The 57,671-nt window shown below is 72.0% G+C and carries 35 protein-coding genes and 4 pseudogenes (1 of these 39 cut by a window edge); 18 read left to right on the top strand and 21 right to left on the bottom strand.

The window, feature by feature from the left end:
• Positions 1-191: 191 nt before the first annotated feature.
• Positions 192-1,391: a LacI family DNA-binding transcriptional regulator gene (locus tag KGS77_RS32340; protein WP_242586810.1), complete on the bottom strand. Its 1,200-nt coding sequence runs from the start codon at positions 1,389-1,391 to the stop codon at positions 192-194.
• Positions 1,392-1,565: 174 nt separating this feature from the next.
• Between KGS77_RS32340 and KGS77_RS32345 the strand changes: the two genes are divergently transcribed.
• The 5 genes from KGS77_RS32345 to KGS77_RS32365 all read left to right on the top strand — a co-directional run bounded on the left by KGS77_RS32345 (position 1,566) and on the right by KGS77_RS32365 (position 6,805).
• Complete coding sequence (locus KGS77_RS32345) at positions 1,566-2,594, top strand: SIS domain-containing protein (RefSeq protein ID WP_242586811.1); 1,029 nt, start codon at positions 1,566-1,568, stop codon at positions 2,592-2,594.
• Positions 2,595-2,688: 94 nt separating this feature from the next.
• Positions 2,689-3,504, top strand: coding sequence for a PfkB family carbohydrate kinase (locus tag KGS77_RS32350; RefSeq protein ID WP_242586813.1), 816 nt, complete (start codon positions 2,689-2,691; stop codon positions 3,502-3,504).
• Positions 3,505-3,588: 84 nt separating this feature from the next.
• Positions 3,589-4,929: an ABC transporter substrate-binding protein gene (locus KGS77_RS32355; protein ID WP_242586815.1), complete on the top strand. Its 1,341-nt coding sequence runs from the start codon at positions 3,589-3,591 to the stop codon at positions 4,927-4,929.
• A gap of 92 nt (positions 4,930-5,021) precedes the next feature.
• Entirely contained in the window at positions 5,022-5,906 is an 885-nt protein-coding gene (locus KGS77_RS32360; protein WP_242586817.1) for a sugar ABC transporter permease, read from the top strand.
• Positions 5,903-6,805 carry a carbohydrate ABC transporter permease gene (locus KGS77_RS32365; RefSeq protein WP_242586818.1) on the top strand — a complete coding sequence of 301 codons (903 nt, stop codon included), beginning with the start codon at positions 5,903-5,905 and terminating at the stop codon, positions 6,803-6,805. Before KGS77_RS32360 ends, KGS77_RS32365 begins: the two co-directional genes overlap by 4 nt.
• 90 nt (positions 6,806-6,895) lie before the next feature.
• Here KGS77_RS32365 and KGS77_RS35125 read toward each other — a convergent pair whose 3' ends face one another.
• Positions 6,896-7,492 (bottom strand): ABC transporter ATP-binding protein, encoded by a 597-nt coding sequence (locus KGS77_RS35125; protein WP_347404554.1) that lies wholly within the window; start codon positions 7,490-7,492, stop codon positions 6,896-6,898.
• 8 nt (positions 7,493-7,500) lie between these two features.
• Positions 7,501-8,883 carry an ABC transporter ATP-binding protein gene (locus KGS77_RS35130; protein WP_347404555.1) on the bottom strand — a complete coding sequence of 461 codons (1,383 nt, stop codon included), beginning with the start codon at positions 8,881-8,883 and terminating at the stop codon, positions 7,501-7,503.
• A gap of 288 nt (positions 8,884-9,171) precedes the next feature.
• Between KGS77_RS35130 and KGS77_RS32375 the strand changes: the two genes are divergently transcribed.
• The 3 genes from KGS77_RS32375 (at position 9,172) to KGS77_RS32385 (ending at position 11,876) form a co-directional block, all read left to right on the top strand.
• Positions 9,172-9,594 (top strand): YjbQ family protein, encoded by a 423-nt coding sequence (locus KGS77_RS32375; RefSeq protein ID WP_242586820.1) that lies wholly within the window; start codon positions 9,172-9,174, stop codon positions 9,592-9,594.
• A gap of 239 nt (positions 9,595-9,833) precedes the next feature.
• On the top strand, positions 9,834-10,313 hold the full coding sequence (locus KGS77_RS32380; RefSeq protein WP_277994294.1) for a nuclease-related domain-containing protein: 480 nt from the start codon (positions 9,834-9,836) through the stop codon (positions 10,311-10,313).
• A gap of 18 nt (positions 10,314-10,331) precedes the next feature.
• A complete protein-coding gene (locus KGS77_RS32385) occupies positions 10,332-11,876 on the top strand; it encodes a UvrD-helicase domain-containing protein (protein WP_242586825.1) in 1,545 nt (514 codons plus the stop codon).
• A gap of 159 nt (positions 11,877-12,035) precedes the next feature.
• Here KGS77_RS32385 and KGS77_RS32390 read toward each other — a convergent pair.
• Together KGS77_RS32390 and KGS77_RS32395 are read right to left on the bottom strand one after the other, a co-directional pair.
• A pseudogene (locus KGS77_RS32390) lies at positions 12,036-12,842 on the bottom strand (PAS domain-containing protein); the annotation flags it as partial.
• Positions 12,835-13,029: a hypothetical protein gene (locus KGS77_RS32395; RefSeq protein ID WP_242586827.1), complete on the bottom strand. Its 195-nt coding sequence runs from the start codon at positions 13,027-13,029 to the stop codon at positions 12,835-12,837. The pseudogene KGS77_RS32390 and the gene KGS77_RS32395, both read right to left, overlap by 8 nt.
• A gap of 383 nt (positions 13,030-13,412) precedes the next feature.
• Here KGS77_RS32395 and KGS77_RS32400 point away from each other — a divergent pair, with 383 nt between their 5' ends.
• The 4 genes from KGS77_RS32400 (at position 13,413) to KGS77_RS32415 (ending at position 19,382) form a co-directional block, all read left to right on the top strand.
• Positions 13,413-14,786, top strand: a complete 1,374-nt coding sequence (locus KGS77_RS32400) for an ATP-grasp domain-containing protein (protein ID WP_242586828.1) — start codon at positions 13,413-13,415, stop codon at positions 14,784-14,786.
• 103 nt (positions 14,787-14,889) lie between these two features.
• Positions 14,890-16,938 (top strand): PEP/pyruvate-binding domain-containing protein, encoded by a 2,049-nt coding sequence (locus tag KGS77_RS32405; RefSeq protein ID WP_242586830.1) that lies wholly within the window; start codon positions 14,890-14,892, stop codon positions 16,936-16,938.
• Entirely contained in the window at positions 16,878-18,497 is a 1,620-nt protein-coding gene (locus KGS77_RS32410; protein ID WP_242586833.1) for an MFS transporter, read from the top strand. The genes KGS77_RS32405 and KGS77_RS32410 overlap by 61 nt, the downstream gene beginning before the upstream one ends.
• 69 nt (positions 18,498-18,566) lie before the next feature.
• A complete protein-coding gene (locus KGS77_RS32415) occupies positions 18,567-19,382 on the top strand; it encodes a SpcZ (RefSeq protein WP_242586835.1) in 816 nt (271 codons plus the stop codon).
• Between the two features lie 105 nt (positions 19,383-19,487).
• Here KGS77_RS32415 and KGS77_RS32420 read toward each other — a convergent pair whose 3' ends face one another.
• The 5 genes and pseudogenes from KGS77_RS32420 to KGS77_RS32440 all read right to left on the bottom strand — a co-directional run bounded on the left by KGS77_RS32420 (position 19,488) and on the right by KGS77_RS32440 (position 36,475).
• Positions 19,488-20,360, bottom strand: coding sequence for a TauD/TfdA family dioxygenase (locus tag KGS77_RS32420; RefSeq protein ID WP_242586837.1), 873 nt, complete (start codon positions 20,358-20,360; stop codon positions 19,488-19,490).
• Positions 20,361-20,442: 82 nt separating this feature from the next.
• Positions 20,443-21,198 (bottom strand): hypothetical protein, encoded by a 756-nt coding sequence (locus tag KGS77_RS32425; RefSeq protein WP_242586839.1) that lies wholly within the window; start codon positions 21,196-21,198, stop codon positions 20,443-20,445.
• Entirely contained in the window at positions 21,161-22,201 is a 1,041-nt protein-coding gene (locus KGS77_RS32430; RefSeq protein ID WP_242587817.1) for a GSCFA domain-containing protein, read from the bottom strand. The genes KGS77_RS32425 and KGS77_RS32430 overlap by 38 nt, the downstream gene beginning before the upstream one ends.
• Before the next feature lie 254 nt (positions 22,202-22,455).
• A pseudogene (locus tag KGS77_RS32435) lies at positions 22,456-32,345 on the bottom strand (amino acid adenylation domain-containing protein).
• The gene (locus tag KGS77_RS32440) at positions 32,345-36,475 is read right to left on the bottom strand and encodes an amino acid adenylation domain-containing protein (protein ID WP_277994295.1); all 4,131 of its coding nucleotides are present in this window, start codon (positions 36,473-36,475) and stop codon (positions 32,345-32,347) included. The pseudogene KGS77_RS32435 and the gene KGS77_RS32440 overlap by 1 nt, the downstream one beginning before the upstream one ends.
• A 753-nt stretch (positions 36,476-37,228) precedes the next feature.
• Here KGS77_RS32440 and KGS77_RS32445 point away from each other — a divergent pair.
• Entirely contained in the window at positions 37,229-40,498 is a 3,270-nt protein-coding gene (locus tag KGS77_RS32445; RefSeq protein ID WP_242586841.1) for an amino acid adenylation domain-containing protein, read from the top strand.
• 131 nt (positions 40,499-40,629) lie between these two features.
• Here the strand turns inward: KGS77_RS32445 and KGS77_RS32450 are convergent, their stop codons facing one another.
• Positions 40,630-41,655 (bottom strand): chitinase, encoded by a 1,026-nt coding sequence (locus KGS77_RS32450; RefSeq protein ID WP_242587819.1) that lies wholly within the window; start codon positions 41,653-41,655, stop codon positions 40,630-40,632.
• A gap of 310 nt (positions 41,656-41,965) precedes the next feature.
• Complete coding sequence (locus tag KGS77_RS32455; protein WP_242586842.1) at positions 41,966-43,027, bottom strand: ATP-dependent DNA ligase; 1,062 nt, start codon at positions 43,025-43,027, stop codon at positions 41,966-41,968.
• Positions 43,028-43,103: 76 nt separating this feature from the next.
• Between KGS77_RS32455 and ligD the strand changes: the two genes are divergently transcribed.
• A complete protein-coding gene (gene ligD / locus KGS77_RS32460; protein ID WP_242586843.1) occupies positions 43,104-44,108 on the top strand; it encodes a non-homologous end-joining DNA ligase in 1,005 nt (334 codons plus the stop codon).
• Positions 44,109-44,317: 209 nt separating this feature from the next.
• Here ligD and KGS77_RS32465 read toward each other — a convergent pair.
• Positions 44,318-44,578: pseudogene (locus KGS77_RS32465) on the bottom strand (HAD family phosphatase); the annotation flags it as partial.
• 118 nt (positions 44,579-44,696) lie between these two features.
• On the opposite strand from KGS77_RS32465, the gene KGS77_RS32470 reads away from it, so the two are divergent.
• Positions 44,697-45,365, top strand: a complete 669-nt coding sequence (locus tag KGS77_RS32470; protein ID WP_242586844.1) for a GNAT family N-acetyltransferase — start codon at positions 44,697-44,699, stop codon at positions 45,363-45,365.
• Positions 45,366-45,386: 21 nt separating this feature from the next.
• Here KGS77_RS32470 and KGS77_RS32475 read toward each other — a convergent pair whose 3' ends face one another.
• The 5 genes from KGS77_RS32475 to KGS77_RS32495 all read right to left on the bottom strand — a co-directional run bounded on the left by KGS77_RS32475 (position 45,387) and on the right by KGS77_RS32495 (position 51,545).
• Positions 45,387-45,866, bottom strand: coding sequence for an Lrp/AsnC family transcriptional regulator (locus KGS77_RS32475; RefSeq protein WP_242586845.1), 480 nt, complete (start codon positions 45,864-45,866; stop codon positions 45,387-45,389).
• A 171-nt stretch (positions 45,867-46,037) separates the two neighbouring features.
• Complete coding sequence (locus KGS77_RS32480; RefSeq protein WP_242586846.1) at positions 46,038-46,823, bottom strand: ABC transporter permease; 786 nt, start codon at positions 46,821-46,823, stop codon at positions 46,038-46,040.
• Between the two features lie 83 nt (positions 46,824-46,906).
• Positions 46,907-47,881, bottom strand: coding sequence for an ABC transporter ATP-binding protein (locus tag KGS77_RS32485; protein ID WP_242586847.1), 975 nt, complete (start codon positions 47,879-47,881; stop codon positions 46,907-46,909).
• Between the two features lie 407 nt (positions 47,882-48,288).
• The gene (locus KGS77_RS32490; protein WP_242586849.1) at positions 48,289-50,802 is read right to left on the bottom strand and encodes an ABC transporter permease; all 2,514 of its coding nucleotides are present in this window, start codon (positions 50,800-50,802) and stop codon (positions 48,289-48,291) included.
• A complete protein-coding gene (locus KGS77_RS32495) occupies positions 50,802-51,545 on the bottom strand; it encodes an ABC transporter ATP-binding protein (protein WP_242586851.1) in 744 nt (247 codons plus the stop codon). The genes KGS77_RS32490 and KGS77_RS32495 overlap by 1 nt, the downstream gene beginning before the upstream one ends.
• 153 nt (positions 51,546-51,698) lie before the next feature.
• Here KGS77_RS32495 and KGS77_RS32500 point away from each other — a divergent pair, with 153 nt between their 5' ends.
• Positions 51,699-52,922 carry a histidine kinase gene (locus tag KGS77_RS32500; RefSeq protein ID WP_242586853.1) on the top strand — a complete coding sequence of 408 codons (1,224 nt, stop codon included), beginning with the start codon at positions 51,699-51,701 and terminating at the stop codon, positions 52,920-52,922.
• On the top strand, positions 52,919-53,569 hold the full coding sequence (locus tag KGS77_RS32505) for a response regulator transcription factor (RefSeq protein WP_242586855.1): 651 nt from the start codon (positions 52,919-52,921) through the stop codon (positions 53,567-53,569). Before KGS77_RS32500 ends, KGS77_RS32505 begins: the two co-directional genes overlap by 4 nt.
• Positions 53,570-53,580: 11 nt before the next feature.
• Here KGS77_RS32505 and KGS77_RS32510 read toward each other — a convergent pair whose 3' ends face one another.
• Together KGS77_RS32510 and KGS77_RS32515 are read right to left on the bottom strand one after the other, a co-directional pair.
• Positions 53,581-54,012: a hypothetical protein gene (locus KGS77_RS32510; protein ID WP_242586857.1), complete on the bottom strand. Its 432-nt coding sequence runs from the start codon at positions 54,010-54,012 to the stop codon at positions 53,581-53,583.
• Between the two features lie 280 nt (positions 54,013-54,292).
• Complete coding sequence (locus tag KGS77_RS32515) at positions 54,293-55,795, bottom strand: FUSC family protein (RefSeq protein ID WP_242586859.1); 1,503 nt, start codon at positions 55,793-55,795, stop codon at positions 54,293-54,295.
• A 288-nt stretch (positions 55,796-56,083) separates the two neighbouring features.
• On the opposite strand from KGS77_RS32515, the pseudogene KGS77_RS32520 reads away from it, so the two are divergent.
• Positions 56,084-57,144 (top strand): annotated as a pseudogene (locus KGS77_RS32520) (lactonase family protein).
• Between the two features lie 232 nt (positions 57,145-57,376).
• On the opposite strand, the gene KGS77_RS32525 reads toward KGS77_RS32520, so the two are convergent.
• Positions 57,377-57,671, bottom strand: the 3' portion of a protein-coding gene (locus KGS77_RS32525; protein WP_242587820.1) for a hypothetical protein. The gene runs 578 nt beyond the window's last position; only the last 295 of its 873 coding nucleotides appear in the window; its start codon lies off the right edge, out of view — the gene reads right to left on this strand; the stop codon is at positions 57,377-57,379.

Genomic DNA, 57,671 nt, shown 5'->3' on the forward strand with positions numbered 1-57,671 from the left:
GCGCAGCCCCTGCTCCCCGTGGTAACGCAGCGCCCGCGGACCGGCACCGGCCCGCCGCGAAAGCCCCCCGATGGGCAGTCAACCGTTCGACTGCTTCAACGGAAGGACGGGAGGCTGGAGTTCCGGAGGTACCGCGGGGCGGCAGCGGTCCGGGCTGCCGCCCGTCCGTGGCGCCGCCGGCCGTCCCGCGACTACGCCGGTGGCGGTGGGGCGATGGACTCGCGGTCGATGAACTCGGTGGGCAGGGTGGTGTGTTCCGGTTCGTGGGTGCTGCCCTCGATGCGGGAGATCAGGGCCCGTACGGCTGTGGCGCCGAGTTCCTGGACGGGCTGGGCGACGACGCTGAGCCGTGGGCGCAGGGCTCGCGCCCAGTCGGTGTCGTCGAAGGTGACGACCGACAGGTCCTCGGGGACCCGCAGACCGCGGTCGCGGGCCGCGGAGAGCACGCCCAGTGCGATCAGGCTGTCGGTGGCCAGGACCGCCGTGGGCGGTTCGGGCAGGGCGAGGAGGCCGGCGGTCAGGTCGGCCGGATCCTGGCGGTGGAAGGCGCCTTTGCGCAGGTAGGTGCCGGTGTCCTCGATGCCTGCCGCGCGCAGCGCCAGGCGGTAGCCCTCGATGCGCTCCAGACCCGTGGAGCCGCGGTCGATGGGGGCTGTGGGGGCAGTGGTGGCCGTGGGGGCGCCGTCCGCCGTCGCGCCGTGCGCGTCGCCGGTGCTGTCGGTGTCATCGCCGCCGGAGCCGCTGTTGCCGTTGCCGCCGAGGCCGTCGCCGGGTGCGTCGAGGTCGCTGTCCTCGTCGCCGACCAGGCCGACCAGGGCGATCCGCCGGTGTCCCGCGGCGAGCAGCCGGCGGACGGCGTCCCGGGCCGCGCCGCGGTTGTCGATGGTGACGGAGTCCGTACGCAGACCGGGCGCGTCCCGGTCCAGGAGGACGACGGGGCAGCCGGCGGCGTGGACGGCAGCGAGGTGGCCGGTGTCGGTGGTGGAGGCGGGGGCGACGATCAGGCCGTCGACGTGTTTGTCGCGGAGCATCTTGACGGCGGCGCGCTCGGCGGCGGGGTCCTCGTCGGTGTTGGCCAGCAGGACCTGGTAGCCGGCCGCGCGGGCGGCGTCGGTGATACCGCGGGTGACACCCGCGAAGAACGGGTTCTGGATGTCCGCGATCACCGCGCCCAGGGTGTGGGTACGCCCGGTGATCATGGACCGGGCCAGTTGGTTGGCGCGGTAACCCAGCTTCTCGGCGGCGGCGCGGACGCGTTCGCGGGCCGCCGGACTGACGGAGCCGTAGTCGGCCAGGGCCCGGGAGGCGGTCGAGCGCGAAACGCCCGCCTCGCGGGCGACGTCGGGGATGGTGGCGGGCCGGCTCGGGCGGCTGCGTCGGTTCGTCGTCATGGCCCGGCCAGGCTATCGGCTGCGTCCCGGCCCGGAACATCGGCTCCCGCCGAGGTATTGACGCCCCGACAACGGTGATGGGAAGGTTCCCAGCACCGCCGGTGAGAACGTTCCCAACCGCCGCGTCGGCGCACGTTGGGAACGTTCCCCACGATCGTCTCGGAGAGGACCCGCGTGACCACCGCAACCCTGCCCCTCAAGCCCATCACCGAGGACTTCAAGGAGGCCGTGGCCTTCGCCCTCAGTCAGAACGACGTCACCCGCGCTTTCGTCAAGGAGGTCGTCGACGCCGGGCTGCGCAATGTCTTCCTGATCGGCTGCGGCGGCTCGCTCACCGCCTCCTACCCCGTGCACTTCCTCTTGGAGACCCGCGCCGCCTTCCCCGTCTTCCAGATGAACAGCGACGAGTTCAACCTGCGCCGGCCCGCCCTGCTCGGCGAGGGCTCCCTGGTCGTGGTCTCCTCGCACACCGGCACCACCAAGGAGACCGTGGCCGCGGCCCGCTACGCACGCTCCGCGGGCGCCAAGGTCGCCGCCATCAGCCGCGACGCCGACAGCCCGCTCGCCCAGGCTGCCGACCTCGCCCTCACCTACCGCAGCGAGGACACCGTCGTGGCGCCCAAGGGCGTCCTGTTCGGCCAGCTCGGCCACGCGCTGCTGGAGTTCACCGGCGCGCAGGGCGACTACGCGGCCCTGCGCACCGCGTTCGAGGCGCTGCCCGACGCGCTGTACACCATGCAGGAGGAGGGCGAGGAACTGGCCCACTCCATCGCCACCGCACTCGCCGACGAGGACATGACGTACGTGCTCTCCGCCGGCCCCAACTACGGGGCGGGCTACGGCTTCACGATGTGCTACCTGATGGAGATGCAGTGGAAGCACGGCGGCAGCTTCCACGCCGGCGAGTTCTTCCACGGCGCCTTCGAGATGGTCACCGAGGACCAGCCGGTCATCCTCTTCCTCGGCGAGGACGCCACCCGCCCGATGGCCGAGCGCGCCAAGACGTTCCTGGACACGTACACGCGCAAGGCCCACTACGTGGACTCCCGGATCTTCAGCCTGCCCGGCGTGCCCGAGGCCGTACGCGGCGACATCACCCCCATCGCCCTGGACGTCTTCGTCACCCGGCTGGCCCGCCACTACGAGTCGGTGCGCGGCCACGACCTGGACCAGCGCCGCTACATGTTCCGCGTCGAGTACTGAACCCCGACCCCGCCCACGCGGCAGAAGACCGGCCCGGTGCGCGGCGCCGCACCGGGCCGCCCCGTACCCGCAGCGAACTGGAGGAGACAGCGGAATGCGGATCTGCGGACTCGGCGACAACGTCGTCGATCGCTACCCCCAGCGCGGCCTGATGTACCCGGGCGGCAACGCCCTGAACGTCGCCGTGCACGCGGCACGCCGCGGGGCCCGGGCCGCCTACCTCGGCGTCACCGGCAGCGACGAGGCCGGCCGGCACATACGGGCCGTGCTGGCCACCGAGGGCGTCGGCACCGAGCGCGCCCGCATCGCCGAGGGCCCCAACGCCTACGCCACCGTCCACCTGGACCAGGAGGGGAACCGCGTCTTCGGCGACTACGACCCGAGCGTCTCCTTCTTCACCCCGAACGAGGCCGACCTGCGGTGGCTGCGCGGCTTCGACCTGGTGCACACCGGCGACTGCAGCGCCATGGAGGGGCAGTTGCCGCGGCTGGCCGCCGTCTGCCCGGTCAGCTTCGACTTCTCCGACCGCCCCTGGACGTACGCCGAACCCCTGCTGCCCTGCGTGCACAGTGCCGTCTTCTCCCGGCCCGAGGCGGACGACGCCGAGGCCGCGGACCTCCTGGCGCGGGTGCGCGAGCTGGGGCCGGAACTGGCCGTGGTCACCCGCGGCGCCCGCGGCGCGCTGCTGTCGTACGGGGACACCACCCACCACCAGCCCGTCGCGCCCGTCCGGGCCACCGACACCCTGGGCGCCGGCGACTCCTTCACCGCCGCGCTGCTGGTCGCCCTGCACCACGGCAGCACCCTGGCGGACGCCGCGGCCCGCGCCGCCGCGTACGCCGCCGAGGTCTGCACCCGGCCGGGAGCCTTCGGGCACCCCCTGGCGCCGGCGTCCTCCGCACCCCTGTGACGGTCCCGCACCCCGCTTCCCGAGCGATCACCGTGCCGCCCTGCCCTTCCCTTTCCCGATCCCCTCCCCGCCAGGAGAGAGCCGATGCGCCGCACCCCGGCCGCCGTCGCCGGCGCGCTGCTCGCCGCCCTGCTGACCCTCCTCGTCAGCGGCTGCGGGCAGGCCCCCGTACGCGTCACCCCGGACGACTTCACGCTCCACGGACGCCCCAAGGGACACCTCACCATCCTGGAGAAATGGGCCGACCCCGAGTACGCGCCCTACTTCAAGGACGTGGTGCGCGCCTACGAGCAGCGCAATCCGGGGGTCACCATCGACCTCCAGGCCGTCGGTGACCAGCCCTACAAGGACCGCATCGCGGTGCTGGCCGCCTCCCGCGACCTGCCCGACATCTACTTCGCCTGGCCCGGCCGCTACGCCCGCAAGTTCGCCGACGGCCGGCTCGCCGCGGACCTCTCCGGGCCGATGCGGGAAGGCGGTTGGGGCAGCCGCTTGGATGCCCAGGCGCTGGACGCCTTCACCTTCGGCGGGCGGCGGTACGGGGTGCCGCTGAACCGGGACGCCAAGGTCTTCGCGTACCACACCGGAATCTTCGCCGAGGCGGGGATCACGGCACCCCCGCGGACCTTCCCCGAGCTGCTGGACGCCTGCGACCGCATCAAGAAGGCCGGGCACACCCCGCTCGCCTTCGGCAACCAGTACGGCTGGCCCGCCGGGCACCTGCTCACCCAGTTCAACGCGATGGAGGTGCCCGCCTCCGTACTGGCCCGGGACTACGACGGCGAGGGCGGCGACGCGGCCTTCACCCATCCGGGTTACGAACGGGCGCTGAAGGACCTGCGGCAGCTCAAGGAACGCTGTATGGCCCCCGGAGGAACCAGCACCAGCCATGAGTCCGCACAGGCCCGCATGCTCTTCGGCAAGGCCGCGATGCAGTACCTGGAGACCCTGGAATTCTCCTATCTGAGTGAACGCGGCGGCGCACCGGCACAGTTCGCCGCGCACTGGGACTTCTTCCCCATGCCGGGGATTCCCTCGGGGGCCGGCTCGCCGGGCGCCGTGGCGGGCGGCACCGACGGCCTCATGGTCTCCAACTCCTCCCCGAACAAGGCCCTGGCCGTCGACTTCCTGAAGTTCCTCACCAGCCGCGAACAGGCCCGCAAGGTGGTCCGCGACCTCGGCTGGCTCAGCGCGGTCAAGGGCACCGCGGACGCCGCCCGCCTCAAGGGCCTGGCCAAGGCGGACCGCACGCTGGCCGGCCGGGACCTGGCCCTGTGGCTGGACACCCGTGCCGACGACAAGATCGTCAACCCCTATCTCGCAGCGGCCGAAGCCGTCCTGGGCGGCGACGCCACGCCCGGACAGGCCATGGACCAGGTACGCCAAGGGGCCCACAACGCCCGCCGATTCGCCGTACGCCGATAACCCCGCCGAACTCGGTCCGCACCCGCGAAACAGCCCCCGAAGCACGCCCCCGAAGGAACCCCGAAGCAAGCCCCCGAAGGAGGTGCCACACCGTGAAAAGGCGACGCCGCTTCGGCCACGCCCTGTACGCCGCCCCCGCTCTCGCCCTGATCGCGCTGTTCGTCTACTACCCGATCGTGGAGAACATCCGCCTGAGCCTGTTCAAGTTCAGCGTCTTCCAGCCCGGGACGCGCTACGTCGGCCTGGAGAACTACCGGCAAGCCCTCCAGGACCCGGTCTTCTGGAAGGCCCTGTCCAACAACGTCTGCTACGCCGCGGCCTCGGTGGTCTTCCAGGTCGGCGCGGCACTCGTCCTGGCCGCGGTCCTGGAGGCGGTCATCGGGCGCCGGCTGCGCGGCGTGCTGCGCACCGTCTACTTCATCCCGGCCGCCGTCTCCATGACCGTCGCCGGCCTGCTCTTCCGGTTCCTGTACCAGCCCGACGCCGGACTGGTCAACGACGCGCTGCGGGCCGTCGGCCTGGACGGCGCGGCACGCGACTGGCTGGGGGAGACCGCCACGTCGATCTGGGGCGTCATCAGCATGAGCCAGTGGCAGTCCTTCGGCTACACCACGATGCTGCTGACGGTCGCCATCCAGCGGATCCCGCGCGAGCTGTACGAGGCGGCCACCGTGGACGGCGCCGGCCGGGTGCGGACCTTCTTCACCGTCACCGTACCGATGGTCCGCGAGATGACGACCCTGCTGGTCATCCTCACCGTCTCCCAGGCGTTCCTGGTCTTCAACGAGGTGATGGTCATGACCGGCGGCGGCCCCTCCAACTCCAGTCAGGTCCTGGGCACCTGGCTGTACGCCAGCGCCTTCACCGGCGACGACATGGGTTACGCCGCGGCCATCGGCACGGTGATGTTCCTCCTCACCTTCGCCGCCGGCATCCTCCAGCTCATCCACTCGCGCCGGAAGGCGGTCGCGGTATGACCCTCACCCTGCGCAAGCCCGCGCCCACGCCCCCGGCTCCCGCGTCGGCCGGTGCCCCCGCGCGGCGCGCCCCGGCCCGCCCCGGCACGGTCCTCCTGCGCGTCCTGACGTACTGCGCGCTGGCGGCGCTGGCCGTCGCCGTGATCTATCCGCTGTGCTGGATGGCGCTGTCCGGCCTGAAGGCGAACGCGGAGATCTTCTCCAGTCCCTGGGACCTGCCCGCGCACCCCCGCTGGGGGACGTACGCCGACGCCTGGAACCAGGGCGTCCTGGGCTATCTGCTCAACAGCGTGCTGGTCACCGCCGCCAGCGTGGTGGCCGTCGTCCTGATCAGTGCCTGGGCCGCCTACGGGCTGACGCGGCTGGACATCCCCTGCTCACAGCCGGCCCTGCTGCTCGTCCTGGGCGCGATGATGCTCTCGCCGACCGTGGCACTGGTCCCGCTGTCCCAACTGCTCCAGGCCCTGCACATCTTCAACACCTACTGGGCGCTGATCGTCCTCTACACCGCCTTCAAGGTGCCCTTCACCACCTTCCTCATCCGCGCCTACCTGCTGGGCCAGCCGGTCGAGGTGGAGGAGGCGGCCCGTATCGACGGCGCGAGCCGCCGGCAGGTCTTCTGGCGGATCGTCGTCCCGATGGCCCGTCCGATCCTGGCGTCCGCCGCCGTCCTCCAGGCGCTGTTCGCGTGGAACGAGTACGCCTTCGCGCTCGTCTTCATCACCGACGACCGCCTCAAGACCCTGCCCGTGGGGCTCGCCGACCTGGCCGGCCGCCTCAACTCCGACTGGCCGATGCTCTTCGCGGGGCTGACGATCGCGGCGCTGCCGATGATCGTCGTCTTCCTGGTCGCCCAGCGGCACTTCGTCCGCGGGCTGTCCGAAGGCATCGGCAAATGACCGGCGGGAGCGGCGGACAACCGGCGGGACAGGAAGGACCGGCGGACAACCGGCAGGACCGGCGGACGACCGCGCGCCGGTGGCCGCCCCTCACCCCTCCTTCGCCACCGGCGCACCCTCGGCGAACTGCCGCGCCTGGAGCTCGTACATCCGGCGGAAGCGGCCGTCGGGGGCCGTCGCCGGGTCCATCAGCTCGGCGAAGGTACCCTCCTCCGCCACCCGGCCGCCCTCCATGAGACAGATGTGATCGGCCTGCCGGACCGAGTGCAGCCGGTGGGTGATCAGTACGACGGTCTGCCCGTCCGCGGCCAGCTCCCGGATCTGGGCGAACGTCTCCTGCTCGGCCTCGGCGTCCAGGGCGGCCGTCGGCTCGTCGACCACGAGGATCTCGCCGCGCCGGTAGTAGGCGCGGGCGATGCCGAGCTTCTGCCACTGGCCGCCGGAGAGGCTGTGGCCGTCCTGGTAGCCGCGGGCCAGCAGCGTGTCCCAGCCGCGCGGCAGCTCCTCGATCAGGTCGCGGGCGTTGGCGTACCGTACGGCCTCGTGCAGCCACCGGTCGGTGATGGGCTCGGTGGACCGCCCGATGGCGATGTTGACGCGCGCGGTGAAGGGCCAGCGGTGGAAGTCCTGGGCGACACCGGCGATCCGGCTGAACAACTGGTGCCGGTCGGCCTCGGCGGTGGGCACGCCCCCGATCAGGATCCGGCCTTCGGTGGGGTGTAGAGGCCGGCCAGCAGCTTGGCGACGGTGGTCTTGCCCGAGCCGTTGCGGCCCACCAGCGCCACGGTCGTACCGGCCGGAATCCGCAGCGACACCCCGCGCAGCGCGTACTTGCCCTCCACCCCCGGATAGTTGAACGTCACGTTCTCGAAGCGGATCTCATCGATCCGGTCGGGCAGCGCCCGCCCGGTCAGAGGAATGGCGCGGGCCCGGGACTCGGTCTGCACGTGCTCCAGGTCGCCGACGAACAGCGCCTCCTCGTTGAGGTAGTTGATCTGGCGTACGAGGGTGGCCAGCGACCCCGTACCCGTACGGATGGCGATGACGGCCGTGCCTCCCACCGACAGCGCCATCGCGCCGCTCCACAGCAGCAGCCCCAGCACGCCGAAGGTCATCAGGTACGCCACACCGGTGAAGGCGGAGGCCAGCAGCCCGGTACGGGCGGCCAGCCGCGCCAGCCGGGCCTGCTCGCGCTCGGCCTCCTCGGACATGTCACGGAAGTGGTGCAACAGGAAGCCGGCGATGCCGTGCAGCCGGATCTCGGCGGCGGCGTGGGTGGAGGTCAGCAGCTCGCTGATGAGCCGGCCGGTGCGGGCGTGCTGGGACCAGGCACGGGTGCTCATGTACCGGCGGCGTGCGGTGGTCAGCGTGGACCAGGCGCTGGGCAGCGTCATGGCCACGATCAGCGGCAGCAGTACGGGATGCAGCACCGTCAGCACGCCCGCCGAAGCAATCAGCGAAAGCAGGGCGTTGATCACCGATGAGCTGTACTGGATCATGCGCCGGGCCGATGACGCCCCGAACCGCGCCGACTCCTGACGCCGGTGGAACTCGGGATCCTCCATCGCGGACAGCTCCACCTTGGCGGCGGCCTCCAGATAGATCTCGGTGGCGACCCGTTCCACGGCGGGCTCCAGCCGCCCGGTGCCCTGGACGGACACCGCCCGCAGCACCGCGCCGACCACCCCCGCCACCCCCACGACGGCCAGCGCGGGCACGGCGTCCCGCAGCCGCTGTGTCGTGCTCCCCACCGACAGCAGCGCCGCCAGCACACCGTTGACCGCCACCATCCCCACAGCCTGGGCCAGGCCCCGCCCCACCTCGGCGCACACCACCATGCGCAGCGCCCGGGCATCGGCCTTGCGGGCCAGCCGCGCGGTCAGCGCGAGCAGATGCGGCAGCCGCGCCACCATGGCTTTCAGCCCGAGGTCGAGAAAGGCGTTCTCATGCCGCACCCACGCCAGATCCAGCCGCAGCCGCCCCCCGAAAAGCAGCCGCTCCGACGCACCGACGTACTCCTCCTCCCCACCGTCCAGCCCGCTTCCGTCCCCCTCCTTCTTCCCCTTCTTCCCTTTCATCCCTGCCCCCGTACGCCGTCCGGTCGACCACCGCGGTCGTCGTTGACCGTGCCCAACCGCACGTCGGCATATGCCCGACGCCGCCAACCGGTACGGGGCCGTTCCCCCCACCACCAGGCAGAACAGCCCCACGCCTGACTCTGCCACCACCCGCACCATCGACATGAGAACCGGCGGCCGGGAACCGGCCCCTGCTCTGACGCCGGCGTGGGCGCTCCCCCCTTGTCCGAACGACCGGCAGCGACGCGCATATGAGGTTTTTCCGGTCCTGTCTGGGAAGATCGATGCATGGCTGAGAGCTTCACGACACGGGAAATCGACGTCCGGACCGGTTCGCAGGAGACGGTCCACGACCTGACCCGGGACTGCGTGGCCTTCCTGCGGGACGTCGCCCGGGGCCGGGACGGGTTGCTGAACGTCTTCACGCCACACGCCACCATGGGAGTGGCGCTCCTGGAGACCGGCGCGGGCAGCGACGAAGACCTGTTGTCGGCCCTGCACGATCTCCTTCCGGCGGACGACCGCTGGCGCCACAAGCACGGCAGCCCCGGCCACGGCCGTGACCACGTGCTCCCGGCGCTGGTGCCTCCCCACGCCACATTGCCCGTGGTCGGGGGAGAACTGGCCCTTGGCACATGGCAGTCCGTATGCCTGGTGGACACCAACAAGGACAACCCGAACCGCAAGGTCCGGCTGAGCTTCCTGGGCTGACCCGGGGCGCCCTATGATCGTCTCACTCCACGTGCGAGGGGGCGGCAGGCATGGTGGCGGGTGGTTCGGCGGCGCTGCGGGCGCGGGAGGCGCGGCGGCAGGAGCGGCTGTTACGGGAGCAGTGGCGGGCGGCCGGCAGGTGGGAGGCGGCTAGGGCGCTTCTGATGGATCTCCGCGGCCTCGCGACGCCCGGCACGCACCCTCGCCGCACGGCGCAAAGGGACAGGTGGCTCCGCCACATGACCCTTCACACCGCACGCCGAGCGCACGCACCGCACACCGCTCCGTCTTCCACGGAGATCCATCAGAAACGCCCTAGCGCGGGGGAGCGGAGCGTGGCCGCCCATCTGCTGATGCTCACCGAGCGGGGATGGCGGCTGCTCGTCGACCGGCGGTGGCCGGACACCCGTGCCGCGAACGTGGACATGCTGCTGGTCGGACCGGGCGGTGTCTTCGTCATCGACGTCAAGAACTGGCGGGCCGCCCCGGAGGTGTCCGGTGGTGTGCTGCGGGCCGGCGGCGAGTCACGGGAGGACCGCGCGCGCAAGCTGACGGCGGTGACGAAGACGGCCGAGAGCGCGGTGGCGTCCCTGGGGCTGTCCCCGGTGGCCGTCCAGCCGCTCATGGTCTTCGCCGGCCGGCGGGTCGACGCCGAGCTGGGCCGCATCAGACTGCTGGGTGAGGGGCAGGTCGGACCGGTCCTGCTGCGGGAACCGTGACGGCTCCGTCCAGAAGGGGTGCGTGCCCTCGCCGATCATCTCGGGCGGGTCTTTCCCGAATACGAGGGTTCGGATGTCACGGAGACGGCACGCGAGCGCGCGCAGGCCCGGGAACCGGAACCCGAGGGGCTCTTCGATCTCGACGGGCTGCGCGAAGCGGCCGTCGAGGAGGCGATGCGGGCTCCGATCGAGCAGTGGATGACCTTCCTCGATCCGGATCAGGTGGCGCTCGTACGGCGCAACTGGGCGGGCCCCGCCCGGATCAGCGGCCCGGCCGGTACCGGCAAGACGGTCGTCGGTCTGCACCGCGCCGCCCACCTCGCCAGGCGCAACAGCGGCCGGGTCCTGTACGTCACTTACGCCAACAACCTGCCCCGCGTGCAGCACACTTTCTTGAAGACCATGTCTCCCGCCGTGGCCGACCGGGTCGACTTCCGCAGCCTGCATTCCTGGGCCCAGGAGTTCCTCCATGAACGCGGCGTGCCGGTCAGGCTGCACGGCGACAAGGCGGAGACGGCCTTCAGCCTGGCCTGGACGCGCGTGGGCCGCGGGAGCTGCCTGACCGAGATCGACCCCGTGCCGCGTTACTGGCACGAGGAGATCGACCATGTCATCAAGGGCCGCGGCATCACCTCCTTCGAGGAGTACGCCGCCGTGCGCCGGCGCCGCCGCCGGGCGAATCTGCGGCGCCCTCACCGGCAGGCGGTCTGGGCCCTGTACGAGGCGTACGAGTCCCTCCGCGACGAGCGCGGGGTGCACGACTTCAACGACGTCCTCTCACTGGCGCTGACCGCGGCTCGCCAGGACACCGGCCTGGCACCGTACAGCGCCGTGATCGTGGACGAGGTCCAGGATCTGACGCTGGTCGGAGTACGCCTGCTCCACGCCCTGGTGGGCGACGCCCCCAACGGGCTGCTGCTGATCGGGGACTGCCAGCAGGCGGTCTACCCGGGGGGCTTCCGCCTCTCCGACGCCGGTATCGACATCCGTGGTGGCCGTGGTCAGGTGCTGCGCGTCAACTACCGCAACAGGAAGGAGATCCTGGAGGCGGCTCTCGCGGTCGTCGCCGAGGACGCCTTCGAGGACATCGACGGGCGCTACACCTCCGGGCGCCGGGACGTCGACCTGACACACCGCGACGGCCGGGTGCACCGCGTCGTACGGCCGAGCGTGGCCGAACACGACCGGGCCTTGCTGGACGCCCTGGGAGAGCTGTCGGCGCCGGAGCGGGGTGATACCGCTGTGCTGTGTCCTTCGATGCGGGCCATCGAGCGGTATCAGCGCCTCCTCTTGGGGGCCGGTGTACCCGTGTGTCTGCTGGAGCACTATGACGGCCGTACGGTTGCGGCCGTGAAGCTCGGCAGTTACCGGCGCGCCAAGGGGCTTGAGTTCAAGCGGGTGTTCCTGCCGTGCCACGACACGGCCGGCCCGCAGTCCTCCCAAGGAGCTGACGCGCCCGAGACCGTACGGGAGCGCGAGGAACTCGCCCGCAGTCAGCTCTTTGTCGCCATGACCCGCGCCCGTGACGTCCTGTGGCTGGGCAGTGTCCGAGGGGAACGGTAGCCGCCGCACACCCCCGGTGGCGGGGGCGTGCGGACGCGGTGACCGTTCAGGAGGGGCGTGGGGGCCAGGTTCCGGGGAAAGGATGTTCAGGGCGTAGGCGCGGGCTACCAGGGACGGGCGGGTAGGAGCGTTCAGGAGGGTGCGCAGACGGCTGAGGTGGTAGTCGACGGTCTGCCGGGACAGTCGCAGGGAGGTGGCGATCTCCGCGTTGGTCCGCCCGGCGGCCAGTAAGGACAGGATGCGGATCTGGCAGGGGGTGAGCGGCGGGTGGGGGTCATGGGCGATGCCCTGGTGGGTGACGACTGCCCAGACGCCGGTCGCGCGGGTCGTGTGGGGCGTGTGGGCGCCCACCGTCGTCAGGTGCAGACGGGCCCGGCGGTGCCGGCCGCGGGCGTCGAGCAGGAGCGCGTCCGTCTCCAGTCTTCTGCTGCGGCGGGCGATGAGGTCCTGCCAGCCGCTGAGCAGGCGGCCGGGGCCGGGGGACGGGGCGAGCAGGGTGTGGACGCGGCGGCCCACGAGGTCCGAGAGGCGGGTGTGGAGCAGTTCGGCGGTGGCGGTGTTCGCCTGCCGGACGCGTCCGCCCGCCGAGATCAGGGCGCAGGGCAGGCCGCTGTGGTCGCGCAGCGCGTGCAGGTGCTCCTCGGCCCGGCGGCGCTGGTCCAGCGCGCGCCTGCCGTCGGTGACGTCCACGTAGATGCCGCCCACGCAGGTCTGTGAGCCCTCCAGTACGGGGAAACGGTGGCCCGCCGCGTATCCGTCGGTGCCGTCGGGACGGCGGTAGGTGAGGGTGTGCCGTACCGGCTTGTGGTGGGCGAGGATCTCCCGGTCCAGTGCCAGGAACCGGGCCGCGTCGGCGGGGGAGTCGAAGTCTTGTATGTGCTTGCCGATGATGTGGCCGGGGGTGGTGCCGTACAGGTGGGCGTAGGCGTGGTTGGTCCACAGGTAGCGGCCGGTGCCGTCACGGATGAAGGCCGCGGGGGGCGAAGTCCAGGAATCGCCGTACCGTCCGGGCGTCGTCGAGGGCCCCTCGGCCGGCGCTGTCGGTGAGCTGCGGGTGCCCGTCGGCCTCGTTGGTCCCGTCGGTCTCCCACCAGGTCATGGGCAGGTGGTCGAGCAGGTGGTCGAGCAGGGTATGGGGGCTGGTGTCGTTCACGGCGGCCTTTCCTCCGGATGCGTACCGCGCGGTGCGGTGTGCCACCGCGATGCGTTTCCCTCCGCTTCGTCGCGCAAGCCCGGTCTTCGGCCTCTTTGACGGCGTTCGGCCGGGGCCGTTCGCCGCCGAGGAGGGTCATATATCTCTAAGTCGCTGTATGTAGCTTTGTGCTGTCTTCGCTCCCGCGTGCTCTTACGCCGTCACAGGTTCTTCACACTCTTCAAACGGCACTCGCAATTCAGGCATTTGCCTGAACGCCCGCTGCCCGATACGGCGATCCGGGCGTGCGCCGGCTGATTCGCTTGAGTGGGTTCGGGCAGCCGTTATGACGCACAGCTTCTGTCGTATGACGGCCCATCAGTGACTGAAGGAGCTGGATTTCCGTGAGCAAGGTGCTGTTCGTGCATGCCAAGGGCGGTCCGCCCCTGGGGTACGCCCTGTCACGGGTCGCCGCGAGGTCGGCGGTGCACCTGCTGGCGCTCAGCGCGCTTCCCGGCGCCGTGGCCGCCCCGGCCGCGAACCTGTGCGCCTCGGTGCACGTCCCCGACGAGGCGGAGCGGCGCGACCTGGTGTCGCTGATCGTCTCCCGGGCCCAGGCCGTGGGCGCGGACGCGGTCGTGACGTTCTCCGAGTACGCGGTCGTGGCCGTCGCCGAGGCCTGCGAGAAGCTCGGCCTCGCCGGGGCGGGCGGCTCCTGCGCGCTGGCCCGCGACAAGCGGATGATGCGGCGCGCGTGGCAGGAAGCGGGCATCCCCCAGCCCCGCTTCCGTCCGGTCGCAACGGAGGAGGAGGTGCGGGACGCGGCGGCGGATCTGCCGTACCCGCTGCTGCTGAAGGCGGCCTGGAGCGCCGGTTCCACCGCACACCAGATCATCCGCTCCCCGCAGGAAGCGGTCAGGGCCTGGGAGCGGTCGCGCGAGGTCATGGCCGAATCGGCGCGGCTGGGCTACGCCGAGCTCCATGTGCCCGGCGCCGGCGGGGACTTCCTCATCGAGCAGATCGTGACGGGCTCGGCCCAGGAGTGGTTCGACCAGCCGGGCTGGGGCGACTACGTCAGCGTCGAGGGGGCCGTCGTGGACGGCGTCTTCAGGCCCGTGTGCCTCAGCGGCCGGATGCCGACGGTGGCGCCGTTCACCGAACGCGCGGGCATCACCCCCGCGGCCCTCCCGGCCGGAGCCCAGGAGCGCGTCGTGGCCCTGGCCCGGGACGCCGTCGACGCACTGGGCCTGGCGAACTGCGGCACCCACACCGAGATCAAGCTCGGTGCCGACGGCCGTATGTGGGTGATCGAGACCGCGGCCCGGTTCGGCGGCGCGATGACCGTACCGCAGATCGAGGAGGTCTTCGGCCTGGACCTCATAGGCATGCTGGTCGACCACCTCCTGGGACGCCCGGTCCACTGGCCGGAGCGCGCCCTGACGCCCCAGGAGGCGCGCGGCGCGGCCGGTTCGCTGGTCGTCCTGGCCGTCGACGGCGCCGGCGAGCCCTGGCCGGACCGGCGCCTGTGGGACTTCCCGACGGTCGCCCGGAGCGTTCCGCTCAGCGACGGCAGCCGGCTGTCGGTGGTGGCCGAGAGTTCCCTGCCCGACGGCGCCGTGGTGCCGGTCTACGACCCGGCCGCCGGCGCGAACACCATGGCGGCGCTGTGCCTGCTGTCCGCCGACGCGCCGCAGACCGTCATCGCCGACTTCCAGACCCTGGTGGACGCCCTGCCGCGCGTCCTTCCGGCCGCTTCGCCCGAGGAGGCCCGCTCATGACCGTACGTACCTGCAGCACCCGGCCGACGTGTCCGGGAAGCATCCGGCCGGCGTCCCCGGGCCGAAGCTCCCGGCCGGCGCTCCCGGAAAGGACGGTGGGCCGGTGACCACCGCACTGCTCCCCTCCGGTACGCCGGGACCCGCCACGGACCGTACGGTCATCGGCGAGAACCTGTCGCTGCCGCTGTTCCGCACCCTCTCCGGCGTGTTGGCCGGCCACCCGTACCTGAAGGTCGTCGTGGACCGCTGCGAGGACACCTGGCACCTGCTCGACACGGCCGTCCACCCCTTCCACGTCAACTACGTCGCCACCCGCATCCTGGGCATGGACCTGGAGACCCTGGACGCGGGCCTGGACGCCTTCAACGCCTCGGTCTACACCGACCCCCAACGGCGCTTCTTACTGGGCGTGCTCTCCCTGCACACCGACGAGGACCTCGAAGGCCGCGAACGCCCCTTCCTCGTCCTGGAGACGACCGAGGCCGACACCATGAACGGCGCGCTGCTGGAGGAGTTCTACACCTTCGTGCGCCACCGGGTGGACGGGCGGCTGCCGCTGCTGCTCAAGCCCGCCAACCACGGCCAGGAACAGGAGCTGGCCGCGGTCAGCGAGGTGCGGGTCCCGCGGATCCTGAGCCACCAGCTCTTCGGGAACCGGACGCGGATGCCGCTCAACCCCGGCGAGGCCACCGGCCGGCTGCGCTGGTTCCGTACGGCCGAGGAGTACCGGGCCGCCGCCGGCGGGCTCGGCTGGTCGGACATCGTGGCCATGGACTGCCTCCCGGACGACGTGCCGCGGGTGGCCGGGTTCATCAACACCGCGCCCATCACCCCGCTCTCGCACACCAACGTGCTCGCCTCCGGCTGGGGCATCCCCAACGCCGTCGTCCGGGACCTGCCACGGCTCGTCGAGCGCGACGGCCTGGACGGCGCGTGGGTGCGCTACCGGGTACGGGAGGAGGAGATCACCCTCATACGGCTGGAGAGCGCCCCGGTCCTCCAGGCGCCGGCCTGGCACCAGCAGCGCATCCGGCTGGAGCCGCCGCTCCTGGAGGACGCCCCGGCGCTGTCGCTGCACCGGCTGCGCCGCGCGGACCGGGACCGCTACGGCACCAAGGCGGCCAACCTGGGGGAGCTGCACCACGTCCTGGACAGCCGCACCGCCGATCTCACCACGTTCTACGGGAAGCCCAGGCCGCCCCGCCGGAACCTCTACCACCACCTCGCGGCCCGTCTGGGTCTCGACGGCGCGGGCAGTGACGGTGGCCCCGGGCGGACCGGCGGCGCCGGCGTGGAGCGACTGCGGCAGGCGGCGGCCGAATTCGCGGCCCGTACCGTCTCGGCGCCCGACGGGGTCGCCCTGCCGTTCGCCCTACAGAATCGTTTCCTCACGTCCTCGCCCGCCCTCCAACAGGCCATCGGAAAGCTGAAGATGGCGCTCGAACTCGACGCCGTGGAGGTACTGGACTCCCTCTGTCTGCACCTCCAGCACGTCATCCGCCACACCCCCATGCCCGAGGACGTGACCCGGCAGATCACCCAGGCCTTCCCCGCCCCGCTCGCCGCCGGCAGCCGCCTGGTGGTGCGCTCCTCCTCCAACGCCGAGGACCTGCCCGGATTCTCCGCGGCCGGGGTCTACGACTCGGTCACCACCGTCCGCGGCGAGAAGGAACTCCTGGACGCGGTACGGCAGGTGTGGGCCTCGCTGCTGTCGCCGCGCAGCGTGCGGCTGCGCCACCAGGTCGGCATCTCCCTGGACGACACGTACATGGGAGTGATCATCCAGCAGTACGCCCCCGCCGAACTCGGAGGCGTCCTGGTGACCTGCGACCCGACCCGGCGCGAGGACTTCCGCAACGTGTACCTCAACTGCTCGCCGGGCTCCCCCGAAACGGTCGTCGACGGCACCACCCTGCCGCAGCAGTACCTGTACAACACCGTCGAGGGCGGCGGCCGTACGGTGGCGCTCGGCTCCTCGGGCCAGGACCTGCCCGCCGCGACCCGGAACCGGCTGGCCGACCTGGCCCTGACCGGCCGGCTGCTCCAGTCGCACTTCAGCGAGGACGACCCGGACGCCCCGCTGGACATCGAATGGCTCATGACCGGCGAGGGCGGCTTCCGGCTGGTCCAGATCCGCCCGTACGCGCTGTGACCGGCCGGCCGTCCCGGCCGCGGCCCGCTTCATGGCCGTGGCCCGTCCTGCGCCTGCGGTCCGCCTCCCGGCGTGGCCCCGCCGATCAGCTCCCCACCCCCGCCGCCCGCCGGATCATCCGTCTGAACAACGGCTTCCAACTGCTGTTCAACCTGCTGTGGTGGATGCCGGTGTTCTACGCCTACCAGCGGGAGGCGGGGCTCTCGGACGGGGAGATCTTCGGGATCCAGAGCGTCTACTACGTCGCGTTCTGCCTGTTCGAGATCCCGACCGGGATGGTGGCCGACCGCATCGGCGCCCGCAACTGCCTGCGGGCCGGGGCGGTGGTGATGACCGCCGCCAACCTGGCGCCGGTCCTCAGCCCCTCCTACCCGGGCTTCCTGCTCCACTTCCTGGCCATCGCCGCGGGCCGCTCCCTGACCTCGGGCGCCGCCAGCGCCTACCTCTACGACGGTCTGCGGGCCGAGGGGTGCGACGCCCACTACCTGAAGGCCGAGGGCACCGCCCGCGCGCTGGGCCTGGCCGCGAAGGTGGTGTGCTGGCCGCTGGTGGGCCCGCTGATGGCCCTGGCCCACCCGGCGCCGTACGTGCTCAGCGCCGCGAGCGCGGCGGGCTCCCTGGTCTGCGCGGTCGCGCTGCCCCGGCTCGCCCGCGCCCACGGGGACGGCCGGCCGGGGAACCGGCCGGACAAGGAGCCCGCGACGGGCGGCAGCGCGGCAGGAGGGCGGCGCCGGGCCGCGTTCTGGCACGACGCGGGCGCCGCGCTGCGCTGCGTACGGGCCACGCCCTGGCTCGCCCTGGTCATGGTGCAGGGCGTGGCGGTCTTCACCCTCTCCCGCATCTGCCAGGTGAACCTCTTCCAGCCCATCCTGCTGGACCACGGCATCGGCGAGACCTCGCACGGCGGGGTGCTGGCGGCCATGACCGTGGCCGAGGCGGTGGCATCGGCGCGGCCCCAATGGCTCAGCCGCAAGCTGCCACCGGTGGCCTGGGTCTCCCTGCTCAGCCTCGCGCTGGCCGGCACCCTGGCCGCCCTCACCCTCGGCGGGCCGTGGACCGTGGTCGTACTGCTGTGCGTGTTCGCCGCGATCACCGGCTTCGCGTACCCGGTCCAGCGCAAGCTGGTCAACGACGCGATCCCGGCGCACGCCCCCCGCGCCACGCTGCTGTCCGTGGAGAGCATCGTGGACCGGGGCGTGTGCGCGCTGGTGGCGGTGGCCGTCGGGGCCTACCTCTCGGCGGGCCGACTGGACGCGCTGCTGTGGCACAGCGCGCTGGCGACCGCGGTGGTGATGACCGTCCTGCACCTGCTGCTGCGCCGCCTGGGCTCCGGGCGCGGCCGGGCGGCCCGTACGGAGCGCGAGATCCGTACGGCGCGTACGGCACATACGGCGCACATGGCGCGTACGTCGGCGGTACGGGGCGAGGGCCCCGGGCCGGGAACTGCGGACCGGCCCTCGGCGACTCCGGCTGATCCTGTGCGCGAGGACGCGGCGAGTTACGGTGAAAGACCCTTCGCGGACTCCTCCGGAGAGCCCCCCGAAGGCAGGACGCGGTAGTCACGCAAGTCGCGTACGCAGTCGGTACCGCCCGTACCGCCCCGTACCGTCGGAACAGGAGAGAGGCAGATGAGCCGTCCCCCGGCCGCCGCCGAGGCGTTCGCATACTTCCTTGCCCAGTTCGAGGCCGGCATGGCGCTGGCCGCGTCGGGCGACGACGGACCGGCGTACAGTCTCGGGGCGGATCTTCCGCCGTGGCTGGTGCAAATGGTGACCGCGCTCTACGAAGGCCAGGACGAGGCCGCGGCCCGGGCGTGGGCACAGCGCGTACAAGGCGAGCTGCGCCGCCTGGACGGCCGGGTGCCGTTCGCCGCGGTGGTGCACGACTGGCACCTGCGCACGGTCGCCCCGATGCTGGCGGAGGCGAGCGTACGGCGCGGCGAGGGGCCCGGTGCCCAGGAGGCGGTACGGCTGCTGCACGAACGGGCGCTGGCGGGACAGCCGGTCGGGGAAAGCCAGTGGCAAGAGGCGCTCGGCCCGGCGCTGCGCGAGGTCTACCACCACGCCTACGCCTATGCCGACGCCTTCGCCACGGCGTCCGCCAACGCGCTCGCCTACGCGCAGGCCAATGACTACGAGGAGGACAAGGCCGTCGAGTTCGCCGAGTACTACGCCAAGCTCAACACCGGGGCGAACGCCCGCGCCAGCGCCGACGCCAACGCGCTCGCGCACGCGCGGACGCTGGCACAGGTCTACGCCACGGGGGACGAGCGGGCCTATGCCACCGCCTACCCGTTCGCGTACGTGAACGCGTACGCGCTGGCGTACGCCAACCGGGACGAGGCGGCGGACCGGGGCGGGCAGGACCGGCGGCGCCGGGCCGCTTACGGGCGGCTCGCCGACGGACTGGCCGACAGCCTGGCCCGGGCCGGGGCCGCGGGCTGAAACCGGGACCGGCCGGTGTCCTGTGACCCCGGCCGGCGGGCCGCCGCCCCGGCCTGTCCCCAGGGCGGCGGCTCCGTACGCCGGGCACAGACATCGGGTGCGTAGTCAGGCCCGGGGCCGGTGACCGCGGATGGCGACCCGCCGGCCGTAGCGCTCATGGGGGTAGTAGTCCCATGTCGCATGGTGCTGGACACAGCGGTTGTCCCAGAACACCAGCGTGTTAGGCGCCCAGCGGACGCGGCAGTTCAGCAGCGGCGTACGGGCGACATGGTCGTGGAGCATGTCCAGCACCGCCTTGCTCTCGGCGCGCGAGAGCTGCGGGATGTGCGAGGTGTACGCGCCGTTGACGAACAGCAGCTTGCGGCCGGTCTCGGGGTGGCGGGCCACGACGGGGTGCTCGTTGACGGGGACCTCGTACTCCGGCGGCGGGGTCTGGCCCATCCAGGGGAGCAGACCGTCGTGGACGGCGGTCAGCGGGTCGAGGAAGGCACGCATGGCCGGGGACAGTATCTCGTAGGCCAGGTGCATGTTGGCGAACAGGGTGTCGCCGCCGCTTCCGGTGTCCGGCGTACGGAGGATGTGCAGCATCGAGCCGAGCGAGGGCTCGGCATCGGCGGTGCCGTCGGCGTGCCAGCCGTTGCCGGCCACCGCCCGTGACTCCTTGGTGGTCTTGATGTCCAGGACGAACGGGTCGGAGCCTTCGGGGGCCAGCGCGACCGGGTGCAGCTCGCCGAAATGGCGGGCGAAGCGCTTGTGGTCCTCGGCGGTGATCTTCTGGTCGCGGAAGACCAGCACATGGTGGGTCAGGAAAGCCCGCCGGACCTCGGCGACCTGCTCCTGCGTCAGCTCCTCGGCCAGGTCCAGGCCGGACACCTCGGCGCCGAGCAGCGGCGTCAGCGGGTCCACGGCGATGGTGTCGTAGACCTCCTTCGGCCTGGTGGTGATGCGCTCGATGGCGTCCAGCGCGTACTGGTCCATTCCGTCCTCCTGAAGTGATGTGGTGCCGGCCGTACGGGGCCGGTGGCCGGGCGCCGGTCGGCGGCGCCGCCGTGGTGGCCCTTCACAGCCCCCGTGCCAGCAGATCGGCCAGGATGATCCGGCCGAAGGCCAGGTTGCCGTGGATGGTGTCGTCGGCCTCGCACAGCTCGGGGCGCTGGAAGCCGTGCTCGTCGGTGACCCGGTCGCGCAGGTCGACGACCTCGACACCCAGCGCGCTCAGCGCGCGCCGGAAGGTCTCCTGTGCCGCCATGAAGACCAGGGGGTCGGACAGGCCCGGCACCCGCTGCGGCGGCATCACCGCCAGCACCCGCAGGCCCAGGCCCCGGGCGTGCCGGTAGAAGTCCAGCGCGCCGCGGAGCACGGCCAGGACCAGGTCCTCGAACAGCGCGCCGGCCAGGAAGCCGGGGACGAAGCCGCCGCCGGGCCGGCGGTAGAGGTCCCAGTTCTCGGTGGTGGCCACGAAGTGCGCGGCGAAACCGAAGGTCGACACCAGCGGGACGCCGGGCCGCGCCAGTTCGCCGAGCCCGCGGACGCCCAGCTCGTCCAGGAAACCGCGGTAGTACGTGTCCGCCTCCGGCTTGCGGAAGACCACGTCCTGTCCGTCCGGGTCGAAGAACTCGGCGGTGAACTCGCGCCCGGCGCCGACCGGCCCGCCGCAGAACGTGATGCCCGCCGCCTTCGCCGCCCGGCCGATGGGACCGGCGTGGGAGTCGCCCAGCAGCAGGAACCTGGCCGGGACCGGAGTACCGGCTGCCGCTGTCGTACTGACCGGTGCCGTGCTAACCGGCGTTGTAGTAGTCGAGGATGGCGTCTTCACACAAGGAGTCCTCTCCCTTGACGGGCGTGGTGGGCGTGGCGGCGGTACGGGCGGGCCGCGGCGCGGCGGCGGAGCGCCGGGCGAGCGCGGTGGTGAAGCGGCGCATGACGAAGGCGACGCCCTCCGGCGTGACCGTGCGCAGGTTCGGCCCGAAGAACACCGACTTGAAGGGGATGCCGGTGACGATCTCGTACGCGGGGAAATAGTCGATGTGGTCGTGCTCCTGGGCCAGTTGCCCGGCCACCGCGCGCAGTACGGACTTGGTGTAGGTGTTGGCCGTCAGCGCGTGGTCGCCGGTGGCGGTGGCCGTCAGCGGCTGCGGCGAGACGGTCAGGATCACCCGCAGCCCGGGGTTGGCGGTCCGCGCCAGCGCGATGGCCTGCGACAGGTCCTCGTACGCCGCCCCGAAGGTGAAGTTGCGCAGGACGTGCCGCCGGGCGTCGAAGGTGCCGCGTACGGTGCCGGGGCAGGCCGGGTAGACGTGCTGCGCTCCGTCCCGGTCCTGCCATGCCTCGGTCAGGCCCATGGTGAAGACCAGGCAGCCCGCCTCGGCGACGGCGGAGCGGATCGCGGCCAGGGTCGTGTGGCGCGCGGCCAGCATCTCCTCGGCCGAGCCGTACCCCTCCGGCTCGATGGCCGGGCGGAAGGGGTCGAAGTGGCGGCCGTCCTCGTACCAGGACTCCTCGGGCGGGACGCTGTGGCCCAGGGCCCAGGACAGCCACTGCCGCAGGACGGCGGGGGTGTAGATGTTGCCGGTACGGAAGGAGAACTCGCCGTAGTGCCGGGCCCGGCGCTCCTCCTCGGTCAGCCCCGGCGGAGCCGGCTCGGCGTCCCGCCAGTTCATGCCCGCTTCCAGAAGGGTGGTGCCGATGCGGGCCGCGAAGCACGACCCGGCGGTCAGGACCGGGTCGTCCTGCCCGATGGCGAACTTGGGCGTCCACAGGTCGTCGATGGTCTGCTCCAGCTCCGCCACGGCGGAGCGCCAGAAGGCGCGGGGCGGCATCGACTCGTAAGGATTCTTGGGGGAGTCGGTGTCCGTGCCCGCCGGGCCGTGGACCGGGCCGTGGGTGGTCCCGTGCGTCGTGTCGCGGGCCGGGCCGGGCGGGCGTGCGGGGGTGTCCTGGGCGGTGTCCAAGTCGATGTCTTCCTTGTCGGGGGAGGCGGGCGGACGGGCGGGCGTCGGCGGGGGAGAGGGGAAGGCGGCGGGCCGGTGAGGGGCGTCGGCGGGCACCGGAGGGGCCGGTGTCCCGTGGCGGCTCACGTGGCGTTGACGACGTCGGCGATCACCTGTACCTGCGGCATGCGGACGATGTCGTAGTGCGTGGTGCCGAGCCGGTGACAGGCCGTGGGCTCGGGCAGATACCCCTGCCACAGCCGCCGTTGAGCCTTTGGCGAGCCCAGTGACGGCAGGCCGTCCACCGGCCGGTCCGCCAGCCACAGGACGCTGGGGGTGGCGGTCAGCCGCGGCACCTCGTGATCGGCCATGCTGCTCAGATTGGCCCGGCAGCAGCGCACCAGCCGCTCGGCGTAGTTCCTGGCCTCCCGGCTCGCCGTCTTCCCCGCGCCGCCGCCCTGGCCCAGCTCGTGGGCGAAGACCGCCTGAAGTTCCCTCTCGTCGTACGCCCGCAGTCGCGGCCCGGCGTCCGGCGGCGGGGGATCCAGCAGGTAGAGCCCGTGTGCCGGATGGCCTGCCGCCTCGGCCTCGGCCGCCATCGCCTGTGCCACCCACGCGCCGAAGGACCAGCCGGCCAGCCACCGGCGCCACTCCTGGTGCGGGAAACGTTCCCGCAAGGCGGCGTGGTAGCGGCGGGCGCGCTCGGCCAGGGACCAGGAGGGCAGCTCGGGACGGCGCAGCGCCGGGTCGGCGATCAGACAGACGGTGAACCGCGGGTCCACAGCCGTCACCAGTGCCCGGTACGCCTGGATGTCCCCGCCGACCGGGTGGACCAGGCACAGCAGGTCCCGGCCGGTGCCTTCCTGCCACACCTCCAGGGCCACCGGGTTCTCCTCGGACGTGACGGTGGCCGGTGCGGTGGGCGCAACAGCGGCGGACGACCGCGCGTCCAGCCGCGCCAGTACGTCGGCCAGGCTGACCCGGTGGCTCAGCTCGGACAGCTCCAGGTCGACGCCGAAGGACTCCTTCACCTTGCCGAGCAGGTCGAGCATGGTGAGCGAGTCGGCGCCCTGGTCGTAGAGCGAGATGTCCGGATCGAGCGCGTCCAGCCCCAGCCATCGGCACAGCCAGTCGGTCAGTTCCGCGACCGCCGCGTCCCGCGCACCGGGAGACACCGAACCCGTCCCGGGTACGTCTCCCGGCGCGCCCTGTGTGAGGTCCCTCGACGCGTCTTCCCGTACGGCCTTCGGGACCGGGTCGCCCGCCGACGCCGGATCGGGCACCGCAGCGGCGTAGAATCCGCGCGCCTCCTCCAACGCCGTGGTGGACACCAGCAGTTGCGGCAGTTGCAGGCGCAGCGCCCGTTCGAAGATCCGCCGGCCCTCCTTCACCGCCAGGCCGACCGTCAGGTGCGCCTGGTGGCGGGCGTCGGTGCGCAGGGCGTGCCGCGCCATACCGGCCTCGCTCCAGATGTCCCAGTCGATGCCGATGCGCAGTGTGCCCCCGGTCTCCCCGTCCTCCCCGATGTCATGGGTCCCTCCGGTGTCATCGTTCTTCCCGGGCTCCTCGGCCCGGTAGCGGGCGAAGCCGTCCAGCAGGCCGTTGGCGGCGGCGTAGTCGAACTGGCCGATGCCACCGAACAGCGCCGCCATCGAGGAGCAGTAGGCCGCGAAGGCCGGCCGGTAACGCTCGATCAGCCGCTCGACCAGCAGCGCGCCGTGCAGCTTCGCCGCCGTGGCGGGCCGCATCGCGGCGGCGTCACGCCGGGTGATCAGCGCGCCGGCCGCCACGCCCGCGGCGTGCACCACGCCGTCGATCCGGCGGGTGCGCCGCCCGAGCCGGGCGAGCACCGCCTCGGGTGCTCCCTCCTCGCTCAGATCCGCCTCGATCAGTTCGACGCGGTCCGCCCACGGCGCCAGTTCCTCCGGCAGCCGCGGCCTACGGGCCAGCAGCATCACCCGGGAGTCCGCGGAGCGGGCCAGCAGCCAGGCCGCGATGCTGCCGCCGATGCCTCCGGTGCCCCCGAGGATCAGGTACGTGCCCGCCACGGCGGGCAGCGCGGTGGGGGCCGTCGGCGCGGGGGCGGGCACCGGCAGCAGCGCTGGCTGCCACCAGTAGCCCTGCCGCAGGGCCAGCCGTCGCGGCGCGCCCGCCGCGTCGTCCGCCTGTGCCAGCAAAGCGGCCAGCGCCGGTGCCCAGTCGGCCGGGTCACGGCCCGGCAGGTCCAGCCAGCGGCCGTCGACGGCACACTCCTGCGGTGCCACCTCGCAGGCTCCGGCCAACAGGCCCAGCTCCGGCCGCTGTACGGCCCCCTCGACGGGCTGCGCCAGGTGGGACAGCCACCACGGCCGCAGCCGCGGGGCGTGCGGCAGGCCGGTCACCGCCCGCAGCAGCGCGGCCGGGGTGTCCAGGCAGGCCCAGCGGGCGCGCGCGAGAGTCTGCGGCCCCACCGCGCCGTCGACCGCCAGCGGCAGCGCGTGCAGCCAGTCGATACCGGCCCGGCCCGCGTCGGCCAGCGCGTCGAACAGCTCCCGCAGCGAGCCGGTGTCGGCCGGGTCGACCTCGTAGCAATCCTCCGCGAGCCGGGCGAAGGCACCGGCCGCGCCGACCCGTACGACCCGCTCGTAAGCCGCCTCGAAGGGGCGCAGGACTTCGGGGGCAACGGCTCGGCCGTCATGATCACCAGCACTCCCGGGGCTCGGGAGGTGGCGGCCGGCGCGGCGCGGTGCAGCCGTACCCAGTGCGGCTGGTGCAGCCAGCCGTCCTCCGGCAGCCGCCGCGGCAGCTCCCGGGTGCCTGGCCCGGTGTCCTGCCCATGCCGGATGCCTGCCGGAGCCGCGATGCCTGTCGGGGCCGCGATGCCTGCCGGAGCCGCGATGCTCGTCGGGGCCGTGACCTGCGAAGGGGCGGGACGCGGGAAGTCGTGGTCGGTCAGTGCGAACGCCGGTGGCGGGAAGTCCCACGGCGCCTGCGCCGGCCCGGCCGGCCACCGGATGTCCCGGCCGGCCGCCCAGGCGGCGGCCAGTTCCCCGGCCGGGTGGTCCTCGGCGCGCCAGGACCCGCCGCTGCCCGACGGGACCCCCTCGCCCGGTGCCAGCTCGGCCCCGCCCGGTGCCACCTCGGTCCGCCCGGGCGTCACTTCCGCGCCGGACACCGTACGCAGCCAGGCCACCGCGGCGGCCGGACCGGCGCAGACCGCCGCCGCCCGCCACCGGTACGCGCTCCGGCCGGCCTGCACGTGGCGCAGCACGTCCCCGTACGCCTCGGGCCGGGCCTGAAGGTAGTCGGCGATACGGGCGGCGTCGGCCCGCAGCCCCGCCTCGCTGCTGCTGGAGAGCGTCAGGACGGGTACGGGGGCGGGTCTGGACACAGCCCCCGAGCGGGGCGCCGTCTCCTCGTACGCCTCAAGGACCAGGTGCGCGTTGGTGCCGCCGATGCCGAAGCTGCTCACCGCCGCCACCCGTGGCCGGCCGTCCGGCCAGGGCAGCGCCCGCGTCGGTATGGAGAACGGCACCAGGTCCGGTCCGATCCGCGGGTTGGCACGGCGGAAGCCGGCATTGGGCGGGATCAGACCGTGGTGGACCGCCAGCGTGGCCCGGATCAGACCGACCACGCCCGCGGCGGCGCCCAGGTGGCCGATCTGGCTCTTCACCGAGGTCAGCGCACAACCGCCGGGCTCCGTCAGGCCGAACGCCTGGCGCAGCGCGCCGACCTCGACCGGGTCACCGAGCTCGGTGCCGGTGCCGTGCGCCTCGACGTACCCCAGGTCGGCGGCGGTGCGGCCACTGCGGCGCAGCGCCGTACGGATCACCTCGCGCTGGCCGGCCAGGGAGGGCGCGCTGTAACTCATCTTGCCCGAGCCGTCGTTGTTGAGGGCCGAGCCGGTGATCACCGCGTACACGGTGTCGCCGTCCCGCCGTGCCAGCCGCAGCGGCTTGAGTACGACCACGCCGACGCCGCTGGCACCGATGGTGCCGCTGGAGTCGTCGCTGAACGGGCGGCAGTGGCCGTCCTTGGAGAAGATGTGTCCCGGCCGGTAGCGGTAGCCGCCGGTCAGCAGGGTGTCGACCAGTACGCCGCCGGCCAGCATCACCTCCGCGTCGCCCTGGCGCAGCATCCCGGCGGCCACGTGCACGGCCACCAGGGAACTCGCGCAGGCCGCCTGCACGGTGAAGGCCGGTCCCGACAGGTTCAGGTGGTAGGCCACCTTGGTGGCCAGGAAGTCCTTCTCGTGGTGGATGGCCATCTGGAAGCCGTCCGGCAGCAGTGCCGGGTCGGCCTCACGGAGCATGGACTGGAAATAGGTGTTCTCGCCGCAGCCGGCGACCAGTCCGATGCGCCGTCCCGCCGGGTCTGCGATTCCGGCATGGGCCAGCGCCTGTACGGAAGTCATCAACAGGTGGCGCTGCTGCGGGTCCATCAGCCGTGCCTCCTGGCGGCTGATGCCGAAGTGCGCCGGGTCGAAGGCGAGCAGCCCCGACATCTGGCTGCGGGCGCCCACCAGGCCGTTCTCGGCGTCGAAGTGCTCGATGCCGCGGCCCGCGGACTTCACCATCTCCCAGAAGGCGGCGAGGTCGTCGGCGCCGGGCAGCCGTACCGCCATGCCGACGACGGCGATCGGCTCGTCCGCCGCATCGGCCGCATCGGTTGTCTCTGCCGTACCGGTTGCCTCTGGCGCGTCGGCCGGGCGGGTGTCCTGCCGCACCCTCCCGGGCCGCCCGTCCTGTCCGTGCCGACCGTCCAGGAAGCCGGCCAGCCGTCGCACGGTGACGTGCTCGAACAGGTCCGGGATGGAGAACCGCAGGTCCGGCTCGGCCGTACAGCGCAGATGGAAGCGCATCAGGTCCAGGCTGGTGGCACCGGCGTCGAAGAAGCGCTGTTCGGGTCCGACGGGTATGCCGACCACCGTCTCGAACAACTCGGTGAGACGGGCCTCGCGTGCCGTCAGGGCCGGTGCGGCGGCCGGGCGCGGACGCAGCTCCGTACCCGGCGCGGTCAGTGCCCGGCGGCGGTCCAGCTTGCCGCTGGGCGTCAGCGGCAGCGCGTCGAGCCGGCGGTAGCGGTCGATCCGTACGTAGGGCGGCAGCAGCGGTGCGAGGTGACGCGTCAGGTCCTCCACCGTCGGCGTCGGGTCCCCCGCCGTCGGCGTCAGGTCCTTTGCGACCGGTCCGGGGGCCTCCGCGGTCGGCTCCGGGTCCGCCGGCGCCGTACGGAACTGGAGACAGGCGGCCAGCCGCTCGCCGTCCCGTACCACCACCGCGTTGCGGACCTCCGGGTGCCGCAGCAGCGCCGCCTCGACCTGTCCCAGCTCCAGCCGGTGACCGCTCAGCTTGATCTGCTGGTCCTCGCGGCCCAGATAGTGCAGCAGCCTCTCCCGGTCGAACCGGGCCCGGTCGCCGCTGCGGTAGAAGACGCCGAGGCCGGGCAGTTCGACGAAGCGGGAGCGGTTGAGTCCGGTGTCGCCCAGGTAGCAGGGCCAGGCCATCACTCCGCCGATCAGCAGATGTCCGGGGCAGCCCGGCGGGACCGGCTCGTCGGCCTCGTCCACCACCCGCAGCCAGGCGCCCGCGACCGGCCTGCCGATGGCCGGCCGGGCCGGCCAGTGTGCCGGGTCGCCGTCCAGGCACAGGCTGCTGACCACATGGGTCTCGGTCGGACCGTAGTGGTTGAACAGGCGCGCGCCGGCCAGCCCGGCGAACCAGCGGCGGATGGCGTCGGTGCACAGCAGTTGCTCGCCCGCGGTGACCACCTCGCGCAGCCGCGAGGGGTAGCGGCCCAGCCGGACCCCGTGCTCGGCCAGGAGTTGCAGCGCCACGTACGGGAGGTGCAGCCGCTCGATGCCCGCCGTTTCGAGCTGCTCCAGCAGCGCCGGGACGTCCTGCCGCCAGGCCGGCCGTACGAGGTGGAGGCAGCCGCCGCCGCACAGCGTGCCGAAGATCTCCTGGAAGGAGACGTCGAAGGACAGCATGGAGAACTGCTGGGTGACGGCGCCGCCCGCCGGGCCGTCCGCGTCGTTCTGCCACTGCAGCAGGTTGCACAGGGTGCGGTCGGGGACCTGCACGCCCTTGGGTGTGCCGGTGGAGCCGGAGGTGAACAGCGTGTAGAGGGGCCGCCGCCCGTCCGACGCGGTGGTGTCGTACGGCACCTCACCGGGCGCGTCCTCGTACGGTGGCGGGTCCGGTACGGCGGTGACGTCCTTCAGTGTGACCGGGTGCCGGGGCAGGCCGCTCGGGGCGATCGCGTCGAGTGCCGCGGCGCCGTCCGGCGGCATCAGCACACAGAGCGGTTCCACCTGCTCCAGGATCTGCCGCAGCAGCGCGGGCGGGTAGGACGGGTCGAGCGGCACGATGGTGATGCCCAGCCTGGCCAGCGCCAGCAGCGAGACCACGTGCTCGACGGAGGGCTCGAAGTGGAGCGCGACACTGCGCGGCCCAGAGGTGGTACGGGAGCCGGTACGGGAGTTCGCAGGGGAGTCCGCGCGCGAGCTCGTACGGGAGTCCGTGCCCGAAGCCGTACGTTCCTCCTGCGGCGCGAGCGGATGGCGCTCGCGCAGTTCGGCGGCGAGCGCGGCGGCGTGCGCGTCGAGTTCGGCGTAGCTCAGACGGCGGCCGTCGGGAGCCACCAGCGCCGGGGCGCCGGGGGTCAGCCGGACCTGGCGGGCGAATCCCTCGGCCACGGTGGTGAAGGCCGGGCGCACCGGAGCGCCCCGCCCGGCCTCGGGCAGACCGCGCCGGTAGGGGGCCGCCAGCTCGGCCAGGGTGATCGCACCGCCCTCGGCGAGGCTGTCCAGCCCCCGCCGGAACAGGTCGGCCATCGCCTCCACCTCGGCACCGTCGAAGTACCCGTCGGCGTACTCCCACAGGCAGTCCACACCGTCCCCGTGCTCGACCACGGACAGCGTCAGCGGGCACTTGGCGTCGGCCGGTACGGTCCACCGCGGCCGGGCAGCACAGCCCGGCAGCGCCAGCGCGCCGAAATCGGTGTTCTCCAGGACGAACATGAAGTCGAACGGCGGGTCGTCGGTACGGGACTCCTGACCGGCGTCGGCCAGCACATCGGCCAGCGCCACGTCCTGCCGGTCCAGCACCGCCTGGACGGCGGCGCCCTGCCGCAGCAGTTGCGCCCGCAGCTCCTCGCGCGGCGCCAGGTCCAGCGGCAGCAGCACGGTGTTGGCGAACATACCGACACTGGACTCGAACTCCTGCACGGGGCGGTTGGCCACCGGGCCCGCGATCCGCGGCAGGGTGCGCCCGGTCACGCCGTACAGACTCCACGCGAACACGCCCAGCAGCACCTGGAAGCGGGTGAGCCCCAGTTCGGCGCCCAGCTTGTCGAGCGCGGCGCGACGGCCCGGGTCGAGCCAGGCGTGCAGCAGCCGGCCGGCCTGGCTGCCGCTCCCGGGGCGCACCGGCTCCAGCGGCGCCGCCGCCTTCGGCAGACCGCTGTAGTGGTCGCGCAGCGCGGCGCGCTGGGAGCGGTAGGCGTCCCGGCCGAACCACTCGGTCTGCCAGGCGGCGTAGTCCAGGGGGGTGGGGACGGCGGCCGTCTCCTCGGGAGCCCGGCTTTCCTCCCCGTCGAGCGCGGACGCGTAGCCGGCCGACAGTTCACGGAACAGGACGTTGAGCGACCAGCCGTCGACGGCGATGTGGTGCAGGCGCAGCAGCAGTACCCCGCCGCCCTCGCGCGGCAGCCAGCACGCCTCGAACAGGCGCGGCTCGGCCAGGTCGAAGGGGGCGGCGAAGAGGCGGTCGGCGAAGGCGCGCCAGTCCGCCTCCTGGGCCTCCGGGAGCTCTGGAGCCTCCGGGGGCCTACCGGTGTCGCGTCGGCGCTTCGGATCCATGTCGGTGCCGATGCCGGCGTCGGCGTCGGCCTTCCGGTGTCCCCGGTCCGTACCGGCGCCGGGCTCCAGCCATGGGTCGTACGGCTCGCCCACCACCTGCCGCAGGCCCTCGGGCGTGGCCCGGAAGGCGGTCCGCAGCGCCGGGTGACGGGCCACCAGCCGCCGCAGCGCCTGCCGCAGCGCGGCGGCGTCGACCGTGCCGTCCAGCCGGAAGGACAGCCCCACGTGGTACGCGGTGGAGCGCGGGTCCCGCTGCTGGAGGAGCCACAGCCGCTGCTGTTCGGAGGTGGCCGGCGCGGAGCGGGCCCCGGTCGGGGCGGCCGGCACCGGGTAGGGCGAGTCCGGCGCGGACCTGCCCTCGGCGATCGCGGCGGCCAGTTGGGCGAAGTCGCCTCGCAGGACCCGCGCCTGCGGCAGCTCGCAGCCCCAGCGCCGGCGCACCTCGAAACGCAGCCGCAGGGCCTTGAGCGAGTCGCCGCCGCAGGAGATCCAGCGGTCGTCCGGCCGCAGACCCGGTACGCCCAGCACCTCGCCCGCCAGGTCCAGCACCTCGCGCTCCCAGGCGGTGGCGGCCGACTCCCCGGCCCGCTCCCGCCGCCAGGGCCGGTCCGCACGCTCCAGCAGCGCCGCCCGGTCGACCTTGCCGTTGGCGGTGAGCGGCAGTTCCTCCACCAGGTAGACGTGGTGCGGCCTCATGTACGACGGCAGGCCGGCCGCCAGGTGGCGGTCGAAGTCCTCGTACGACAGGTCCGCGGCCGGCACCACATAGGCCAGCAGCTCCTCCGCCGCGTCCGCCGCGTCCCGGCGGGTGCAGACGTAGGCCTGTCGCACCGCCGGGTGGGCGAGGATCTGCCGCTCCAGCTCGCCCGGTTCGATGCGGAATCCCCGGACCTTGACCTGCCGGTCGGCGCGTCCGACGTAGCTGATCAGTCCGGTGGCGTCCTGGCGTACGAGGTCACCGGTGCGGTAGTACCGCTCGCGCCCGCCGTCGAGCCAGGGGAGGGATACGAAGCGGCGCCCGGTCTCCTCCGGCAGATTGCGGTACCCGGCCGCCAGCCCCTCGCCGGACAGCAGGAGTTCGGCCACCTCGCCGGGCCGGGCCGGCCGCCTGCCGTCGGCCACCAGCAGTGCCCCGGTGCCCGGCAGGGCCCGCCCGATCGGGATCACGTCCCCGTCGAAGTCGCGCGGGACGGGGTGGCACAGGGCGAAAGTGGTGCACTCGGTGGGGCCGTAGACGTTGTGGAGCCGGGTGGGGGCGTCGGCGTTGTGGCGGTACCAGCGGCGGATCAGCCGGGCGTTGAGCTGTTCGCCGCCCACCAGGACCTGGCCGATGCCGGAGAAGCAGTCCGCCACCTTGTCGACCACCGCGTTGAACAGCGCCACCGTGATGAACAGGGTGTCCACGCGCTCCCGCCGCAGCGCCGCCGCCAGCAGGTGGGGCGTCTGCACCTCCTCGTCCCCGAAAATCACACAGCAGCCGCCGGTCAGCAGCGGCACCCAGACCTCGAAGCTCAGGGCGTCGAACGCAGGGTTGGACAGGCATGCGAAGCGGGTGGAGCGCGCCAGGTCGAGATAGCCGGGGCCGGAGCGGGCCAGACGCAGGATGCCGGCGTCGTTGACCTCGACACCCTTGGGCCGGCCGGTGGAGCCCGAGGTGAAGAAGACGAAGGAGACGGGCGGGGCGTCGTACGGGGGCAGCGGCTCGTCATCGGCGGCCGGACCGGTGGCTTCGCAGGTCGCGGGCTCTTCGAGCAGGGACGCCACCGACAGGGGCCGTACGGTGCCGGGAAGGCCGTCGGGCGCGTCGGCCGGCGCCGCCCCGCCGTGGATCAGCGTCGTACTGCCCGAGTCCGTCAGGATGTGCCGGCGCCGCTCGGGCGGGCTCTGGCCGTCCAGCGGGACGACCACCGCGCCCAGCCGCAGGATGCCGAGCATGGCGCAGACCAGTTGCCAGGAACGCGGCAGGCAGACCGCCACCGCCTGGCCGGGCCGTACGCCGTGCCGGCGCAGGGCGCGGGCGACGGCGGCACCGGCGGCGTCCAGGGCGGCGTAGTCCAGGCTGTGGTCGCCGTCCACGACCGCGACGGCGTCCGGGGTACGGCGGGCCTGCTCCTGCACCCGACGGGCCAGGCCGGTGGCCGACGGGCCGGCCGGGAGGTTCGGTTCGCGTGAACCGTGCGTTCCGCTGTGCATCATTTCTCCTGCGCCTGAGCCGGCCCGGACACCTCTCCGGCGGATGCCGGTGGGCCGGGGTCCGGGAAGCGGGCCAGCTCGGAGGCGATCCGCGCGGCCACCCGCGGTACCTCGGCGGACTCCAGCACCTCCCAGTGGTCGCAGTGCAGCGGTTCGACCAGGAAGTCACCGTCGGCGCGGCGGCGCCAGAAGTCCCGTACGCCCCGCAGGAAGGGCGTGTCCTGCCCGTCCTCGACGGCCTGCATCAGGACCAGCCGGGCGGGGGAGGGCGGCGGGAGGTAGTCGCGGGCGGTCAGCCGGTTGTGGTTGTAGATGCGGAAGTACCGGTCGATCTGCGCATCGTCGATGCCCGGGTACATGCCGTTGAACTTGACGAGCTTGTCGCGGAACTCGGCCATCTCCACCGGCGCCACCGCGGCGCGCTCGGCCGGGTCGTCACTGCCCTGGGTGTCCAGCAGCACCACGCTCACCTTGCGGTGTCCCGCCCGTGCCAGCCGGCGTCCCATCTCGTGGGCGATCAGGCCGCCGTAGGAGAGTCCGGTGAGGACCAGCGGTCCGGCGTCCGGCAGCGGTTCGATCAGCCGCAGATAGGCGTCGGCCATTGCCTCGACCGTGGGCAGGAACGTTTCATCCGGGTTCACCCCGGGCGACTGGACGCCGTACACCCCGCAGTCGTCCGGGAGCGCCTTGGCCAGCGGCAGATAGCAGAAGGCGGTGCCGCCCGCCGGGTGGACACAGACCACCCGCCGCCGGCCGTCACCCTCGCGGAACGCGATGAGATTGCTGTCCGGGCCCCGCGCGGCGCTCCGCGGGCCCTTCGAGGCGTGCCCCTGTCCCTTCGCCGCGCCCTGCCGCAGCAGACCGCCCAGCGCCTCGATCGTCGGGTGCAGCAAGATGTCGCGGATCTGCAGGTTCTGCCCGAACTCCGCACGGACGGCGTGCGCCAGCTTGATGGCGGAGATCGAGCTGCCGCCGATGTCGAAGAAGCTGTCCCGGACGCCGATCCCGGTCCGCACCAGCAGCCGCTGCCAGATCTGGTAGAGCGCCAGCTCGATGTGATCGCGTGGACTGGCCAGATTGACCTGTACGGGGCTCTCCTCGCGGGCCCGCTCCAGCAGCGCCGCGTGGTCGAGCTTGCCGTTGGGGGTCCGCGGCAGCCGCGGCAGTTCGACGAAGAGCGCGGGAATCATGTACCCCGGCAGCCGCCGGGACAGCGCGGCCCGCCATTCCTCCGGCAGCCGTGGCGCCGCCTCCGCACGGCCCACGGCGGCCACCAGTCGCGGCTCGCCGGTGCCGCCGGTGTCGGCCAGCACCGCCGCCTCGTGGACCCCGGGCTCGGCGAGCAGCGCCGCCTCGATCTCGCCCGGCTCGATGCGGAACCCGCGCAGCTTGAGCTGCTGGTCCCGGCGGCCGACGTACTCGGCATTGCCGTCGGGCAGCAGGCGGGCCAGGTCGCCCGTACGGTACATCCGCTCGCCGGGGACGAAGGGGTCGGGCACGAAGCGCTCGGCGGTCAGGTCCGGCCGCCCCAGATAGCCGCGGGCCAGGCCCGCGCCGCCTATGAAGACCTCACCGGCCACGCCGACCGGGACCGGTTCGAGCCGGTCGTCCAGCAGATAGACACGGGTGTTGGCCAGCGGCCGGCCGATCGGTGCCCTGCGGGGCAGCGGGCGCGGGCCGAGGTAGGCGGTGCTGTAGACGGTCGCCTCGGTCGGTCCGTAGCCGTTGAGCACGCGCAGACCCGGCAGGTGGTGCTGCATACGGTGCAGGGCCTGCTCCGGGATGGGCTCCACCCCCGTCAGCAACTGCCGCAGGGACAGCCCGGCCAGGCGCTCCGCGGGCGCCTCGTCGATCCACTTGACGAAGGCCGGGGGCAGGAACGCGTGGACCACGCGGTGGGTGCGCAGCCAGTCCATCAGCGCGTCGGGGTCGGCGCGCAGGTCCTCCGGCACCAGGTGCAGGACGCCGCCGGTGGTCAGCGGCAGCCAGATCTCCTGCACCGAACAGTCGAAGCCGATGCCCGACCAGAGCGCCATCGCCTCACCGGGTGCGGCGTCGAACCGCGTCAGCCAGTGGTCGAGCAGATTGACGACGCTGCCGCGGGGGACCGCGACGCCTTTGGGGCGTCCTGTCGAGCCCGAGGTGTGGATGACGTACGCCAGGCCGTCCGGGTGAACGGCGACGCCGGGCGCGTCCTCGCTGGTTCCCCCGGCCTCGACCGCGGTCAGCGACTGCCAGCCGTTGGGCGGTACGGCGGCGTCGCTCAGCACCAGGGCGGGGGCCGCGCCCTTCACCATGCCGGCCAGCCACTCCCGGGGCAGTGCGGGGTCCAGCGGCAGATAGCCGGCGCCGGCCTTGAGGATGCCCAGGATGCCCACCACGAGCGCCGCCGTACGTCCGGTGTGCAGGCCGACCACCTGGTCGGGCCGTACGCCGCGGGAGATCAGGGCGTGGGCCAGCCGGTTGGCGCGCCGCTCCAGCGTGGCGTAGTCCAGCCGTTCGCCCTCGCACACCACGGCCGGCTGTGCGGGGCGCTGCCGTGCCTGGGCCTCGAAGCGCTCGATGAGACCGAGGGGCATGGGCTCCTCGGGACTGCCGGCTGCGGTTCCGGCTCCGGCTCCGGCTCCGGATTCGACTCCGCTTCCGGTTCCGCTTCCGGTGCCCGCGACGGCCCGGTGACCGGTGTCGTTCCACTCCACCAGCACCTGCCGCCGCTCCCGCTCGTCGAGCAGGGTGAGGGCGCCCGCCGCCGCGTCGGGGTCCTGGGCCATCTGCTTCAGCACCCGCCGCAGATAGCGGCCGTACCGCTCGGTCGTGGCGGCGTCGAAGAGCGCCTCGGCGTAATCCAGCCCGCCGGTGATACGGCCGTCCTCCTCCGCCAGGGACAGCGTCAGGTCGAACTTGGCCGCGCGGTAAGGGGAATCCAGGGGTGTCACCTTGATTCCCGGCAGCTCCAATACGCCCTCTTCACTGTTCTGCCAGGCGAACATCGTCTGGAACAGCGGCGTACGGGCCGGGCTGCGGGCCGGGTTGACCAGTTCCACCACCTGCTCGAACGGCAGGTCCTGGTGTTCCAGGGCCGAAAGGGTGGCGCCGCGCACCCGCTTGAGCAATTCGGCCACCGTCGGCTTGCCGGAAAGGTCGATCGGGAGTGCCAGGGCGTTGACGAAGAACCCGATCAGTCCTTCGAGTTCGGCGCGGCGGCGATTGGCCGTGGGCGTACCGATGACCACGCTCTCCTGGCCGGACAGCCGGGAAAGTACGAGTGCCCAGCCGGTCAGCACCGTCATGAACAGCGTGCTGCCGTGGCGTCGGCTCAGCGATTTGAGTGCGGTGGTCAATTCCGTGCCGAATTCCAGCCGTAGCCGGCCGCCGCGGTAGTCCTGTTCGGCCGGCCGGGGGCGGTCGGTGGGAAGTTCCAGTGACGCGGGGGCGTGCGCCAGAGCTTTTCTCCAGTAATCGGCCTGCTTGGCCAGAGCGCCCCGCGACAGCCGTTCCCGTTGCCAGGCGGCATAGTCGGCGTACTGCACCGGCAACGGCGGCAGCGGATTGCCCGAGCCCTGAAGCAAAGCGGTGTAAAGCGCACCGAGTTCACGTGTCAGCACGCCCATGGACCAGCCGTCCGACGCGATGTGGTGCAGCGTCAGCAGCAGGACGTGGTCGTCCTCGGCGAGCGTGATCAGCAGGCCGCGCGCCGGCGGGTCCTGGGCCAGGTCGAACGGCGCGGTGGCCGCCTGCTCCCGCAACTCACGGAGCCGGCTTTCCGCGTCGGGCCGGCCGGTCAGGTCCTCGGTCCGCAGGGCGAATCCCGTACCGGGAGGGCCGATCCGCTGCACGGGCTCGCCCGCGACGACGGCCAGGCGGGTGCGCAGCACCTCATGGCGGTCGACCAGCGCGTCCAGGGAACGGGCCAGCACCGTGCGGTCCAACGGGCCGCGCAGCCGGAACGCCTGGGGCATGTGGTACGCCTGGCTCGCTCCCCGCATCTGCGCCAGGAACCACAGCCGCTGCTGGGCGAAGGACAGCGCCAGGGGCGCCGTACGGTCCGTCAGCGGTTCGATGGCGGTCTGTTTCCGCGTTGCCCGGGGGTGTGCGGGAGGGGATGCGCGGAACGGGTGATTCGCCGTCAAGGCCAGCTCTTTTTCTGTGCGGGAGGCTCATGCCTGCCGACGGCTGATGGTGATCAGCTTTTCCGGGCGGCCGAGCCTGTTCCGTAACGGACTGAGGAGTGGTGATCAGCTAAGGAGTTTCGATCGATGCACCGGCGGTACGGAAGCGCCTGACGCGGGCGCGTATCCGCCGATGGCCGATGCCATGCCGATGGTGCGGACCGGCTTGGCGACTTCCGTCTTCCGTCGCCGCGACGGAATTCCGGCTCGGTAAAGCGTGCGTGAGGGCGGGGTGGTGCCCATTGTCCCGACGGCGGCCGTCGTCCACGGCCGCGGGTCGCCTCAAGTGCCCATGACGCGCACTCACTTTCCGAGCCACCGGGGGCAGCCCCTTGGACACGGCGCCCGAATGGGGCGCTGTGGTGACTTTGTCACCCAGGCGATGATCGAACAAGGTTGCGGAGTGTGTCAATGGTCCGTTACCGGTGGGGCCGGTGGGTGATCGGCGCCGAAGGCGAGAAGCCGGAAGGGACGCAAGGAGAGAGCGGGAAGGGGCCAAGGCGAGGTTAGGGAGGGGTGGAGAGGATTCAGGAAGCCGACAGGAGGAGAAGCCGACAAGGAGTCCAGGAGATCGACAAAAAGCGATGAGAGCCGATCAGAAAGTTGCATACGGCAGCAGGGTTGAGGCAGATTGACGTCGCTCCATCGGCGCCGGGGCGACCGGCAACCGGAAGCCGCAGCGCCCGAGGAGACCCCTACCGGCGGCCCACCACGGTGACAGGCAGGACGTGCGATGTCCGACGCTCCAACAAGCTCCCGCCCCTCGGTCCCGGGCCTGCCCCAGCCCCGGCCCCGGCCTCGATTCCAGTTCCGGCCCCGGCTCCGGACGGGCCCTCGCCTGCCCGGCCCGAGGCACGCCCCGCCTCGGCCGCGCAGGGCGGGATCTGGTTCAACGAGCGGCTCGAAGACTGCGGGGCCGTCCACCACGTACCGTTCACCCTGCGCTTCGACGGACCCCTGGACGTCCCCGCCCTGCGCCACGCCTGCGATGCCGTGCTGGACCGGCACCACCAGCTCACCAGCGCCGTCGAGGACCGGGGCGGCGTCCCGTACCTGATACCGGCCGCGGCCCGCCCCGCACTCCTCGTCGAGCCGGCGGGCGAGGAGGCCACCCGGCAGCACATCCGGGCGCCGTTCGACCTCGCCCACGGACCGCTGTGCCGCCTGGTCCTCCAGGTCGTCGGCCCCCGCGAACACCGGCTGCTCGTGGTCGCCCACCACATCGTCTTCGACGGCCGCTCCATGGAACTGTTCGCCGCCGACCTGGCGGAGTACTACGGCGCGCGGACCGAGGGCCGCGCCCCCGTACTCCCCGGGCTGCCGACGGCCGAACCGGCGGGCGCCGAAGAGGAACGGATCGCCGCCAAACTGCCTGCCGCCCGCCGGTACTGGGCCGACCGCCCGCTCGGTGACGAGGACGTGGTCCTCCCCGGCCTGACCCGCCCCGCCCAGGGCGTCCAGGACGGCGAGTCGGTGGAGTTCCGACTCCCCGCGGAGCTGCGGGCCGCACTGGGGCCGCTGGCGGAACGTATCGGCGTGACCCGGTTCGAGCTGCTGGTCGCCTCCCTGCACGCCCTGCTCTTCCGTTACGGCAACGGCACGCCCGTCACCGCCCTGGACCTCGGCACCCGCACCGCGGACCAGCGCGACCACATCGGCGTCCACGTCAACGAACTGCCCTTCTCCTCCGCGCCGAGGAGCAGCACACCGTTCGCGGAGTACGCCCGCGCGGTCAGAGCCGGACTGCGGGAGCTGTACCAGGTGCGCGAGGTCCCGCTCGGACGCGTCGGAGCGGGGGTCAGGCCGGGCGTCGCGCTGGCTCCGGTCTCGCTGACCTACCGCCGTACGGGCGCCGCGCCGCGCTTCCCCGGCCTGGAGGTGGCGGCGGACTGGTCACCGTCCAACCACACCGCCCGCAACGCGCTGCGCATCGAGCTGACCGACGGCCCCGACGACTTCGGCGTCCTCATCCAGTACCCGCCGCGGTCCATCACCCGCGAGCGGGCCGAAAGCACGGGCCGGCACTGGCTGACGCTGCTCACCCACGCCACAAGCTCCCCCGACGCCCCGCTGGCCGAACTGGTGCTGCTGGAGGAGGACGAGCGCGACAGGCTGCTCACGGACTGGAACGACACGGCGGTGGAGTACCCGCCGCACACCGTGCCGGAGCTGATCGCGCAGCAGGCGGCCCGCAGGCCGGACGCCGTCGCCGTCGTCCACGGGGACCGGCGCCTGACCTACGCCGAACTGGAAGCCGACGCCGAAGCCCTCGCCGGCCGGCTGCGGGAGAAGGGCATCGGCGCGGGCTCGCTCGTCGCCGTGCGGGCGAGCCGGACGGAACGGCTGCTGGTGGGACTGCTCGGGGTCCTCAAGGCACGGGCGGCCTACATCCCGCTGGACGCGGTGTACCCGGCGGAACGTACCGCGTTCGTCCTCGCGGACTCGGGGGCCGCCCACGAGCTGAATGACAGCGACCTGACGGCCGGCGACGGGATGGACGGTGCCGGCTTGCCCGGTGTCGGCTTCAGGGACGGCGGCGTGGACGGTGCCGGCGCGGTCGGGGCGCCCTCCGCCGAAGACCTCGCGTACGTCATCTACACCTCCGGTTCGACCGGCCGCCCCAAGGGCGTACAGATCGAGCACCGCTCGCTGACCAACCTGCTGCTGTCCTTCCGGGACCTGCTCGACGCCCGGCCCGGCCACCGCTGGCTGGCGCTGACCTCCGTGTCGTTCGACATCTCCGGCCTGGAACTCTTCCTCCCGCTGGTCACGGGCGGCACGGTGGTCGTGGCGAGCGAGAGCCAGACCCGCGACGGCAGGGCGCTGAGCGAACTGGCCGCCCGGCACGGCGTCACCCACGTACAGGCCACCCCGACCGGCTGGGCGATGCTCCTGGACAGCGGCTTCCAGGCGCCCGCCGTCACCGCGCTGGCCGGTGGCGAGGCACTGCCGCAGGCGCTCGCCCAGCGGCTGCGCCCCAAGGTCGGCAGGCTGCTGAACGTTTACGGCCCGACGGAGACCACCATCTGGTCGACCTGGGAGGAGATCCCCGCCGGCGCGCAGGACCCGGTGACGATCGGCCGTCCGCTGGCCAACACCCGGGTCTACGTGCTCGACGAGCGGCTGACACCCGTACCGGTCGGCGTGCCCGGCGACTTCTACGTCGCCGGGGCCGGCCTGGCGCGCGGGTACGTCGGCCGGCCGGAGCTGGACGCGCAGCGGTTCCTGCCGGATCCGTTCGGGCCGCCGGGCAGCCGGATGTACCGGACCGGGGACCGGGCGCGCCACCGCGACGACGGGCGGGTGGAGTTCCTCGGCAGGGCCGACGATCAGATCAAGCTCCGGGGATTCAGAATCGAATTGGGTGAGATCGAGTCGCGGCTGCTCGCGGTGGAGGGTGTGGAGCTGGCCGCCGCCGCCGTACGGGACGGCAGGCTGGTCGGCTACCACGTCGGCCGCGCCCGGGCGGGCGACCTGCGGCGGGAACTGGCGGCGGCGCTGCCCGCGTACATGGTGCCCGAGGTGTTCGTCGCGCTCGACGCGCTGCCGACCACACCGAACGGCAAACTCGACCGTGCGGCGCTGCCGTACCCGGCCGGGACCGCCACCGATGTGCCGTCCGAGGCCGTGGACGGCACGGAAGCCGCTGAGGGTACGGGCAGTGCCGGTGGGGCGGGAGATGCGGAGGGTGCGGGCGGTGCACCGGAGAACCTGCCGGAGAGTCCACTGGAGACGGTACGGGACATCTGGCGCGAGGTGCTCATGCTGCCCGAACTCGGGGACGAGGAGGACATCTTCGACCTCGGCGGCCACTCGATCACCATGACCCAGATATCGACCCGCATATGGGACCGGCTCGGCGTCGAGGTGCCGCTGTCGGCGTACTTCGACGCGCCGACCATCCGGGGCATCGCCGCCGTGGTGGCAGAACTCCAGGCGGAGGAGGCGTACGAGGACTCGTACGAGCACGGTGTCGACGGATAGCGGGGCTGGGGGCCCGCGGGCCCGCGGGGACGGGTTGGGGCGGTGCGGTGCGAGGACGAGGGCGGTGGGCGGTGGGCCGCCGAGCCCGCCGGCTCTCAGCGGCCCACCGGGTCTGAACGGCCCGTCGCCTCTCAGCGGCCCTGCAGCGCCTTGACGTTGTCACCGAACGTCCAGCCCTTGGACCCGTCCCAGTTGACCGACCAGGTCATCAGTCCCTTGAGGCCGCCGCCGTACCGGTTCCAGGCTTGCGACACCAGGCTCGGCGCCATGTAGCCACCGCCGGCGCCCGGTTGGGCCGGCAGTCCCGGCACCTGCTTGTCGTAGGGAACCCGGATCGTGGTGCCCTGGACGACCAGTCCTTTGTTCAGGCAGTCCGTCTGCGCGGTGAACCCCGCGACCGTACCGGCGGAGTAGGAGTCACCGGAGCACCCGTACATGTTGCCGTTGTAGTACTGCATGTTCAGCCACCACAGCCGGCCGTTGTCCGCGTACTTCTTCACGATGGGCAGATACGCTCCCCAGATGGAGCCGTAGGTCACGCTGCCCCCGGTGACATAGGCCGTCTCCGGCGCCATCGTCAGGCCGAACCCGGGCGGCATCCGGTCGAGTACGCCGTCGATGATGTGGATCAGGTTGGCCTGGGAGGCCGACAGCGTGGTGATGCTGCCGCTGCCGGTGAGGCCGGTCTCGATGTCGATGTCGATGCCGTCGAAGTTGTACGCCTTGAGGATGGGCACCACCGTTTCGACGAACCGGTCGGCGACGGACCGGGAGGAGAGGTCGATGCCCGCCGCCGCGCCACCGATGGACATCAGGAGCGTGAGGCCGGACTCCTTGGCCCGGCACATCTCGGCCGGGGTCGCGACCTTGACCGTGGCGTCCATTCCGTCCTCCCACAGGACGGTGCCGTCGGAGAGGATGACCGGGAACGCCGCGTTGACCACGTTGTAGCCGTGTGCGCGGATGCGGGGATCGGTGACGGGAGTCCAGCCGAACGGGGGGTGTACGCCGTTCGCGGCGCCGTCCCAGTTCTCCCAGTAACCCTGGAGCACCTTGCCCGCGGGCCTCGGTCTGACCGGGCACGTCTCGGCTCCGCCTCCCGGTGCCGCGCTCGGCGCCGGAGCGGCCGTTGCCCGGAACGTCGTCTGAAGTGCCATCTGGAGGAGGACGGCCAGTACCAGACCGACTCCCAGCAGGAGCCGGTACGGGCGCAGGTGCGGGTACCGATGCCGGTGCGTCGTCGTCCGGCGGGGTCGGGTCATCGCTGTGCTCCTTCCCGTCGCGGCCGGCCCGCTCGCTCGGGGCACGTCGGGCCAGACGCTAAAACGGTCCAGACCAACCGTCAATAGGTCTGTACCAACGCGCGTACGGGGGTGCCCCGGTTACGCCCGTCGCACCACTACGCCCATAACGCCGTCACGCCCGTAGCACCGTTGCATCCATCGCATCGTCACGCCGGCAAAACCGTCACGCGCCCAGAACCTCCGCCAGGTCGTACCGGACCGGCTCCTCCAACTGCGCGTACGTGCACTGCTCCGGCTCCCGGTCGGGGCGCCAGCGGCGGAACTGGGCGGTGTGCCGGAAGCGGTCGCCCTGCATGTGGTCGTAGGCCACCTCCACCACCCGCTCCGGGCGCAGCGGGATCCACGACAGGTCCTTCTTCCCGGTCCATCTGCTGGGGCCGCCCGGCAGCCGGTCGGCGGCCTGTGCCTCCTCGCTGGTCCACCGCTCCCACGGATGTCCCGCAGCGGAAGCCATCCGCAGCGGTTCCAGTTCGGCCATCAGTGCCCGGCGCCGGGCCATCGGGAACGAGGCGCAGACACCCACGTGCTGGAGCCGGCCGGCCTCGTCGTACAGGCCCAGGAGCAGGGAGCCGACGACCGGTCCGCTCTTGTGGAGACGCAGCCCCGCCACCACGCAGTCGGCGGTCCGTTCATGCTTGACCTTGACCATGGCCCGCTCACCCGGCCTGTAGGGGAGGTCGGGCGGTTTGGCGACGATCCCGTCCAGGCCGGCCCCCTCGAAGTGTTCGAACCAGGCGCGGGCGACGTCGAAATCGTCCGTGGCAGGGGCGAGGAAGACCGGCGGCGCGGTGGCACGCAGCGCCTTCGTCAGCGCCTCCCGGCGGGCACGCTGCGGTACGGGCATCAGCGACTCCTCCTCCAGGGCGAGCAGGTCGAAGGCCACGAAGCTCGCCGGAGTCACCTTCGCCAGGTGGCGTACCCGGGATTCCGCGGGGTGGATGCGCTCCAGAAGGGCGTCGAAGTCCAGACGGCCGTCACGGGCGATGACGATCTCGCCGTCCAGGACGCAGCGTTCCGGGACCCGCTCGCGCAGGGCTGCCACGAGTTCGGGGAAGTAGCGGGTGAGCGGCTTGCCGGAGCGGCTGCCCAGCTCGATCTCCTCGCCGTCGCGGAAGACGACGGCCCGGAAGCCGTCCCATTTGGCCTCGTACTGCATGCCGGGCGGAATGGCCGCGGCGCTCTTGGCCAGCATCGGCTGCACGGGCGGCATCACGGGAAGATCCATGCGGCGATTGTGCGGTCGCGGACCGCCCCCCGCCCGCCGACGGGCGGCGTCCGCCCGTACGGCCTAGCGTGGGTGCATGGCAGAGGCGCTGGAGCTCACCGTCGGCGAACGGACGGTCCGGGTGTCGAACCCGGACAAGGTCTACTTCCCGCGGCGCGGCTTCACCAAGGCCGATGTGGTCCGCTACTACCTGGCCGTCGGCGACGGCGTCCTGCGCGCCCTGAAGGACCGCCCCACGACGCTGGAACGCTACCCCGACGGGGTGGAGGGTGAGTCCTTCTTCCAGAAACGGGCGCCCAAGAACCTCCCCGACTGGATCCCGACCGGCCGGATCACCTTTCCCAGCGGTCGGTACGCCGACGAGATCTGCCCCACCGAGCCCGCCGCCGTCCTGTGGGCGGCGAACCTGGGCTGTCTGACCTTTCACCCCTGGCCGGTGCGCCGTCACGACACCGAGCACCCGGACGAACTGCGCATCGACCTCGATCCGCAGCCCGGAACCGGCTACGGCGACGCGGTACGGGCCGCCCTCACCCTGCGCGAGGTCCTGGACGAACTCGGCCTGACCGGCTGGCCCAAGACCTCCGGCGGCCGTGGCCTGCACGTCTTCGTCCCCATCGCTGCCGACTGGACCTTCACCCAGGTACGGCGCTCGGCGATCGCCGTGGCCCGGGAGCTGGAGCGGCGCGACCCGGAACGGATCACCACCTCTTGGTGGAAGGAAGAGCGCGGCGCAAAATTATTTGTAGACTACAATCAAACGGCCCGTGACCGCACGATCGCCGGCGCCTACTCCGTACGGCCCTTCCCGCACGCACCGGTTTCCGCGCCACTGCGCTGGGAGGAACTGACCAGCGCCGTGCCCGAGGATTTTGACCTGGCCACCATGCCGGCCCGCTTCGCGGAGGCCGGAGATCCGTACGCCGACATGGACACCCACGCCTTCCGCCTGGACGCGGCCTTGGAACTGGCCGCCCGCGACGAGCGCGAACACGGTCTGGGCGACCTGCCCTACCCGCCGGAACACCCCAAGATGAAGGGCGAACCCAAACGGGTCCAGCCCAGCCGCGCCAAAAAATGACCCGCCCCGCACCACCCGCATCCCCCACTCCTCACCGACACCGCCCTCCCGGCACACCCTCCCGACACCTTCCCGTCTCCGCCTTCCCTGCCGCCTCCCTGCCTGTCTCCTCCCTCACCCGCCACCTTCCCGCCCGGCGCTGAGCCAGTCGTACGCGGCCCGCGCCGTGACTCCCCTCTGGCCGCCCTTGAACAGCAGCCCTGCGCCGGCACCGCCCCGATCGCGGCCCGCGAGGAGCCGGACAGCACCGCCATGGGATGCCCGGCGGCATACAGCCGCTCCACCAACCCACGCATCTCGGGGAAGGCCTGGGTACGGTCGCGTGCCAGCTCGACATAGGCACGGTTCTTCCCGGTCGGCAGCTCGTCGGGCAGTGCGTCGATGCCGCACTCGTCCCGAAGGGCCTCCAATGTCTCGCGCGTACCGGTGCCGATGAAGCGGGTGTGCCGCTCCCAGGTGAAGTCCCGCATGCACGCGCCTCCCTCCTCACCCTTACACCCGTACGGCCGAGGAGCCCGGCACCCGTACAGGAAGCCCCCGAGTCACCCCTCCGATCACGCTCGCCGCCCCCGCCGATACGGTGCCGCCATGTCGACAACCGGACCTCACGACCCTCACCACCCCCATGGCGCCCACGACCCCCACACGTTAGAAGCACCGGCCTTCGGATCTGTCGGAACGCTGGTCTACCGCTCGGCACGCCCCGAGGACGACGCGGCCATCGAAGCCATCGACGGCTCGTTCACCACGGACACCGTCTTCGAGGTGGTGAACACCGGCACGGGATTCACCATCCGCCCCACCGCCGTGGACCCGCCGATCCACAAGGAGTTCCCGGACGACGAGGACGTCGAGGATGACGATGGCGACGAGGGCGAGGGCGAAGACGACGAGCGTTCGCCCGATGTCCACACCGTCGTGGCCGTCGACGGTGGCCATGTCTGTGGCTTCCTCACCACGAAGTACGCCTCCTGGAACCGCCGGCTGACCATCGCCGACGTCGAGGTGGCTCCCACCCACCGGGGCCAGGGCGTGGGCCGCACCTTGCTGCGTCATGCGGTCGACCGCGCGCGGGCCCTCGGCGCGAGCCACGTCTGGCTGGAGGTCACCAACATCAACGCCCCGGCCATCCGTGCCTATCTGCGCTTCGGCTTCACCTTCTGCGGACTGGACACCTCCTTGTACGACGGCACGGCATCCGCCGGCGAGACGGCACTGTTCATGAGCCTGCCCTGCACCGACGCGCCCAGCGCCTGACCACACCCGGCAGCGGGAGCCTCATCGTGGTTTCGCGGTGTTCCCCACCGCCTCGACCAGCGGAAGCATCCGGTGCGGCACCCGCTCCCGCAGTGCCACCTCCGTGCGGGTGCGCACCACACCGGGCAGCTTGATCAACTGCTGGATCACATCCTCCAGATGCGCCGCGTCCCGTGCCACCACCCGGGCCAGCAGGTCCCCGCCGCCGGTGGTCGAGAACGCCTCGATGATCTCCGGTACCTCGGCCAGCGCGTCCGCCATCTCCTCCAGGTGCCCCTGGGTGACCTCGATGTGGACGAACGCCAGGACCGGGTGACCGAGCGCGGCGGGGGACAGACGCGGGCCGTACTGCGTGATCACCCCGTCGCGCTCCAGCCGGTCCAGCCGCGCCTGGACCGTGCCCCGGGCGATACCGAGGATGCGCGCGTACTCCCGCACGCTCGTGCGCGGCTGTTCCAGCAGCAGCCGGAGGATCTTCGCGTCGAGGGCGTCCACAGCCATGTTCCAACAGCCTCCTCATCTTCGGCAACGAGCCTCTGCGAATGTACCAATGGCCCTCCCAAGGCTCGGTCACCTGGACCACTGGCCCACCCCGTACGCGGTCACTGCGCCATAGCCCCGCGCGTCGTCCGTGGCCTGGGCGCCGCCGGCGACGGAAAGCGCCTTCGGCGCTCAGGCGTCGCGTGAGCGGAGTACGCAGTACCCGACGACATTGGCCGCCACCGCCCATATCGCCAGCAGCCCCACGGCCGCCGGAGTGCCGTACGCCTGGTTCTCGGCGACCCCCATCAGATGCATGCCGGCCGGTCCGGGCAGGTAGTCGGCCGCCTTGGAGAGGAACTCCACCGACGTGGACTGCATGGTCATCGGAAGTACCAGCATCAACAGGAACCCCACGGTGAGCGTGCCCGCGACGCTGCGGACGGCTGCACCTATACCCACGACGATGACACCTGTGGCGGCGAGATAGCCTCCGACGGCGAACGCCCGGGCGACGGCGTCCTCGGCGGTCACCGACTGTGCCGCATCACCGAGCGCGGCGACGGCGGACCCCACCCCCACGGGCGTGAGCACCAGGCCGGACACGAAGAGCACCGGGAAGAGCACCAGGCATTTCGCCAGCAGCACCCGATAGCGGACCGGCACCCACAGCAGCGTCGAACGGATACTGCCGGTCGAGTATTCGGTCGCCATGACCATCGTGGCCAGTGCCAGAACCCCGAACTGGCCCATGAACGCGACCCCGGTCCCCAGATTGTCCAGCGGCGCGGTCGGCAGCCCGCCACCGGAGCCGTCCGCGGGAGCGGACCGCGCGGCACCACCCGCGATGACCGTATAGGCGATGATCAGCGCCGCCGTCGAGGCGAGAGCCACCCAGGTGGAGCGCACGGTCCATAACTTGGTCCACTCCGCGGCGATGGCCCCGACCAGCCCACCGCGTCCCTTTTGGCCTGTCACCCCCGCTCCGCGAGGAGCAACAGGGGAAGGGACGGTGTCTGACGCGGTGGAGGAATCAACGGAGGAACCAGCGGTTCTGTTACTCATGACGTCGGCTCCGCCTTGTCTGCCGAGGGCCCCGGTGGGGTGCCGTGATGAATGCCGTATTCGATGCTGGAGGCGGTCAGTTGCATGTACGCCTCCTCCAACGAGGGTGCAAGGGCGCGGAGTTCATGCAGGCGTATGCTGGCTTCATGGGCGATGTCACCGATCCGCTCCACGGTCGCGCCACGTATCGTCAGCACGTCATCGTCGCTGTCATCGTCATCGGAGCGGTCCACGGCGAAGCCGGCCACGGCTGTCCGCCGCTCCATTTCCTCCCGTCCGCTTCGCTCCGGCACCCGCACCCGGACCGTGTCCCGCGCACTGCGCCGCACCAACTGTTCCATCGGTTCGTGCGCGATGAGCCGGCCCCTGCCGATGATGACCAACTGGTCGGCCGTCTGCTGCATCTCACTCATCAAATGACTGGAGAGAAAAACGGTCCGGCCTTCCCCGGCCAGTGACCGGGCCGTCTCCCGGACCCAGCGCACACCGTCCGGATCGAGCCCGTTCACCGGCTCGTCGAAGATCAGTACACCGGGGTCGCCCAACAGCGCGCCGGCGATACCGAGCCGCTGCCCCATACCGAGGGAGAAGAGCCCGGCCTTCCGCTCGGCGACCGAGGTCAGGCCGACCGTTTCCAGTACCTCCTCGACACGACGGCCCGGAATACCGTTGCTACGCGCCATGGCCAGCAGATGATGGCGGGCGCTGCGCCCCGGGTGCAGCGCCTTCGCTTCCAGGAGAGCCCCGATTTCCCGTGTGGGATACCGCAATTCCTCATAACGCTTTCCGTTGACCAATGCCTCCCCGGCCGTCGGACGGTCCAGGCCGAGAATCATCCGCATCGTCGTGGATTTCCCGGCACCGTTGGGACCGAGAAAACCGGTCACGTGTCCCGGCCCGATATCCGCATGCAAGTCGTCCACGGCGGTGACTTCTCCATAGCGTTTGGTCAGTCCCCTGAGCGTGATCATGTGAGTCTCCCTGTCGAAGTGGTGACGTGATCAACGCTAGAAAACGCGACGGGTCCGGCACATCCGACCAAAGGAATCGATCGTCTATAACTTTCGCTGCGTCCCACCCCCTCTTTGGAGACCACTCCATCGACACGGTGGCCGGACCGAGCAGATGGAACCGGAACGAGGGGACCAGCCGGCCCGGCGGTTCGTCGAACCGCCGGGCCGGCTGCTGTGCCGTGGGGAATCACCGGCGAACGCTAGGGCGCTTCTGACGGATCTCCGCGGCCTCGCGACGCCCGGCACGCACCCTCGCCGCACGGCGCAAAGGGACAGGTGGCTCCGCCACATGACCCTTCACACCGCACGCCGAGCGCACGCACCGAACACCGCTCCGTCTTCCACGGAGATCCATCAGAAACGCCCTAGTCGCCGGCGATCGCCACCAGCATGTTCGTACGGGCCGCCCGGCGGGCGGGCCACATCGCGGCCAGTACGGCGGCGGCGCCGATCCCGGCCAGCGCCGGACCGATGACCGTCAGCGGGAGGGTGAAGTCCCACAACCGCTGCCCGAACATGGCGTGTTGCATGACGGCTCCCGCCGGGACGCCCACCACCACACCGAGCAGCGCGCCGAAGAGCGATATGACGATGCTCTCGACCCTGATGGTTCTGCGGACCTGGAGACGTGTCGCGCCCACCGCGCGGATCACTCCGATCTCACGGGTGCGTTCCATGACCGACAGCACAAGGGTGTTGACGACACCGAACACAGCGATCAGGAGCGCCACCCCGAACATCGCGTACATCAGCGTGAACGCCAGCGACTGGTGCTCCACGCCCTGCCGCACCAGTGTCTCGCGGTCGCCGACGATCACGTCCGGACGGTCGCGGAAGGCCGCCTCGATACCGGCCCGGGCCCTGGCAGGGTCGGGCCCGGTGGCGTAGAGCGTGGTGATCTGCTTGCGGAGTGCGGCAGGCGCCCGGGCGACGTCCAGGAAGATGCTGGCCTGCAACTCCGTGGCGTCGTAAATGCCCACGACGGATTGAGTGACGGAGGTCCTGGCGTCCAGATGAAGGGTGATCTTGTCGTTCATGCCCAGGCCCATCATGTCGGCCTGGTTCTGCGATATCACCACACCGTGTTCAAGGTCGGGGCTGCCCGCCGTGATGTGCGGGGTGAGGACGCCCTTGAGCCCCGCGGGTTCGATCGCGGAGATCCGCCGCTCGGTTCTGCCGCCCTTGTAGGTGAGCCCGACCAGTACGTCACGGCTGCCCGCCACGTGAGAGACGCCCGGCAGCGATGTGACCTTGGCGGCTTCGGCGGGAGTCAGGCAGGACCCGCCGCCGGCCGCGGACTGCAGGACCGTGGTGGTGTCCGGCACGTTCGCCCGGGTCGTCGAGGCGATCAGCGCGGAGAACGAAGCGCTGAGTGTGGCGAACGCGCAGACCAGGGCCAGGCCGACGGTGATGGCCGTCGCCGTGCCCGACGTACGCCGCGGGTCGCCGACCGCGTTGCGCAGCCCCAGCCGCAGCGCCGGCCGCGACCGCGCACCCAGCAGGCGGGCCGCGGGACGCAGGACCACCTCGGCGAAGAAGGGCGCGAGCACGATCATGCCGGCCACACCGAGCACCGCCCCCACCAGACCGATGATGCGTGCGGCATTGGACGAACTCGGGTCCGCGGTGGCGAGGACCAGCGCCGTACCCAGGACGACGAAGCCGAGGCCCAGCACATGACGTATCCGCTTGGTCCCCCGCGGAGGGATCGCGTCGGTCCGCAGTGCGGCGACCGGCGGCACGGAGGCGGCACGCCGGGCCGAGCCGTATGCGGCCAGTGTGCTGACCAGCAGGGCGACCGCGTAGCCGAGGGCGATGGCCACCGGGCCGACGGTGAAGGCGACATCGTCCCCCGGGCGCATCACCGAGATCATGGAGGGGCCCAGCGCCACCCCTCCCAGCGTGCCGACGGTGCCTCCGGCCAGACCGAGCACACAGGCTTCCGCGATGATCCCGGCCCGCACCTGCCGCTTGCGGGCACCCACCGCCCTCAGCAGCGCGAACTGCCGGGTGCGCTGTGTCACCAGCAAGGTGAAGGTGTTGCTGATCACGAACATGCCGACCAGCAGCGCGACCGCCGCGAACGGCAGCATCGTCATCCGCAACTCCTGCGCCGTCGCCTCCGATTGGCGCATGGCGGCGTCGGCCAGCGCACCACCCGTCTCGACATGGCAGTCGCCGGGCACCGCCTTGCGCACGGCCGCTTCGAGCGCTCCGGCGGACGTACCGGACTCGGTCGACAGCTCGATGCGGTGATAGCGCGTGCCCAGGAGCCTTACGGCGGTCCGTGTGTCGTACGCGACCACCGGTATCGCGTCGGACGCCTCATCGGAGTCCGTCGTCGTCTCCGGCCCCAGTCGGCGGTACGTGAACAGCCCGGACACCACGGCCCGGTCCGTACGGCCGTCGGACAGCAGTATGCGCGTGGTCGTCCCCACCTTGATGCCGGCGGCGTCGGCGTCGGTCCGGTTGAGCGCCACCTGGCCGGGCCCGGAGGGGGCCTTGCCCGCCTCCAACGTGAAGCGTGTGCCGTGACTCCAGTTGGTGCCGGCCCGGTCCAGGACGGTGGCGGTCCTCACGAACTTGCCGCCGGGCCCGACCAGCCCGGCCCGGCCGACGATCACGCCTTCGGCGCGGCCCACGCCGGGTATCCGGGAGAGCCGGTCCCGGTCCGCGGGGGTCAGCAGCGGATCCTTCCCGGGACTCTGCACCGAGACGCCGACATCCGTACGGGTCTCCTGGCCTGCCAGGGTGGTGGCGACGGATTCGCTGACCACCCAGCTTCCGACCGTGGCGGTCACACCGAGGGCGATGGCGACCAGCGTCATCACCACCCGGCCCTTGTGCGCGAGCAGGTCCCGCAGCATGGTTCTCAGCATCAGGCAGCGGCCTTCTCGAAGGACTTCATGCGCTCCAGCACGGCGTCCGCGGTCGGTGTGCAGATCTCATCCACGATGTGGCCGTCCTTGAGGAACAGCACCCGGTCCGCGTACGCGGCGGCGCTCGGCTCATGGGTCACCATCACCACCGTCCGACCGAGGTCGTCCACGCCGCGGCGCAGGAACCGCAGCAGTTCGGCAGAGGCGGCCGAGTCCAGCGCGCCGGTCGGCTCGTCGGCGAACACCACCTCGGGCCGGGTGACCAGCGCCCGTGCACACGCCACGCGCTGCTGCTGTCCGCCGGAGAGTTGACTCGGCCGGTGGCCGAGCCGGTCGCGCAGGTTCAGTGTCGTGATGACCTTGTCCAGGAGCGCCTGATCGGGCTTGCGTCCGGCCAGGTCGAAGGGGAGCGTGATGTTCTCCAGGGCGGTGAGCGTGGGCAGCAGGTTGAACGCCTGGAAGACGAACCCCACGCGGTCACGGCGCAGATCGGTCAAGGCGTCGTCACGCAAAGCGGTCAACTCGGTGTCACCGAGCCACACTTTGCCCTCGTCGGCCCGGTCGAGCCCGGCGAGGCAATGCATCAGCGTCGACTTCCCGGAGCCGGACGGCCCCATGATCGCGGTGAATTCCCCGCACGGGAACGCGACGTCCACCCCGGCGAGCGCGACCACGCGGGAGTCGCCCGAGCCGTAGCGCTTGGTGAGACCGGTGGCGCGGACGGCGGTTGTTGTCTGTGTCATGGAAGGGAGTGTCCGAGCGCGGACCGGCCCGGCACGTCACCTGAACGGCCAGAAACACCCCTGACTTAAGTTGAGGCCACGCTCAACCTTGGTGCAGCCGGGGCAAGACGTTCGGCAGAAGCCGAGCGCGTCATGAACAACTAGGCTCGGTGTGTGGCACAGAACAAGGAGTCAGCGCTCCGGCAGCGACTGCGACGGACCAGGGGCCGCTGGGGCCCGGCGTCGCTGGCGGTCGTCGTCGCCGCGGATGCCTTTGTACCGGTCGACGGCCGCCCCATCCCTTATGTGCACGCCGAGTTGGGCATCACACCGATGACCGGCTTCCTCCTTTCGGTGGTAATGGCGACGGCATCCTCGACCGCCGTCCTGCTGCTGCCGCGCAGGCGCCTGCCGGCCGTCGTCGTCGGGATGGTGGCCTGGGTGCTGCTGTCGGCCTGGGTGATGCTGGGCATCGGGTCCTACGTCGCGGCCCGTACCGCCCGCAGGCCCGCCCATCTGGCCTGGTACGTCCTGGGGGCCGGCGCGGCAGCCGTGCTGCCGACCGTCACGGGCGCGGCCACCGGCGTACCGGGCATCGGGCGCGAGGATCTGCTCGCCTCGCTCGGCGGCGCGGTGCTCTTCGTCGGCCTCCCCGTCACGCTCGGCCTGTGGAGCAAGGCCCGCCGCGAGGTGATCGAGGGCCTTCAGGAGCGCGCCGCGCAACTGGAAAGAGAACAGGCCGTGCGCGCCGAGCAGGCACGGCTGGCGGAACGGGCCCGGATCGCCCGCGACATGCACGACGTCGTCGCGCACCGCGTCACGCTCATGGTGCTGCACGCGGGCGCGCTGGAGGTCAACGCCAAGGACGAGAAGACCACCGATGCGGCCGAACTCATCCGCACCACGGGCAGGGAAGCGCTCGCGCAGCTCAGGGACGCCATCGGCATTCTCAAAAGGCCGGGTGACGACGACGGGCCCGGCCTCGGACCGCAGCCGACCCTGGTGGACCTCGACCGGCTGCTCGACCGGTCGCGGGCCGCAGGCATCCCCGTGGCCCGTCGCGACGAGGGAACGCCCCAGCGGCTGCCGACGCTGCTGGAGCACGCCGCCTATCGGGTCATACAAGAAGCCCTGACCAATGTGCACAAACACGCCGGGGCGGTCTCCACCGATGTCGCCGTGCGTTACCACACGAAAGAGCTGGAGATCATGGTGAACAACGCGGCCCCGCAAGGTCCCGTCGAGCCGCTGCCGGGCAGCGGCACCGGGCTGGTCGGCCTGCGCGAACGGGTCGAGCTGCTCGACGGCGAGTTCGTCGCCGAGCCGCGCCACGACGGCGGCTTCACGGTGTCGGCCCGTTTCCCCCTCTCCCAGCCCGCTCTGGAGGAACACGCGTGATCCGCGTTCTGGTGGTCGACGACGAGGCACTGGTCCGGACCGGCCTGCGCATGATCCTGGAGCCCGCCGAGGACATCGAGGTGGTCGCCGAGGCGAGCGACGGCAGCGAGGCGATCACCGCGGTCGCCAAGCACCGCCCTGATGTGGTGCTCATGGACGTCCGGATGGCGGGCATGGACGGACTGACCGCACTGCGCGAGCTGCGGCGCTCGCCGGACGGGCCAGCAGTGATCATGCTCACCACCTTCGACCTCGACGAGTACGTGCACACCGCCCTGCGCAACGGGGCGGCCGGCTTCCTCCTGAAGGACACCTCCCCACGTGACCTGACCAACGCCGTCCGTACGATCGCCGAGGGCAGCGCCATGATCACCCCGAGGGTCACCAAACGGCTGATCGACACCTTCGCGGGACTGGAGACGGAAGGCACCGCCGAGGCGCGTCGGCGGCTGTCGGTGCTGACCGACCGGGAGGACGAAGTTGTCAGAGCCGTGGCCACGGGGATGTCCAACGCGGAGGTCGGACGCGAACTGGCCATGAGCGAGGGCACGGTGAAAGCGCATGTCAGCCGCGCCCTGGCCAAGCTGGGCCTCTCCAACCGGGTGCAGATGGCCCTGCTCGTCCGCGACGCGGGGACACGGCCCTAGGAACCGCGCGGTCAAGCGCCGGGCCTGAAGACCGCGCGGCCAAGCGCCGGGCCTGAGGTCCGCGCCCGCCTGCGGTGTCCGTTCCCGGCGCCCGCCGGTATGCGCGGTGAGAGCGCTCCGGGGCTGTCCTGGTGGGCGCCGAGGCCGTACGCCGTGAGGTCGTTGACGGCGTTGACGGCCCGGCCGTCCGTGATCGGATGGAAGGCGAGGAGGTACCGGCTCGGGACGGTGACCAGTACACCGTCGGCGAGGGGCTCCTGGCCGGTCGTCGTACGCGTCAGCTCCGCCACGACGAGTGCCTTGCCGGCCACACACATCGACGAGCCGCCGGCGCAGTGGATGAGCGTGCCGTCGGGACGGCGCAGGACTTCGTGCGCGACCGGTTCGTTCACCGGGTCGGCGCGCGCGGCCGAGCGCAGCGTCTCCAGCCCGGTCCGCGCCACGTCTGCGTCGTCCAGGAGCCGTACGGAGCCCTACGGAGCCGGGCGAGTCCAGCGCGATGCCCCCCAGCAGGCCGTCGGCCACCGGACGCGGTTACCTGGATCCGGCCACCGTCTCGGCGGGAATCCCGCGACGGAAGAAGCGCTCAAGGACGAGCTCACGCAGTCGGCTGCCAGGCTGTCCGGGTCGTACTGTGCCGCGGTCCGACACCATCGTCCGATCGGCCCGGCCCCGGAGCCCCGCTCCGCTTCCTGGGCCCAAGCCCCGGGCCCCGGAAGCGGGTCAGGCGCCGGCCAAGGGGGGACGCGGCCCCTGCAACAAGGGAGCGGTCAGGGCCGCGAGGGCCTTTTCCAGGTCGTGCAGGTGGTCCAGGGCCCGCTCCGCGCCGGGGTGGTGCTGTGGGGCGGCGCTGCCGGGTTCCGGCGTGGTCAGGGGTGCCTCGGCGGCCGGCAGGAGGGCGCGCAGCGCGGTTTCGACGCGCTGGCAGGCGGCGGTGAGCCGGGCGTCGTGCGAGGCGTCGGGGTCGGCGGCGACGGCGGCCAGGCCGCGCGCCTGCCGGGCGCAGTCGTCCAGGTGCACCATGATCTGCCGGGCGCGTTCCTTGCGGGCGCGCAGCGGGCTGAGGGGATGCAGCAGTGGGGCGAGGGAGGCGCGGACCCTGCCGAGGAGGAGTTCGAGTTCGGCGACGTACGGTGCCGGATCGGCAGACTCCTCGCCGCCGAGCCGGCGCGCGGATTCGGCGGTGCACCGCCGTACGGCCAGCAGGGCGCGCCGGATCCATGCGTCGGTGGCCTCGTGCGTGGTGACCGGCAGGACGAGCGTGAGGGCGAGGGCCGAGCAGCCGGCGCCGACCAGCGTCTGCTCCAGGCGCAGCGCGAGAAGGCCGGGGTGCAGCACGCCGAGCAGCCCGTAGAGCAGGCCGGCCATGACGGTCACGAAGAACATCATCCAGCTATAGGAGGGCGCGGCGGTGTAGAAGATGCCGAAGACGCACAGTGCCACCAGGACGAGCGTGGGCGCGGCAGCCCCGTGCAGCGGTATGGCGACCAGGAGGCCCACGGCGATACCGGCCAGCGTCCCGACGACGCGGCGGAAGCCCCGTACGAGCGTCTCCCCGCGCGAGGCGGTGTTGACGAAGATCCACCAGGCGGTGCCGACGGCCCAGTACCAGCGCTCGTCCGAGACGAACTGCCCGATGCCCAGCGCGAGGGCGCAGGCGAAGGTGTTCTGGAACGCCTGACGGGTGGTGGGGCGGGCGAGGCCGCGGGCCGTCGGGGGAGCGGGCACCGCCGGCGGCGGCGTACGGCGCTCGATGCACCACAGGCCGAAGCGGACCAGGCTGGACGCGGCCAGTGCCGCGGTCATGGCCGTGTACAGCGCAGGCAGCTCGGCCGGTACGGCGTGCAGGAACTGCGTCATGAAGAAGGTCATGAACGCGAAGATCCCCAGCGCTTGGCCCCGTGGGCCCCACCTGCGGGCGTACACGCCTGCGAACACCACGACGAGGAACGCGGTGTCGCGTGCCCAGGGCGTGCCGTGGAGCGCCGTCGCGAGCGCGAGGACCGGGAATCCCACGACGGGCAGCAGGGCGGTGGTCAGGGCCTGCTCGCGGACCGTGGGGCCGGTGACGGTGAACAGTGCGAGCAGCGCGGCGAGGCCTCCGGCGACGGCCGCGCCGAGGGTCCCGGCGGCCAGGTGCGAGACGGTCACCGCCAGTCCGACGCCGAGAACGGCCCGGGCCGAGGTGCGCAGGCGCAGCCGTCCCGGATCCGCAGCCACGAACATTCGCCTCAGCAACTCTTCCGCACCCCTTCACGTATGTCGGCAACAAAAGAGGCGCCGCGGGAATCCACAGCGCCATTGGTTCGATCATCAAAACATTTGCCCGCCGCTGGCTCAACAGACGACAGAAGGTCTGGGCCATTGGTATAGCGACTTAGGTGAGAAGACCGCCATTGGAGGGCCAACGGATCAACCGCCACCGGCCCGGGCGGACTGTTAGCGTCGGCCCGTACCTCGGCGTACACCTCATAGGCGGCGGACCACACGGCAACGAAGGGCGGGTCGGCGGGCATGACGGACACCGGGCAGCGGGCGTACATCGGGTCGTTCACCGAGGCGGGCGGACGGGGCATCATCACGGCGGACATCGACCCCGCCTCCGGCGCCCTCACCCCGCGTCACGCCACGGACGCGATCGCCAACCCCTCCTATCTGGCGCCGTCCCCCGACGGCCGGTATCTGTACGCCGTCAGTGAGGTGGACGAGGGGCAGCCGCCGCCTTCTCGCTCGGCGGCCACGCGCCGGCGCTGCTCGCGCCCCCCGTGCCGGTACAAGGCGCCGCCCCCACCCACCTCGCGCTGTGGGCCGGGTACCTGCTGACCGCCAACTACGGCTCCGGCAGCGTGAGCGCGCTCCCCGTACGGGCCGACGGCGCCCTCGCCGCCCCGGTCGCCGTGCTCCGGCACGAGGGCAGCGGCCCGCACCCCGACCGCCAGCGGGAGCCGCACGCCCACGCGGTGCTGCCCGATCCCACCGGCCGCTGGCTGCTCGGCGTCGATCTCGGCACCGACTCCGTACGCGTGTGCGCACTGGACCCGGAGAGCGGGGCGCTCACCGTACGGGAGGAGGTGCGGCTGCGGCCGGGCAGCGGCCCGCGCCACCTCGCCTTCCACCCGCGCGGCGAGCGGGCGTACGTGGTCAACGAACTGGCGCCCACGGTCACGGTCTGCCGCTGGGACGCCACCGAAGGCCGCCTGACTCCCCTGGACGAGACCGGCCTGCTGCCCGACGGAGAGCCGCTGGGCGGCCCCGGCGCCGGAGCCGAGACATATCCATCCGAAGTGGTCGTCTCGCCCGACGGACGCTTCCTGTGGGCTGCCACCCGGGGGCACGACAGCATCTCCGTGCTCACACTGGATGACGCGGGAGAGGTCCCGACCCTGGCCGCGAACGTCCCCTGCGGCGGCCACTGGCCCCGCGACCTGGCCCTCCACCCCGACGGCCGGCACCTCTACGCCGCCAATGAGCGCTCCGGCGACGTCACCTGGTTCACCGTCGACCCGGCGACGGGCATCCCGGTCCGCGGCGGCGCCATCGAAGCGCCGGCCGCGTCGTGCGTGGTCTTCGTGTGAACACGGGCTTCGCCTGACCGCCGACTTCGAAGGCACAGCAAAGACAACAAAGCACAACAAAAGGGCCGCTCCCTCCGGTATGTGAGGAGCGGCCCCGGGCGGTCGGCAGCCGACGACAGCCGACGGCACCCGTCCGCCGGCCGTGCGGCGATCGCTGAGCAGTGATCGGGCCGGGACACGATCACGTACCGGACCCGATCACCTACCGGACCGGATCACGTACCGGACCGGATCACCGAGCCGGTACGCCCTGCCCCTGCGCCTGCTGGAGCTTGACCCCCACCAGCGTCGCGTAGTGGGACAGCACCAGTCGGCCCACCGTCCCATAGGCGCCCAGCGCCTCGGCCGCCGAGCAGCCCGCCTCCGCCGCTGCCGCCTCCACCAGGCCCCCGGAGATCTCCGGGCCGATCAGGTACGGGGCCAGGGCGAGCTGCCGGGAGCCCGAGGAGCGCAGCTCGTCGGCCGCGCGGGAGATCGCGCCCTCCTCGTCCAGCGCGGCGGCCAGCACCGGCACCGCCAGACGTGCG

The sequence above is a fragment of the Streptomyces sp. MST-110588 genome (assembly GCF_022695595.1).
Classification (GTDB): Bacteria; Actinomycetota; Actinomycetes; order Streptomycetales; family Streptomycetaceae; genus Streptomyces.

What these genes read in the sequence shown, in the direction of transcription:
- KGS77_RS32340 (WP_242586810.1), bottom strand. Translation starts at nt 1,391, where the DNA reads ATGACGACGAACCGACGCAGCCGCCCGAGCCGGCCCGCCACCATCCCC.
- KGS77_RS32350 (WP_242586813.1), top strand. Translation starts at nt 2,689, where the DNA reads ATGCGGATCTGCGGACTCGGCGACAACGTCGTCGATCGCTACCCCCAG.
- KGS77_RS32355 (WP_242586815.1), top strand. Translation starts at nt 3,589, where the DNA reads ATGCGCCGCACCCCGGCCGCCGTCGCCGGCGCGCTGCTCGCCGCCCTG.
- KGS77_RS32365 (WP_242586818.1), top strand. Translation starts at nt 5,903, where the DNA reads ATGACCCTCACCCTGCGCAAGCCCGCGCCCACGCCCCCGGCTCCCGCG.
- KGS77_RS35130 (WP_347404555.1), bottom strand. Translation starts at nt 8,883, where the DNA reads ATGAAAGGGAAGAAGGGGAAGAAGGAGGGGGACGGAAGCGGGCTGGAC.
- KGS77_RS32375 (WP_242586820.1), top strand. Translation starts at nt 9,172, where the DNA reads ATGGCTGAGAGCTTCACGACACGGGAAATCGACGTCCGGACCGGTTCG.
- KGS77_RS32380 (WP_277994294.1), top strand. Translation starts at nt 9,834, where the DNA reads ATGACCCTTCACACCGCACGCCGAGCGCACGCACCGCACACCGCTCCG.
- KGS77_RS32410 (WP_242586833.1), top strand. Translation starts at nt 16,878, where the DNA reads ATGGCTCATGACCGGCGAGGGCGGCTTCCGGCTGGTCCAGATCCGCCC.
- KGS77_RS32415 (WP_242586835.1), top strand. Translation starts at nt 18,567, where the DNA reads ATGAGCCGTCCCCCGGCCGCCGCCGAGGCGTTCGCATACTTCCTTGCC.
- KGS77_RS32420 (WP_242586837.1), bottom strand. Translation starts at nt 20,360, where the DNA reads ATGGACCAGTACGCGCTGGACGCCATCGAGCGCATCACCACCAGGCCG.
- KGS77_RS32430 (WP_242587817.1), bottom strand. Translation starts at nt 22,201, where the DNA reads ATGCCGCCCCGCGCCTTCTGGCGCTCCGCCGTGGCGGAGCTGGAGCAG.
- KGS77_RS32450 (WP_242587819.1), bottom strand. Translation starts at nt 41,655, where the DNA reads ATGGCACTTCAGACGACGTTCCGGGCAACGGCCGCTCCGGCGCCGAGC.
- KGS77_RS32455 (WP_242586842.1), bottom strand. Translation starts at nt 43,027, where the DNA reads ATGGATCTTCCCGTGATGCCGCCCGTGCAGCCGATGCTGGCCAAGAGC.
- ligD (WP_242586843.1), top strand. Translation starts at nt 43,104, where the DNA reads ATGGCAGAGGCGCTGGAGCTCACCGTCGGCGAACGGACGGTCCGGGTG.
- KGS77_RS32470 (WP_242586844.1), top strand. Translation starts at nt 44,697, where the DNA reads ATGTCGACAACCGGACCTCACGACCCTCACCACCCCCATGGCGCCCAC.
- KGS77_RS32475 (WP_242586845.1), bottom strand. Translation starts at nt 45,866, where the DNA reads ATGGCTGTGGACGCCCTCGACGCGAAGATCCTCCGGCTGCTGCTGGAA.
- KGS77_RS32485 (WP_242586847.1), bottom strand. Translation starts at nt 47,881, where the DNA reads ATGATCACGCTCAGGGGACTGACCAAACGCTATGGAGAAGTCACCGCC.
- KGS77_RS32490 (WP_242586849.1), bottom strand. Translation starts at nt 50,802, where the DNA reads ATGCTGAGAACCATGCTGCGGGACCTGCTCGCGCACAAGGGCCGGGTG.
- KGS77_RS32495 (WP_242586851.1), bottom strand. Translation starts at nt 51,545, where the DNA reads ATGACACAGACAACAACCGCCGTCCGCGCCACCGGTCTCACCAAGCGC.
- KGS77_RS32515 (WP_242586859.1), bottom strand. Translation starts at nt 55,795, where the DNA reads ATGTTCGTGGCTGCGGATCCGGGACGGCTGCGCCTGCGCACCTCGGCC.